The following is a 56055-nucleotide window of genomic DNA, read 5'->3' as shown; positions in this document are numbered from 1 at the left end:
GGTGTTCTTTTTGCCTGCCAACGTGCCGGGATCGACGTTCCGGAACGGATCAGCATCGCCGGGTTCAACGATCTCGATATGATGTCGGTCGCCTTTCCATCGATCACCAGCGTCCGCACGCCGCGCTACGAGATTGGCAGATGCGCCATTGCGATGGCACTTGCCGCTATTGCCGGCGAGCGGCCGCGCGAAAGCGTCGTGGATCTCGGATTCGAGCTCAGAATACGCGAAAGCACGAGGCGGAGGGGACCGGAAAAATGATTGGCCGAGCCGGCGCGGAACCGCTTCTTTACAAGGGAAGTTGGTAGCGCTACCATTCGCCTCGGACGCCTCAGGGAGGAGCCTGTGCGGCGTCATCGGACTCGCGTATCGATAGTCGTGCCGGATCGGCCGCTGGAGCATTCCGAGTTCAGGCAACTGAACCGAACGATGCTTCGGAAGCCAGGGAGCACCGTGCGTTCACATGAACCTCCGTGCTCCAGCCAGCAGATGTGTCTGCGGCGAACATCGATGTCTTGCACCCTATTTCGATGCCCTGTCCCCGCACGATAACGGGAGGGAATTCGATGACCAGAACGTTCGTCAGCGGCATTCTCGCGGCCGCTGCACTCGCACTTCTATCCACCACCGGCTACGCAGAGCCTGAAGTCGTCAGCGGTCCGGCTGCCGAACCGGATTGTTTCGCGCCATGGTCGGCCGAGACCAAGTTCTTCAAGTTCCCGAAGAAGGACGGCCCCTATCGGATCGCGCTCGCCAATGGCTTCATCGCCAACACATGGCGCATCCAGATGATCCAGACGGCCAAGGCCTATGCCGCGCAGCCGGACGTTGCCGCCAAGCTCAAGGAATTCAAGGTTGTTTCCACCGGCGAGGACGTGCCGGCGCAGATATCGGCGATCAACAACTTCATCGATTCCGGCTATGACGCGATCATCGTCAATGCCCAGAACCCGACCGCCTTCGGTCCGGTCATCAAGCGCGCCAAGGAAGCCGGCGTGGTCCTTGTCGCCTTCGACAACATTCTCGACACCGAGGACGCCATCAACGTCAACGTCGACCAGAAAGGCCTCGGCGTGCTCTGGGCGAACTGGCTCGCCAAGCATATTCCGGAGGGCGGCAAGATCCTCGAGGTGCGGGGCGTCGCCGGTACGTCGGTCGATACCGACCGCCACAACGGCATTCATGAAACCTTCGCGGCAACCGGCAAGAAATGGGATGTCGTCGAGGTGATCGGCAAGTGGGACGACCCGACCGCGCAGAAGGCGACGGCGGACGCGATCGCCGTGCACAAGAAGTTCGACGGCATCACCGCGCAGGGCGGCGATACCGGTGTCGTGCAGGCGATGATCGATGCCGGCCATCCCTTTGTGCCGTTTGGCGGCGAAACGGAGAACGGCTTCCGCAAGTTCTGCGCCAAGCACGCGGGCGAGGGGTTGAAGTGCTCGTCGGCGGGCACCGGCCCGGCGCAGGTCGCCGTCGCCATCAAGACGGCGATCGCAGCGCTCGAGGGACAGGTTGTGCCGCAGTCGATCAAGCTGCCGCTGGCGATCGTCGAGGATCCGAACTTCAAGGAGGGCCAGGATTTTTATCCCGACCAGTCGGATAACTTCTTCGTCGGCAACGCCTTCCCGACCTGCGGCATCAACTTCACCGCCCAGGAGATCATGGGGCAGACGAAGGAAAACCAGTAGGTCGCATTACGCTTTCCTGAGCACCAGCCGCGTGCGTTGGCGCGCGGCAACAAACCGGGAGCGAGGCGACGGATGACGACGGCAGAGATACAGGCGACGTCCCCGCTCTTTCGGATGGAGGGCGTGTCGAAGCGTTATGGCGGCGTTCGCGCCCTGGAAAATGCCCATCTCGACGTGGAAGCGGGCCACATCCACGCGATCCTGGGCGAGAACGGCGCAGGCAAGTCGACGCTGATCAAGATTATGGCAGGCGTTGTGGCGCCGGACGAGGGCCGCATGCTGCTCGACGGCCAGGAAGCGGTCTTCCGTTCGCCGGCGGCAGCCTCTGCCGCAGGTATTGCCTGCGTCTTTCAGGAACTGTCGCTGATCCCGGACTTAAGCGTCGCCGACAATATCGCCATCTCCAATCCACCATGCCGCTTCGGCCTGATCGATCGGCGGGCCCAGCGCGCGATCGCGGAGGAGGCGCTTGCGCGCGCCGGCGCCGAGGACATACATCCGCGCGCCGCGGTGAAGGACCTGCCCTTGTCGCGCCGGCAGATGGTCGAGATCGCCAAGGCGCTGGCCTCGCGGCCGCGTATCCTGATCCTCGACGAAGCGACCTCGGCGCTGACGGCTGGCGATGTCGCCAAGGTATTTGCCGTATTAAAGGGCCTGCGGTCCGAAGGCCTGGCGCTGCTCTACATCTCGCATCGCATGCATGAGATCGCAGAGCTCGCCGACACCTGCACGGTCTTCCGCAACGGCCGCAATGTCGCGAGCTTCTGCGCCGGCACCCGGACCAATGGCGAAGTCGTGGAAATGATGATCGGGCGCGAATACAGCAACGTCTTCCCGCCGCGGCAGCAGCACTCGGCCGAGCCGGGAAAGGCGCCGGTGCTCGAATGCCGCAATCTTGGCTGGAGCGATCGGCTGCGCGACATATCATTCTCGGTCGGCGAGGGCGAGGTCGTCGGCTTGGGCGGGCTCGAGGGCCAAGGCCAGCGATTGCTGCTGCTCGCCCTCTTCGGCGTGTTGCGGGGAACGAGCGGCTCGGTGCTCATCGACGGTCAGCCGGCCGCGATCCGCAGCCCGGCGGAGGCGCGCAGACCACCGCGTTCCATGGCGCTGATCCCCGAGGACCGCAAGACGGAGGGGCTGATGCTGCCGATGACGGTGCGCGAGAACCTGTCCTTTGCGGCCCTCGACCGCATTGCCCGCGGCGGTGTCATCGACCGGGGGAAGGAGGAGCAACTGATCGACGACATGGTGCGGCTGCTGGAGATCAAGACCGCCGGCCTCGACGTACCCGTCGGCGCGCTTTCCGGCGGCAACCAGCAGAAGGTCGTCATCGCCAAATGGCTGATGCGTGAACCCCGGATCATCCTGCTCAACGACCCGACACGCGGTATCGACGTCGGCACCAAGCAGGAGCTCTATCGCCTGCTTCGGCGGCTGGCCGAGGCAGGCGCGGCGATCGTCTTTTATTCGACCGACTATGACGAGCTGATCGGCTGCTGCGACCGTGTCCTGGTTCTTTATGACGGCCGCGTCGTGCGCGAACTCGAAGGCGACGGGATCACCGAACGGGCGCTGATCGCCAGCGCGCTCAACGTCGAGGCAGCGCAGGAGGGAACAGTCGCATGAGCGAATGGCGCTATTGGCTGAACGAACAGCGCGGCACACTGACGGGTCTTGTGATCTTTCTCGTGATGTTCACCGTCTATGTCGCCAATCACCCGGCCGGGTTCACGGCGAATGTCGTTCACACGGCCGCCAACAAGGGCGTGCTGCTCGCCTTCGTCGCAATGGCCCAGGCGCTGGTGGTGATCACCGCCGGGATCGACCTGTCGGTCGGCATGATCCTCGTGCTCACCAACTGCCTTGCCTCCTGGATCGTCGTCGGCGGCGTCATGCCGACGAGCCTCGGCGTGGCGGCGGTGCTGGCGACGGGAACGCTCTGTGGCGCCATCAACGGCATGCTGGTGATCTACGGACGCCTGCAGCCGATCGTCGCAACCATCGCGACGGGTGCCGTCTATTTCGGCCTGGCGCTGTTGCTCCGGCCCTTCCCCGGCGGTTCCGTCAACGAGGATCTCGCCGACGCGCTCACCGGCCGGCTCTTCGGCGTCGTTCCGTCGAGCCTCGTCGCGCTCGCGGCCGTCGTCCTTCTCGTCTGGCTGCCGTTCAAGCGATCTGTCGCCGGCAGAGCCGCCTATGCGGCGGGCTCTTCCGAGCCGGCCGCCTTCATGTCCGGCGTGCCGATCCGGCGCGGCAAGTTCGCCGCCTATCTGCTCGGTGGGCTGCTCGCCGGAATGGGCGGCCTGTTCCTGACCTTCTTCACCTATACCGGGGAGGCGGCCTATGCGAGCGGCAGCGCCTATACGCTCTGGTCGATCGCCGCGGTCGTGCTCGGCGGCGTGTCGCTCTATGGCGGCCGCGGCAGCGCCGTCGGTGCGATCTTCGGGGCGTTTGCGGCCCGGACCACCGGCGACATGCTGTTTGCCTTCGATGTCGATCCGTTGTGGCAGCCGCTTCTCCAGGGCATCGTCCTGATGATCGCGGTCAGCATCGGTTCGCTGGCGCTGCTGCGTGTGCGGAACCGTCTGGACTGGTTCCAATGAGCGAGACCTCCGAAAGCCGCTTGTCCATCAAGGCGCGCTTGCCCGTCTTTCTTCGCCGCGCCGATCCGGCCGTGCTCACCGCCTTCGGCTGCATTTTTCTCCTGCTCCTTCTCGGCAGCCTCTATTCCAGCAATTTCCTGTCTCCCGACTATCTGCTGCAGCAGCTCAAGGTCGCGTCCTTCCTCGGCGTGGTGGCGGCCGGGATGATGGTCGTCATCCTTCTCGGCCACATCGACCTGTCGGTGCCCTGGGTGATGACGATGGGCGCCATGATGGCCTGCGCCGCGGCCGGCTTCGGCGAGATCGGCGCCGCTGTCGCCATTCCGGTCGGCGTGCTCTCCGGCATGGCCTTCGGCCTCCTGAACGGCCTTGGCGTCGCCTATCTGCGCATTCCTTCGATGATCGTGACGCTCGCCTCCAACGTCGTGGCGCAGGGGCTGATGGTCGTCTATACCGGCGGCTTCTCGCCGCAGGATTCGGCGCCGAACGCCATCCGTTGGCTCGCGACAGGGGCGCTCCTGCCGGGCGTCCCCAATGCCATTCTCGTCTGGTCCGGCGTGAGCGCGGCGATGGTGTTCCTTTTCACCCGTACCGCCTTCGGCCGCGCCGTCTACGGCATCGGCAACAGCGAGCGCGCCGCCTTCCTCTCCGGCGTCGGCACGCGGCGCGTGGTGATGATCGCCTTCGTCGTTTCCGGCGGCCTCAGCGCCTTCGGCGGCGTGCTGCTTGCGGGCTATGCCTCGAAGGCGGCGCAGGCGATGGGCGATCCCTATCTCCTGCCTTCGATTGCCGCGGTCGTGCTCGGCGGCACGTCCATCCTCGGTGGCCGCGGCTCCTATTTCGGTACGGTCGCCGGGGTCATCCTGATCACGCTCCTGCAATCCATCCTCTCGGTCATGCAGATGCCCGAGGCCGGCCGGCAGATCGTCTACGGCGTCGTCATCATCGTGATGCTGCTGCTCTACGGCCGCGCCCCTCCAAGCCGCTGACGGCGGGAGAAATGGCTTGACGCGAATCAGTGGATGAATCATTCCTGTAACGGATTGGATCGCATATTCCGTATTTCAGCGTAGTTCGGTGATTGCTCTGTTAGGGAATGCGGCGGGCGCATCTGTGCGGCCGGCGAAGGGATGGCTGTTGCCATTTTTTCGTCGGACGCGGGATCGCGCAATGCACGAGGGGATTTCGACGATGGACATGACGGGAACGGCGGTGGACGCCGCAAGCGCAATCGACAAGGCGACGATTACCGGTGCCGGGTCTCGCAGGTCTGCCGACGAGGCGATCGCGGCCGATGCGCGGGCGCTTTCCGAGCAGTTGAAGGCGATGCGCGACCGGCTGTTCGCGCCCACCGCGATGAAGACGCTCCGGAGCTTCACCTCCGGCGAGGCCGCCAAGCTGATCGGCGTCTCCGACGGCTATCTCCGGCAATTGTCGCTCGCCGGCGAGGGGCCGCAGCCCGATACCGGCATCGGCGGGCGTCGCTCCTATTCGCTTGCCGACATCAATGCGCTGCGCCGCCATCTCGCCGAACAGGCGCTCGCCAAGGGCAATGCCGCCAAGGCGCGCGGCTATGTGAACTGGCGCGACGGCGTCCGCGGCGAGCATCTGCAGGTGATCTCCGTCACCAATTTCAAGGGCGGCTCCGGCAAGACGACCTCGTCGGTCCATCTGGCGCAATATCTGGCGCTCACCGGCCATAGGGTGCTGGCGGTCGATCTCGACCCGCAGGCCTCGCTCTCGGCGCTGTTCGGCTACCAGCCGGAGCTCGACCTCACCGGCAACGACACGCTCTATGGGGCAATCCGCTACGACGCCGAGGCGCGGCCGCTGAAAGAGATCATCCGCAAGACCTATTTCGACGGGCTCGACCTGGTGCCGGGCAACCTCGAACTGCAGGAATTCGAGCACACGACGCCGCAGGCACTGAGCGCGCGGCAGAACGGCACCGATGCCGGGCCGCTGTTCTTTGCCCGGGTGCAGGCGGCGCTTGCAAGTGTGGCCGACGACTACGACGTCGTCGTCATCGACTGCCCGCCGCAGCTCGGCTACCTGACGCTGTCGGCGCTCTGCGCCTCGACCTCGGTCATCGTCACCGTGCATCCGCAGATGCTCGACGTCGCCTCGATGAACCAGTTCCTCTACATGACCTCGGACCTGCTCAGCGTCGTGCGCGAGGCCGGCGGCGAGCTCAATTTCGATTTCCTTCGCTATCTCGTCACCCGCTTCGAGCCGAATGACGGGCCGCAGGCACAGATCGTCGGCTTCATGCGCTCTCTCTTCGGCGACCGGGTGCTGACTTCGGCCATGGTGAAATCGACGGCGATCTCGGATGCGGGCCTGACCAAGCAGACGCTGTACGAGGTCGGCCGCGAGAACTTCACCCGCGCCACCTATGACAGGGCGATCGAGTCGCTCAACGCCGTCAATGGCGAGATCGAGGCTCTCATCCACGCGGCTTGGGGGCGCTAAATCATGGCTGGCAACAACCGGAAGAACGAATTGCGGGCGCTGTTCATGGGCGGTGCGCCCGCCGCCACGCCGCAGGCGGCCGAACAGCCGGTCGCGAACCCCGGTGAGTTGACACCTGTCAACACCCAGCCCGCTGCCCCGCGCGCCGCGTCCGGCGCCGTCAAGGCCATGGGCCTTTCTCTCGGCAGCATTACCCGCGAGGCGGAAGAGGCCCGCGTGCTCCGCGAAGCTTTGACCCAGGGCGAGCGCGTCGTTTCGCTCGATCCGGCGCTCGTCGAGGCCTCCTTCATCGAGGACCGGCTGACCGACGGCGAGGTCGACGATCCGGATTTCCTCGCGCTCGTCGAAAGCATCCGCGAGAACGGCCAGCAATCGCCGATCCTCGTGCGCCCGCATCCGGAAAAGCCGGGGTGCTACCAGACCGCCTACGGCCATCGCCGCTTGAAGGCCGTGCGCCGGCTCGAACTGCAGGTGAAGGCGATCGTCCGGCCGCTGACGGATGACGAGCTGGTGCTGGCGCAGGGCAAGGAAAATGCGGAACGGCGCAACCTCTCGTTCATCGAGCGGGCGCTTTTCGCCGCCGCACTTGCCGCCCGCGGCTTCGACCGCAAGGTGATCGGCGACGCGCTCGCCGTGCAGAAGAGCGAATTGTCCCGCCTGCTGCAGGTGGCCGACAGCGTGCCGCACGAACTCGCCCGCGCCATCGGCCCGGCGCCGAAGGCCGGCCGCGAGCGCTGGATGGCGATCGGCACCTTGCTGGAACGGGACGAGGCGAGGGAAGTGGCGGAAGCGGAGATAGGTGCGCCGGGCTTCCGTTCGGCCGATACGGACCAGCGCTTCCAGCTCGTCTTCAACCGCCTGTCTGAGGGCGAAAAGCCGGAGCCGGAAAAGCCGGAGGAACTGAAGGACGAGGCCGGCCGGGTCTTCGCGCGGCTAAGGCTCGACGGGAAAGCGCCAAAGATCGAGTTTCTTCCCGGCACCCACCCGGCTTTCCTCAAGGAGGCGGTGTCGATGCTGGCGAAATGGCATGCGACATTTGTGAAGAATCAGAAGTCTTAGCTTTCTTGCGGCCTGCGGCCGCAAGACCCCTTCCCAACCCCTCCCCACAAGGGGGAGGGGTTCGCAGCGGCACCGCCGCGCCCCACTCAGCGTTCGCACAGGTGTCGACAGTGAATCAGGACCGAGCGGTGCGGCACGGTAAGCCCCTCCCCCTTGTGGGGAGGGGTTGGGGAGGGGTGTTTTGAACGGACCGATAGGAAGGAATCGAGCGGAGGGACGGAAAGCCGTAACTCTCTACTCATAATCCACCCAAATCCCACCCGCATCGGCCGAGCGCACGCAATTCTCCACCCAGCGGACACCTTCGAGCCCGGCGTCAACGCCGGGGAAAACCAGATCCCCAATTCCCTCCGGCGCAAGCCCGCGGTTGCCATTGATCGCGAGGGCGAAGCGGCGGTAGAGGTTGGCCCAGGCCTCGAACAGGCCTTCCGGATGGCCGCCGCCGATGCGGTCGTCTAGCCGGGCTTGCGGGTAGAGATAGTCCATGCCGCGTTCGAGGATGCGGACCGGCTCGCCCTGGATCTCGTAGGACAGCTGGTTCGGCCGCTCGTCCCACCATTCGATGCTCGCCTTCGAACCGACGATCCGAACCTTCTGGCCGTGCATCGAGCCGGCATTGACGGCGCTCGACCAGACGTTGGCGATGGCGCCGTTGTCGTATTCCATCAGGGTCACCGCATTGTCCTCGAGCGGTGCGCGGCTTTTGATAAAACTCTGGCGCACGCACATCAGCCGCTTGATCTTCAGCTGCGGCAGGATGACCTCGGAAATATAGAGCGGGTGGGTGCCGACATCGCCGAGAACATAGCTCGGGCCGGCGAATTTCGGGTCGACGCGCCAGCGTGTCGACGGGTTCTGCTCCTCGACGGGGGCGCTGTGGAAGCCATGGGCGAATTGCAGGTTGACGATCCGGATTTCGCCGAGGTCGCCGTTCTTCACCATGGCGCGGGCCTGCTCGATCATCTGGTGACCGGCATAGCCATAGGTGACGCCGACGACGAGGCCGCGCGCTTCGGCGAGCGTCTTGAGCTCCTTCGCTTCCGCGACCGTGAAGCAGAGCGGCTTTTCGCAGACGACATGCAGGCCGTATTCCAGCGCCGCCCTGCAGATCGAGAAATGGGTGTTGTTCGGCGTCGCGATCGAGACCGCTTCGATGCCGTCGGCGCGCTTCGCCTCGTCGACGAACAGCGTTTGGTAGTCCGGATAGCTCCGGGCCTCGTCGAGCCCGAGATCCGCTCCGAAGGCGCGGCCGCGCTCCGAGTCGATGTCGAAGGCGCCGGCGACGAGTTCGAAGGTGTCGTCGCGGAGTGCGGCCGAGCGATGGATATAGCCGATCTGGCTGCCGCGCCCGCCGCCGACCATGCCCCAGCGGATCGGGTTTTTGTTTTTCTGTGACATTGTTCTGTTCCTCAGGTGTTTGGCGTTACATTTCCGCTGGTGGCCGGGGCACCCCCCTCTGCCCTGCCGGGCATCTCCCCCACAAGGAGGGAGATCGGCAGGACGCGGGCTCCCCAATCCATCTTTTCGACAGCGTTCATCTCGGTGCGGGAGGGAGACGGCACCGCAAAATAGGTCGCCCAAGCTGCGGCGTCGGCCAACCGGCGAAGGTATCGATGCTTGCCAATCTCCCCCTTTGTGGGGGAGATGCCCGGCAGGGCAGAGCGGGGTGAACCCCAGACCCCAGACCTCAATCGCCTCTAAAATCCGACAGATCGCAGATAGTCGCGGCTTTCCTTCACATCCGCGAGGCTGCCGGCGACGCTCAACGGGTCGCGTTCCTGCTCGACCGTGATGAAGCCGTGATAATCGATCTCCTCGAGCGCGCGCCTTACCGCCCGATAGTCGATGACGCCGCGGCCGATCGGGCACATCACCCCTTGGGCGCAGGCCTCGAAAAAGCGGATTTTTTCGCCGAGCACGCGGCGGAAGACCGTCTCGTCGATGTCCTTGAAGTGGACGTAATCAAGCCGGTCGGCGTAGCGCTTCAGCGTCTCGACCGGATCCATGCCGGCGTAATAGCTGTGGCCGGTGTCGATGCAGAAGCCGGCGAGTTCCGCCGGCACATCGCAGGCAATCCGCTCGATCTCGTCGGCGAATTCGATATAGCCGCCGGCATGCGGATGGATGACGGCGCGCACGCCGTATTTGCTCCTCGCAAGCTCGGCGATCGCCTCGATGTTGACGACCATGCCGGTCCAGGCCTCATCCGAGAGCCGCGGCGCCCGGTCGGAATGGCCGGCGGCAAAATCGCGTTCGTCATGCCCCCAGTCCATCACTGTCAGGTATGGCGTCCTGAAACGCTGGCCGGGGAGCTGTTCGGGCTGCGGCAGCCGGGTGATGACGGCGCAGATCTCGTCGGTCTGGCGCAACAGATTCTCGCGGTTTTCGGGCGAGACAAGATCGTCGAAGATCGTCCCGGCGACGATGAAGAGGTTGCGGTCGGCGAGCGCCTTGGCGACCCGTTCGGAGTCGAGCGGCACATAGCCGTAGGGGCCGAGTTCGAGACCGCCATAACCGGCGGCGGCCGCCTCGTCGAGGACGCGTTCCCAGGCGGGCAGGTTCGGGTTCTCGACGTCGTCCACGCCCCAGCAGCAGGGGGCGGTCGTGATGGTGATGGTCACGAATCTTGTCCTTGTTGGGTAAGAAATGACTTACGCAGTCTTGCCCGGCCAGTATTTGTCGACGTATTTCTGGATCTCCGCACGCATGAAGCGGCCGGATTCGTCGGCGCGGTCCTCCCAGCCGAAGACGCAGGCGGTGACGATGCCGTCGAAACCGACGGCGGCGAGCGAGGAGAAGAAGACGTCCCAGTTGATCTCGCCCTGGTACATGTCCATGTGCTGGTGGATCGTCACCTGGGCGCCCGGCGGGTTGATGATGTAGCGAAGCCCCGAGGATGCCTTGTGGTTATAGGTGTCGGCGACATGGACATGGGCGATCAGCGGCCCGGCATCGCGGATCATCTTCGCCATGTCGTCGCCGAAATAGAAGGTATGCGGGGCGCAGTAGAGGAACTTGACGTTCTTCGAGCCGATCGTCTTCAGCATGTCGATCGCCGGATGCAAGGTCTCGCACCAGTCTTCCGGATGCGGCTCCATGTTGAGCGTCACGCCTTCCTTCTCGAAGACCGGCACGAGCTCCTCCATCGACCGCCACCAGGCGGCTTCGCTGTGCTCGTGCGTGTGCATGCCGCCGCAGCAATTGGCGCGATGGCTGCGGTCGGGCGAGGGGCCGCGGCCGAATTCGGAGTTCATCGTGTCGCAGCCCATCTCGACCGCGACCTCGATCGCTTCCTTCCAGTAGCGCACCGCCGCCTGGCGTTCGTCCTCATGCGGGCTCGCCCAGCGATACATCGGCAGGATCGAGGCGAGCTTGACGCCGTGATCCTTCAGCGCCGCCTTGAATTCGGCGATCCGTTCCCTGTGGGCGCGCGGCCGCACCCACCAGGGGAGGAAATCCTCGCGCGGCGACAGCTCGATATGGTCATAGCCGAGGTCTGCCGCCTTGCGGCACAGATCATTGAGACCGAGATGGCGATGCATGTAGGGGTCGAGTGCGATCTTCATGGGTGCTCCTCCTGATGCGCGAAGGATACCGAGCATCACCGCTGCCCGCTAAATCTTACTTGATCAAATTTGATCATTCCTGGATGCTGAACCGGAGGGAATTTCCAGGGAGCAAGCGCATTGGTGAAAGTGACCTTGAAGGATGTGGCCCGGGAGGCGTGTGTCGGCACCGCGACCGTCGAGCGCGTCGTCAACGGCCGCGGCGGCGTCAGGGCGGAAACGGTCGAGCGGGTGTTCCTCGCGGTCCGAAAGCTCGACTACCGGCATCGGCTGCCGGAGGCGCATCGCGGGCTGATCCGGATCGAGGTCATCCTGGTACGGCCCGAGACGAGCTTCTACTCGCGCATGAACCAGGCCTTCGAGCGGATCGCCGCCCTGCTCGACAAGAGCATCACCGTTCACCGCACCTTCGCGCGCGAGAACGACCCGGTCGAATTCGCCCACCGCGTCGCCAATCCGGCGGTCCGCCGTTCGGCACTCATCGTCGTCGCCCCCGACCATCCGAATGTGGTGAAAAGCCTGCGGACGGCCGCGCGTCACGGCACGCCGGTGGTGCAGATCATGACACGACCGGCGCCGGAACTTCCCTATGTCGGCATCGACAATTATGCGGCGGGGCGGACGGCCGCCTATTACATGTCGAGGATGCTTGCCGGACGGTCAGGGTCCTTCGTGGCGCTCTGCCACAGCGGTGCCTACGAGAACCACAAGGAACGCATCCGCGGCTTCTCCGCCTATCTCGCCAACCACCCTGGCGACCACCTCTTCCGGCAGGTGATGTTCGACTACGACGACGACCTCAACTCGATGGAGCTTCTGCGCGCGGCACTGTGCGACGATGCCGATATCATCGGTCTCTACACCGCCGGCGGCGACAACCGGTCCGTCGCCGCGGTGCTGAAGGAGCATGCGTCGCGCCGCATCTTCTGGGTAGGTCACGAGCTCTCCGACCAGTCGCGCCGCGCTCTGCGCGGGGGCGTCATGTCGATCGTCCTCGACCAGGCGCCGGAGATCCAGGCGCGCCGCGCGATCGACCTGACATTGCGGTCGCTTGGCCTGATCGACGTCGAGGTGAGCCCGGAGCCGGTGCGGTTTCTGACGATCACGCCGGAGAACGTCTGACGGCTTGCGGAGGCACCCCCTCTGCCCTGCCGGGCATCTCCCCCACAAGGAGGGAGATTGGCCAGCATCGACGCCTTCGCCAGTTGGCCAACGCCGCAAAATGGGCAAAGCATTTGATCCGAGCCTAACGTATGGGGAAGATGGGCACGGAGCCCACGCCTTGCCGATCTCCCCACTTGTGGGGGAGATGCCCGGCAGGGCAGAGGGGGTATTCGCGCTGCTTTTCCGGTATTCGCCACTGCAACCTGATCGGAGATCGGTCCGCGAACCTCCTCATGCCTCGAGCGCGCGAGGTTTTCGCCTGCCGATCAAGCGCCTGGCGAGTTGCTGCCCGGGTCTCTCGACGGCAAGAAAAGTCCCGCAGGCAGCGATGTAGACCAGCGGCACCAGAAGGACGGTAACCGCAGCGAAGCGGGCAGGCGCTGTCATCGTGTGGCCGAAAGTACTGATGAAATAGGCGGCAATCGGCTGCAGGAAGATCAGGTGCCAGAGATAGGCCCCGAATGACAGCTCCCCCAGCCAGTGGAAGAACCTGTTTCCGAGCGACGACGACACGGCGCGAAGCCTCTTGCCCAACGCCTCGCCGGCCAGGCGGTGATGGAGCAGGGCGAAAAACACTCCGACAAGCGCGACCCGCATCAGCATTTTCGTCGCCGTCATGTCGCCGCCGATCGGCAGCAGCACGAGCGCCAGGGCCGCACCGCCATAGAGGAAAGCCCTGGACCTCTCCGCGTCAAGGCCGAGCGCCAGCAGCATTCCACACAGGAAGACATGCATCTTCAACGGCAGGAAGGCGGGCATCGGGAAGTGTACCCCCACCAGACCGGCCGTCGAGGCGATTGCGGCGGCGATAGCGGAGGTGAAGAGCGCGCCCCTCAGCCAGCCGCATCTCTTCAACAGAAGCATGACGAAGGGGAAGGCGGCGTAGAACTGCATTTCGAGGCCGATGCTCCAGTCGGGCAGCGGAGTCCGGTAGGCATAATCCGGGGAGAGGCCGAACAGAAAGCTCAAATGCATCAGCCCGTTCGTGAGGCCGTTGTCGAGGTAGCGCGCCGGCGACTGCGGCGCCTTGTCTAGGAAGCCGTCGATGATCATTCTCGATTCGAACAGCCAGGACCCGAGCGCAAAAGCCACGGCCAGAAGAAGGTAGTAAAGCGGCGCAATCCTCAGGAAGCGTCGGATCCAGAATCTCGCCCAGGTCGAGGTCAGTTCCCACGGCTCCTTTGCGGCTCGCAACTGATAGTGAAATACCATCAGGAAGCCGGAAAGCATGATGAAGAGATCGACACCGAGATCGGGCTCCGACAGAACCGGCAGGCGCCAGCCCGTCAGCAGCAGTGCATGGCCGATCATCACCCAGAGAGACGCCAGCCCCCGGAGTCCATCCAGGCAATCGATTCGGGTGTTGCGGGGGTCATAGTCGGCCATCAGTACACTTCGTCCTTGTTTGCAACTAAAGGTTACTGCCGCGCGCTATGTTGCGACGCACAAGGGCATGCCTAGAGGCGGACTAAGGCGATACTAAGTAAAGACGGGAGGTCGCCGGTGCACCGAGGCGACGATGAGAAGCGGGCCGCGGGCCTTACGGTCAGGCGCGACCGGCCCGTGCGTCGAGGCTGAATCCACCGGCGCCGAATGCGGCGACCTGCAGAAAACCGCCGGCAATCGCGATGTTCTTCATGAAGTGGATCAGCTGATTCTGATCGTCGAATTCCAGGTGAAAGCCGAGCGCAGAGGCGAGCGTGAAGGTCGCCAGGACCAATGCTGCCAACCTCGTCTGATAACCCAGGATGAGGAGGATGCCGCCGCCGAGTTCGGCGATGAGGGCGCCGGCATAGGCGACGGCGGGAAGCGGCATGTTGGCCGCCGATATATAGGCGATGGTGCCGGAGGGATCGGCCAGTTTCTCCACGCCGGAAACGACGAAGACGACGGCGAGGAGCAGACGGCCAACAAAGGCGAGCGAACTCTGAAGTGCGGCGTTGCTGCTCATGTCTGTTCCTTTCGTGGGTATGGCGCCGCTATTTTACACGGATAAGGACTTCGAGTTCCGGAACATTTCGCCCTTGATGCTGTTGGACCCTGATTGGCCCGCCTGATACAGGGTGCCAAAAACTGACGCCGGGCGGGCTTCGGAGGAAGCCATGATCCGTGCACTACCCCCACTTTTTCTTCCGCGCCGCCGCCTGTTGCAGCTGGGACTCGGAGCAACGCTCGCCTCGACCGCAGGTCTCGCCCGGGTTTCGCGGGCGGATGAACCAGCTGAACCGATGGACGAGGATGTCTTCCAGTTCGCGCTGAACCTCGAATATATGGAAGCCGAGTATTACCTGCGCGGAACGACCGGCAAAGGGATCGACGATGCCGATGCGGGTGCGGATGCTGGCGCCGTCACCGGCGGCAAGCAGGTTTCGTTCGATACGCCCGCGATCGGCGAGTTCATGAGCGAAGTTGCGGAAAACGAACTTGCTCACGTCAGGTTCTATCGCAAGACGCTTGGCGCCGATGCCGTGTCGCGGCCGGCCATCGATTTCGATGCCGGCTTCGCCGCCGTCGCGAAGGCGGCGGGGCTCGGGGAGAATTTCGATCCCTTCGGCAACGAGATGAACTTCGTGCTCGGCGGCATGCTGTTCGAGGATGTCGGCGTGACCGCCTATGCCGGCGCCGCGACGGTCCTGAAGAACGAGGAGTTTCTCGCCGCCGCCGCGGGTATCCTCGCCGTCGAAGCCTACCACATGGGCATGGCCCGCTCGACGCTCTACCGGATGGGCGAAGAAGCCTGGAAAGCAGTAGCCGCGGTTTCCGATGCCCGCGACAAGATCGACGGATCGGACGACAAGGACCAGGGCCTGCAACTGGAGGGCAAGGCGAACATCGTTCCTTCGACGCCGGATGCGATCGCCTTCACACGGACGCCGCAGGAAGTGCTGCGCATCGTCTATCTCACGGATCAGGAGGGCGCGACCAAGGGTGGCTTCTACCCGAACGGCATGAATGGAACGATCACAAGCACCTGAACGGATTGCCAGGGCCGGCACGGCGCGGTTTCATTTTTCCCGCCTGGTCCGGCCCTCGGTGGCTTTGCCCCACACGGCAGAAATTCTCCCGGTCTGAAACACAAATTGAACGGCCTTCTCCTGCGGCGCGGGGTCCGTGCCGAAGGCCTGGAAATCCTCGACAAAGTAGCGGGAAGACCGCCCCGAGCGCCCTCATGCGGGCAGTGAGACACCATCCGGCGGCGTCCCTGGAAGGGACTTATTAACCTTCATTTCCTATTCGCTAGGGACAGCCCTTTCGATGATGAATTTCGAGTTTCAGGCCATGCGTATTCCCCGGACAAATTTCTCGACGGCAGCCTTGCATGATGCAGATGAGGCGGATGATTTCGAGCATCCGCATCCGGGAGCACCGGACGTTTCGCATGCCCAGACGACCCGCACGTCGGCGCAGGACCACCTGTTCGAGGCGCCGGAAGCGCCGCGCCGAAGCGCCGGTCATCCGGGCGACGATATGGCCTATGCCGGGCGCGCGGCGCGGCTCTATGGCCACGGCTCGGCCTATGCGCCGGCCCAGGTGACCGCCTCTACCCGCGATCCGCTCCCCACGCTGGCAGAGATTACCGGTCAAACGGACGAGGACGGCTGGGAGAGCCATTTCTTCCTGTCGCCCAATGTCCGCTTCACCCGCACGCCCGAACGCGAATTCATGAAGCGCCGCGCGCCGGCGGCCGAAGAGGGCGAGGCAGAGCTCGGTGCGATTGCCGCTGAGGTTGTCGAAGCAGAGATCGTCGCCGAAACGGCATCCGTAGACGCGGCGCCCGCTGCGCTCGAGCCCGAAACGCCGGCCCACAGCCCCTCCGAACTCTTGCGGGTGCTGATGCGGCAGCTTCCTTCCTGGCGTCCCGCCCAGACGCGCGACACGGGCGCGGCTGAATCGACGGTCGATGCGGCGCCGGTGGTGGAAGAAACGGCGGGAACCCAGGCGTCGGCGGTCCGGGAGCTGGACGTCGCCGAGGTGATCCGGGCCGGCAGCGAAACCGCACCCGATTCAGCCGCCATCGGTGTGGGCAACGAGGGGAATGCCCGTCTCTCGTACCTCTCCGATCACGCATTCTTTGAATTCATGCCGCTCGAAATGGCGGCTGCCTCGCAGGTCGCCGCCGAATCGGCAAAGGCGCCGCAGCAGATTGCGGCGGCACCGAAGCCTGTCGCCGCGCCGGTGGAAATCCGGCCGCTGCCGCCAACCGGGATCACCTCGATGTTCCGGGTGGTCGAATGCCGCCCAGCGGCGACAGTTGTCGCCGCGCCCGTTCCCGTCCCGGCCCCAAGCGCCGCCGATAAGCCTGAAGAAGTGGCCGTGGCGGCCACTCCGTCACTGGCCGAGCCTGTCGAGACCGTCAAAGCCGAGGAGAAGACGCCGGTGGTCGAGGTTCCGGCCACCAAGGCCGCGATCACCATGCCGGCCGTGGTACAGCGTTCCTCTTCACCCTTCCCGCCGATCGGCGGCAGCGAGCGCCAGCATGCTGGCGACACCTACGAGTTTCCGGCCAAGGAACTGCTGCAGGAGCCGCCGCAGGGCCAGGGCTTCTTCATGACGCAGGAGCAGCTCGAGCAGAATGCCGGGCTTCTCGAAAGCGTGCTCGAGGATTTCGGCGTCAAGGGCGAGATCATCCATGTGCGTCCCGGCCCGGTCGTGACGCTTTACGAATTCGAGCCGGCGCCCGGCGTCAAATCCTCGCGCGTCATCGGTCTTGCCGACGATATCGCCCGCTCAATGTCGGCGCTTTCGGCCCGCGTCGCGGTGGTCCCCGGCCGCAACGTCATCGGCATCGAGCTGCCGAACGCGACGCGGGAGACGGTCTATTTCCGCGAGTTGATCGAATCCAATGATTTCCAGAGGACCGGCTGCAAGCTGGCGCTCTGCCTCGGCAAGACGATCGGCGGCGAGCCGGTGATCGCCGAGCTGGCCAAGATGCCGCATCTGCTCGTCGCCGGCACCACCGGCTCGGGCAAGTCGGTGGCGATCAACACGATGATCCTGTCGCTGCTCTACCGGCTGAAGCCGGAAGAGTGCCGGCTGATCATGGTCGACCCGAAGATGCTCGAACTCTCCGTCTATGACGGCATCCCGCATCTTTTGACGCCGGTCGTCACCGATCCGAAGAAGGCGGTGATGGCGCTCAAATGGGCGGTGCGCGAGATGGAGGACCGCTATCGCAAGATGTCGCGGCTCGGTGTCCGCAACATCGACGGCTACAACCAGCGCGCCGCCGCCGCCCGCGAAAAGGGCGAGCCGATTCTGGCGACGGTGCAGACCGGCTTCGAGAAGGGCACCGGCGAGCCGCTCTTCGAGCAGCAGGAGATGGATCTGGCGCCGATGCCCTATATCGTCGTCATCGTCGACGAGATGGCCGACCTGATGATGGTCGCCGGCAAGGAGATCGAAGGCGCCATCCAGCGCCTCGCGCAGATGGCGCGGGCCGCCGGCATCCACCTGATCATGGCGACGCAGCGCCCGTCGGTCGACGTTATTACCGGCACGATCAAGGCGAATTTCCCGACACGCATCTCCTTCCAGGTGACGTCGAAGATCGACAGCCGCACCATTCTCGGCGAGCAGGGCGCCGAACAGCTCCTCGGCCAGGGCGACATGCTGCACATGGCCGGCGGCGGCCGCATCGCCCGCGTCCACGGCCCCTTCGTCTCCGACCTCGAGGTCGAGCATGTGGTCGCGCATCTGAAGACCCAGGGACGCCCGGAATATCTGGAGACGGTGACGGCGGAAGAGGAGGAAGAGGAGCCGGAAGAGGATCAGGGCGCCGTTTTCGACAAGAGTGCGATGGCATCGGAAGACGGTAACGAGCTCTACGAGCAGGCGGTGAAAGTGGTGCTGCGCGACAAGAAATGCTCTACCTCCTACATCCAGCGCCGTCTCGGCATCGGCTACAACCGCGCCGCCTCGCTCGTCGAACGGATGGAAAAGGACGGCCTCGTCGGTCCGGCCAACCATGTCGGCAAGCGCGAGATCATCCATGGCAACCGCGATCACGCGGTGAAGGCGGATGACGCCGAGATGGATTGAGCGGGGTTCGAGTCGGGAACAGATGTCGGTGACGGGGGCAGCCGCCACCCCCTCTGGCCTGCCGGCCATCTCCCCCACAAGGGGGAGACGAGTCGCGGTAACCGCTCACTTTACAGAAAGGCTCACACACGCGGAACTCTTGATGTGGCATGGAGCATGCCGCACATATTCTCCCCCCTTGTGGGGGAGATGGCCGGCAGGCCAGAGGGGGGTGGCGTCCACCCGGGCTGGCTTCGCGCATCATTGCTGCCATGTCACAAGTTCCTGGTGAAAATATGCGCAGATGCTGATCTGGCAGGCAAACACGGCCGCATATGTCACGCAAGTCATTGAAATAAAATGGTAATAAACTTGGCACGACGCTTGCTTTCCAAACTTGTATGCAAGATTTGTCGCCACAACAGAACGATCAGATAGACGAGGCAATCGTCTCCGGTATCCTTTCCGCCCGCATTCGCCCCGGCACGCGCTTGGGGGAGAGCGAGGTCGCCAGCCTCTTCAACGTTTCACGCACCCGGGTGCGCGAGGCGATGATGCGGCTCGAACAGCGCGGCATCGTCAAGGTCAGTCCGCGGCGCGGCTGGTTCGTCGTCGAACCATCGGCCGAGGAGGCGATGATGGTCTATGCGGCCCGGCGCGTCATCGAGGCGGGGCTGCTGCGCAGCATGGAGCGGCTTACGGAAAGCGGCCGCGACAAGCTCCATGCGCATCTGGCCGAGGAAAAGCTGGCGATCGCCGCCGGTGACCGCCAGCGGCTCACCTGCCTGATGGGCGACTTCCATATCCGCATCGCCGAGCTCTCCGGCAATACCATCCTTGTCGAGATCCTGCGCGACCTGACGGCGCGCACCATCCTGATCTCGCTCATCTACCAGTCCGATTTCCACGCCATGCAGTCGCATCTCGGCCATTGCCGCATCGTCGCGGCGATGGAGGAGGGCGATTTCCTCAAGGCGGCCGAGCTTTCCGTCGAGCACCTGGACGAGGTGGAAACGGGGCTCGACCTCACCCGTCGCCCGGATCCTCTCGCCGATCTCCGGCACTCCCTTTCGCTGCCGCCGCAGAACGCGGCCGCGTCTTCGAATGCACCCCGAAAAGCCAAATCATGACATCAACAGAGGAGAATGACCCAATGCTTTCGAGAAGAGTTTTCGTCGCGATCACGGCAATGGCCGCCGCGATCGGCTTCGGCTCCGTCGCGCAGGCCGATGCGCTCGGCGACATTACCGCCCGCGGCACGATCCGCGTCGCCGTGCCGCAGGATTTCCCGCCCTTCGGCAGTGTCGGTCCGGACATGGCGCCGGTCGGCTATGATATCGACATGGCCAATCTGATTGCCGAGAAGCTCGGGGTGAAGGTCGAGCTGGTGCCGGTGACGAGCGCGAACCGCATTCCCTATCTGCAGACCAACAAGGTCGATCTCGTCATTTCGAGCCTCGGCAAGAACCCGGACCGGGAAAAGGTCATCGACTTCACGGCGGCTTACGCGCCTTTCTATAACGGTGTCTTCGCACCGGCCGATTTTGCCGCCACGAAGGCCGAAGAGCTTGCCGGCAAGACGATCGGCGTCACCCGCGGCGCGGTCGAAGACCTGGAACTGACCAAGGTCGCGCCGGCCGATACCGTCATCAAGCGCTACGAGGACAATAACGGCACGATCTCCGCCTTCCTTTCGGGCCAGGTCGAGGCGGTCGCGACCGGCAACGTCGTCGCCGCAGCGATCCTTGCCAAGAACCCGCCGAAGCGTCCGGAGCTCAAGTTCCTGATCAAGAACTCGCCCTGCTATATCGGCCTTTCCAAGGAACAGCCGGCCCTGCTCGAAAAGGTCAACGGCATCATCGCCGCCGCCAAGACTGATGGCAGCCTGAACGCCATTGCTCAGAAGTGGCTCGGCGCCGACCTGCCGGCCGAGCTCTGATCCCTCCAAGCCACTCCGCGGGAGCGGGGTGGCGTCACCGCCGTTTGCAAACAGGGGTGCGCATTGAATTATCATTTCGAATTCGGCTGGCTCTTCGAATACTACCCGCAGATCGTCAAGGGGATCGCAATCACGATCCAACTGATCGCCGTCGGCGCCATCGCAGGCATCTCGCTCGGCATCGTCTGCGCCTGGGTGCGGGCGCTCGGGCCGCCATGGCTGAAGCCGGTGGTCGCCGCCTACGTGGAGCTGATCCGCAACACGCCCTTCCTGATCCAGCTCTTCTTCATCTTCTTCGGGTTGCCATCGCTCGGGCTGCAGCTCAGCGAACTCGAGGCGGCCAATATCGCCATGGTCGTCAATCTCGGCGCCTATAGCTCGGAAATCATCCGCGCCGGCATCCAGGCGACGCCGAGAGGCCAGTTCGAGGCGGGCGCGAGCCTCGCCATGACGCCCTTCGAGACCTTCCGCCATGTCGTGCTCATCCCGTCGCTTCAGCGCATCTGGCCGGCGCTCTCCTCGCAGGTCGTCATCGTCATGCTCGGCTCCGCTGTCGTCTCGCAGATCGCCGCCGAGGACCTGACCTTCGCCGCCAACTTCATCCAGTCGCGCACCTTCCGCGCCTTCGAGGCCTATTTCGTCTCGACCGCCGTCTACCTGCTGCTGGCCATCCTGCTCCGCCAGGTGCTCGGCATGGTCGGTTGGCTGATCTTTCCGAGGAGGGCGGCCAGATGATCGAGTTCACCATCTGGGACATCCTGCGCAACCTGTTGCTTGCTACCCGCTGGACGCTCCTGCTTTCGCTCGTCTCCTTCGTCGGCGGCGGCGTCGTCGGGCTCGTGCTCCTGTTCCTGCGCATCAGCCGGCGCCGGTGGGCGCGGGCGGTGGCGAAATACTATATCGAGCTGTTCCAGGGCACGCCGCTCCTGATGCAGCTCTTCATCGCCTTCTTCGGGCTTGGCCTTTTCGGCATTGACGTGCCGGCCTGGCTGGCGGCGGGCGTCGCGCTGATCCTCTGGAGCGCCGCCTTCCTGGGCGAGATCTGGCGCGGCTGCGTCGAGGCGATCGCCATGGGGCAGTGGGAGGCCTCCGCCAGCCTCGGCATGGGCCGGCTGCAGCAGATGCGCTACGTCATCCTGCCGCAGGCGATGCGGATCGCCGTGCCGCCGACCGTCGGCTTTTCGGTACAGGTGATCAAGGGCACGGCGCTGACCTCGATCATCGGCTTCGTCGAACTGTCGAAGGCCGGCACCGTCGTCACCAACGCCACCTTCCAGCCCTTCACTGTCTACGGCCTCGTGGCGCTGATCTATTTCGCGCTCTGCTGGCCCCTGTCCAAGAGCAGCCAGATCCTCGAAAGGAAGCTTAATGTCGCTCATCGAAATCACTGACGTCCGCAAGAGCTTCGGCGACAACGAGGTGCTGAAGGGCATCGATCTCGATGTCGCGCCGGGCGAAGTGATCGCCATCATAGGCAAGAGCGGCTCGGGCAAGTCGACGCTGTTGCGCTGCATCAACGGGCTGGAGACGATCAGCAAGGGGTCGATCTCGGTCGCCGGCGCCCAGCTTCTCGACGATGAGGCGCATCTGAAGGCGCTGAGATTGAAGGTCGGGATGATCTTCCAGCAGTTCAACCTCTTTCCGCATCTGACGGTCGGCGGCAATGTCATGCTGTCGCAGATGGTCGTCAAGAAGACGCCGAAGCCTAAGGCCGAGGCGATGGCCCGCAAGATGCTGGAGCGCGTCGGCCTCAGCCAGAAATTCGATGCCTATCCGGACGAGCTCTCCGGCGGCCAGCAGCAGCGCGTCGCAATCGCTCGCGCGCTGGCGATGCAGCCGATCGCGCTGCTCTGCGACGAGATCACCTCGGCGCTCGATCCTGAACTGGTGGCGGAGGTGCTGGCGGTGGTGCGCGAGCTTGCCGCCGAGGGCATGACGCTGCTGATGGTGACGCACGAGATGAAATTCGCCCGTGACGTCTGTTCGCGCGTCGTCTTCATGCATCAGGGCCGGGTCCACGAGATCGGCGCACCGGAGGAGGTCTTTGCCAATCCGCGGACGCCGGAGCTGAAGCAGTTTCTCGGGGTCCATTGAGGAAGCCGTTTGCAGCCGGCCGGCGAAGCGCCCGGCCGGCTGCGGATCAGGGCCGCACCGTAATGTGCCCTTTCATGTTCGGGTGGTAGCGGCAGATATAGTCGAAGCTGCCTGCCTCCTGCAGCAAGAGACGCCCCGACTTCTTTGCCGGCAAGGGTACGTCTGCGCCGCCTTTGATCGTGGCGGTGTGGATGAGCGCGTCCTTGTTGACCCACTCGACCTCGTCGCCCACCTTCGCTACGATTTCCGCGGGCGTGTAGACTAGGCGGTCGACCGTTACCTCAATGGTCTCGGCCCGCGATGGAGCGGCAACGGCGGCCGCTCCCAGGAACAGCGTGAGAACGGCCGAGCGTGCCGGAAGCATTGTCGCCCTCATTTGAGCTCGGTCGCGACATGCTCGGCATGCTGCTGATGGCCCTGGAACAGCTTCAGCCCGGTCTCCAGCAGGCTCTTGAGTTCGCCGTTCTGCGCGGCCGGGATCAGCAACGTCTCCAGGGCGCCGTTGACCTGCTTGTGATAGGCCACCTCATGCTCGACATAGGCCTTGTCGAATTCCGCGCCGGAAAGCTTCGCCAGTTCCTGGCGCTTCGTTTCGGCGGCCTGCGACAGCGCCTTGCTGGTGTCGTTGTCCTCCGGCGTGACGTTCAGCTTCTTGACGAGGTCGAGGGCTTGGCTGTTCACCGCCTCGTGGTCGCGCACCATCGTCTCGGCGAATTCGACGACGGCCTTGTTCTTCGAGGTGGCGATCGCCTGCTTCGCCGCCTCGATGTCGAGCACGCCGGCCGTATAGGCGATATGGGCGATCTGCGGGTCCGTCGGCTTGTCGGCGCCGAGCGCGCCGTTGGCGGTGAAGATCAGCGCGATTGCCGCCGCCGCGGTCGTCAGTCGGATGGTCATGGGATGTTCCTTTCCTCGAAGATCAAAAGGCGTTTTCGTTTGACACGCTTTGGATGCTTCGGCGGCCGAAACGTTCCCGATTATTTGTCGGCTTCTATCGGTTGTCCTGAGATGCGGGCGAGGACGGCCTCGGTCAGGCGCTCGCAGCGTTTCCCGGCGAAGGGAAAGGCATCGAGCAGGACCGGGCCGATCTGCTTTTCCAGTTGCTGCTTCAGCAACTGGCGCGCCCGATGCAGCCGCGTGCGGACGGTCTCGGGGCGGAGCCCGAGCAGGGAAGCGGTCTCCTCGTTGTTGAGCCCTTCGATGACGCGCAGCACGAAAACGCTCCGGTAAGCGTCCGGCAGATGATCCGTCAGCCTTTCGACAAGGTCGAGAATCTGTCGTTGTGCCATGGTCTTTTCCGGGTCGCTCACATTTGCGTTCAGCGGGAAGGCGATGATCTCCGCCTGATGCGATTGCCGCATGCTCTCGACTAGCGCCATCTGGCGCCGGCTCTTGCGCAGACGGCCGAGCGCCTCGTTGATGACGATGCGGGCAAGCCAGGTCGTGATTGCGGCGTCGCCACGGAATTCGTCAAAATGCGTGAAGGCGCGGACATAAGCCTCCTGCAGCACGTCTTCGGCATCATTGTTGCTACGAACGATGCTCCGCGCGATCCGATAGAGTTTACGGTTATGCGCCTGCATGACGGCGCGAAAGCCTTCGATTTCCTCGGCACCGGGCGGGCTCTTCAGGCGATGGCGGGTCTCAACGATGGGCATGATTGGCTCCCCATGGTCATGGTGTCGCGCATTGGATGCCGCATCGCGCGAAACGTTCCCAATCGGCTGACGATATCACCGAAATTAGCGCGATGATGCCCGGATTCGAGCATCGTGGCGCTGGCCGTCTTCCAGGATGCTATGAAAGGTGGGTAGATCAAAAAGAGAAAGCCCGGCGCGGGAGGAGGTGCGCCGGGCTTTCGATCCTGACCGGCAACTGGGAGGAGGAGGGTTGCCGATCCCTCGATAGAGCTGGGAGGAGGAGTGCTCGATCGATAAGTCATACAATAATGTTGCATCGCAGCAATTGCAAGCCCGAAATTCAAATTATTTTGTCTGACCGGTAAAAAATGATCTGGAAGTGCGAGGGCGATAGGGCAAGCCGCAGGCGGCCCGCTTCAATGGCTTGCCTTCGGGGCGAGCTGCGCCAGATTCGGAAAGAACGAACAAGGGAGGCGGTCGTGGCGGATGAACGCAAGGCGGCTTTGGTGCGGATCACCGGCAGGGTGCAAGGGGTGTGCTTCCGTGTCTGGACGCGCGACGAGGCCGAACGCCTCGGACTTGTCGGCTGGGTGCGCAACGAAAGCGACGGTTCGGTGACCGCCTTGATCGCCGGGGCGGATACGGCCGTCGAGACGATGCTCGGCCGGTTCTGGAAGGGCCCGCCGGGTGCCGCCGTTGCCAACGTCGCGAGCGAGGAGGCATCCTCGACGGAGACGCCGGCGGGGTTTCGGATTATCTCCTAGCGCGGAATCCGATCAGATCGCGATGACGGGAAGCGGATGTGATACCCCCCTCTGCCCTGCCGGGCATCTCCCCCGCAAGGGGGGAGATCGGTAAGCGGCGATCGCCCGTCCCACCGATGACCCTGTGCACCGATCATGAACTCGGCGGCTTCGCCGTTTGCGAGTTCGGTGACGGGCAGGACTTCGCTTCCGACCAATCTCCCCCCTTGCGGGGGAGATGCCCGGCAGGGCAGAGGGGGGTGCCGCCATGGGCGGATCCGACATGCTACTCCGCGCGGTGGCCGCCGCAACGATTCATTCAGATCGTGTCTTGTCGGACCGAGGCGTCCCAACAAGACCGTGCGGGCCGCACTACATCCGCTCCAGGGCCACCGCGATGCCCTGGCCGACGCCGATGCACATGGTCGAGAGCGAAAAGCGCCCGCCGGTTTCGGCAAGTTCCAGTGCCGCGGTGCCGGTGATGCGGGCGCCGGACATGCCGAGGGGGTGGCCAAGCGCGATCGCGCCGCCATTGCGGTTGACGCGGGGATCGTCGTCGGCGATCCCGAGTTCGCGCAGGACGGCGAGACCCTGGCTGGCGAAAGCCTCGTTGAGTTCGATGACGTCGAACTGGTCCTGCGTCATGCCGAGCCGCGCCATCAGCTTTTGCGAGGCGGGCAGCGGGCCGATGCCCATGATGCGCGGCGGCACGCCGGCCGTGGCGCCGCCAAGGACGCGGGCGATCGGCTTCAACCCATGTTTCCTGACCGCCGCCTCCGAGGCGATGATCAGCGCCGCCGCGCCGTCATTGACGCCGGAGGCATTGCCGGCGGTGACGGAGCCGCCGGCGCGGAACGGTGCCTTCAGCTTGGCAAGCGCATCGATGGACGTCACGCGCGGGTGCTCGTCCCGGTCGACGATGATTGCTTCGCCCTTCTTCTGCGGGATGGTGACCGCGACGATCTCCCGGGCGAGCCGGCCGTTCGCCTGGGCGGTGGCTGCCTTTGCCTGGCTGCGCACGGCAAAGGCGTCCTGGTCCGCGCGCGAGACTTTGAAATCTTCGGCGACGTTCTCGCCGGTCTCCGGCATCGAATCGACGCCATACTGCGCCTTCATCAGCGGGTTGACGAAGCGCCAGCCGATCGTCGTGTCGTGGATTTCGGCGTGGCGTGAAAAGGCGCTGTCGGCCTTGGGTAGCACGAAGGGCGCGCGCGACATGGATTCGACGCCGCCGGCGATCATCAGTTCCGCCTCGCCCGCCTTGACGGCGCGGGCAGCGGCAATCACCGCATCCATGCCGGAGCCGCAAAGCCGGTTGATCGTCGTGCCGGGCACGGCGACCGGCAGACCGGCGAGCAGCGACGACATGCGCGCGACATTGCGGTTGTCCTCGCCCGCCTGGTTGGCGCAGCCGAAGATCACGTCATCGACCGCCTCCCAATCGACCGAAGCATTGCGCTCAGCGAGCGCCTTCAGCGGGATGGCGCCGAGGTCGTCGGCGCGCACCGCGGCGAGCGAACCGCCGAAGCGGCCGATCGGCGTGCGGATGTAGTCGCAGATGTAAGCGTCGCGCATCAGGCGGCCTCCTTGCCCGGCCCGGCGCCTTCGTGGGCCTTCTTGGTGCGGGCGTTGATGTCGCGCAGCACCGAAAGCTCCGTCTCGGTCGGCGCGGGGGTTTCAATGACGGTCTCGGCGAATTTGATCGGCCAGCCGCAATTCTCGACAATCCGCTCGCGGCCGACGCCCGGATGGATCGAGACGACGGTCAGCTCCTTCGTCTCCGGATCCGGCTCGAGGATGCAGAGATCGGTGATGACGCGCGTCGGACCCTTGGTCTTCAGGCCGAGTTTTTCGCGGGTGTTGCCGCCCTCGCCATGGCCCATGGAGGTGACGAAGGGCAGCTTTTCGACGAAGCCGCGCTTCGACAGCGCCATGGTGATGAAGATGCGGCCGCAATTGGAGGCGATCTCCGGCGCACCGCCGCCGCCCGGCAGGCGGACCTTCGGGTGGTCGTAGGGGCCGACGACGGTGGTGTTGAGATTGGCGAAGCGGTCGATCTGCGCGCCGCCGAGGAAGCCGGTGGTGATGCGGCCGCCCTGCAGCCAATAGCGGAACATTTCCGGCACCGAGACGGTGAAGAGCGCGGTATCGCAGAGCTCGCCGTCGCCGATCGACAGCGGCAGCACGTCCGGCCTGGTGCCGACGGTGCCGCTTTCGTAGATCAGCGTGATGTCCGGCGCATGCGTCAGCCGGGCGACATTGCAGGCGGCCGAAGGCGCGCCGATGCCGACGAAGCAGACGTCGTCGTTGGAAAGTTCGCGCGCCGCGGCGATGGTCATCATTTCCGTGGGGGTGAAATCCGTCATCATCGCCTCCTCCTCAGGCAACCTTTGCCGAAGTCTTCGCGGCATGGCGGGCGTAGTCCTCGGGCCGTGTGTCAAGCACGTTTTCCTTGATCCACGCCGTGAACGTCTCCCGGTCGCGGGCGATCTCGTCCCAGCGGATGTAGAAGGCGTTCGACCGCGGATAGTAGCCATGCGCATAGGACGGGAAGGCGCCGCCCGGTACATGGGCGACCGCCGTCACCGCCCAGGTCGGCAGCACGACGGAATTGGGAGAGGGCGGCGAGAGTTCGTCGACGATCTCCTCGACGGTGACGATCGAGCGCCTGGCGGCAAGCACCGCCTCCTTTTGAACGCCGACGATGCCTTCGAGCAGTACGTTGCCCTTGCGGTCGGCGCGCTGCGCGTGAATGATCGTCACGTCCGGCCGGATCGCCGGCACTGCAGCCAAGACTTCGCCAGTGAAGGGGCAGGTGACGCTTTTGATGTTCGGGTTCACCTTCGGGAGGTCTGCGCCGATATAGCCGCGCAGCATGGCGAAGGGCAGGTTTGCCGCGCCCGCCTCATAGGCGTTCGCCATCGCCGCATGCGAGTGCTCCTCGATCTCGAGCGGCCGCGGCCACTGGTTCTCGACCGCGTCGCGGAAGCGGTGCAGCGAGCCGACGCCGGGATTGCCGCCCCAGGAGAATTTCATGCCCCGCGCAGCGCCGACGCCGATCAACTGGTCATAGAGGATATCCGGCGTCATGCGGACGAGGAACAGATCCTCCCTGCCCTGGCGGATCACTTCATGACCGGCGGCATAGGGGATCAGGTGCGTGAACCCCTCCATGGCGACGGTGTCGCCGTCGCGGACATTTTCCGCCACTGCATCGGTGAGCGACATTATGCGAGCCATTCAAACCCTCCTCAGTTTGCCGGCCGAGTATCAGCGGCGGCTGCGGGGGGAATAAGCGCCCGTTTCAGCCGGTCGTCAAACATTTTGTGCGATATTTGACATTTGTTCGTATATCGCACAAAATGAAGGAAATGGAATCGATGGGGGACGGCATGCGAGAAACAGATTTTGTCAGCGGCTTTGCCCGGGGCCTGAAGGTGATCGAGGCCTTCGGCGAGGCGCAGCCGCGACTGTCGATCGCCGAGGCATCGAAGCTGACGGGCCTCGACCGCGCCACCGTGCGGCGCTCGTTGCTGACGCTTTCGGAACTCGGCTATGCCGACTATGACGGCAAGTTCTTCACACTGACACCGAAGGTCCTGAGGCTCGGCCACGCCTATCTTTCGGCGACGCCGTTGCCGGCGATCGTCCAGCCCTATCTCGACCAGCTCTCGGAAAAGGCCGGCCAGAGCGCTTCTGCCTCCGTGCTCGACGGCACAGAGGTCGTCTACATCGCCCGCGCCTCGCAGCGCCGGGTGATGTCGATCAACCTCATGCCCGGCTCGCGGCTGCCGGCCTATTGCGCCTCGATGGGAAGGGTGCTGCTTGCCGCGCTTCCTGAAACTGAGGCGCGCGAGATCCTGAGCCGCACCGAGCTCAAGGCCAACACACCACGGACGAAGACCGACCCCGAGGAGTTGATCGAGGAACTGCGGCGGGTTCGCGCAGAGGGCTACGCGGTGATCGACCAGGAACTGGAAATCGGGCTTTGTTCGATCGCCGTCCCACTGATGAATGCGCGCGGGCAGGTGGTCGCCGCGCTGAATATCGGAGCGCCCGCCGCCCATGTCGCAGCCTCGGAGCTCGCCGAGCGCTACCTGCCCTTGCTCAGGGAGACACAAGCGGCCTTGCGGCCGCTTGTACAATAGGTCGGCGCCGGTCCTCGACCGGTGGGGTCACTGCCGCGGCGGCTCGCGTCAGAATTTCAGTCCCGCCTTGAGGAGGCCTTCAACGCGGCGCTCGAAGTCCTCAGGGTTCCGGAAGGGAAGGATGCGGCGGCGGCGCTCGACGGAGAAGCCGGGATTGATCTGAAGCACGCGCTTCCAGGCCTGTCGGCTCTCCTCCAGTCGGCCGAGGTGACCATAGCAAGAGGCGAGCAGGGCGTAGGCGGTTTCTGATTGAGGATTACGCGCGAGCCGCTGTTCGATCGCAGCAATCGCTTGCGCATATTGGCCGAGGGAAAAGCGCGCATCGGCGAGAAATTGCAGCGTGATTTCCGGATAGTGCGGGTCCAACTGCATCGAAGTATCAAGCGTCTCGAGCGCACCAGACGGATCGCCGGAGAATGTTTGAGTGGCCGCCTTCAAGAGCAGGAACTCCACGGAGTTCGGCGAAAGAGCGAGACCACGTTCTACTTCGGCCTCTGCCCGGTCGAGTTCGCGGATCCAGAGGTAAGCCACGCCCAATGCCCAGTGGGCGGTGGGTTCATCCTCGTCCATCGCAACCGCCCGCTGCGCAAGGTCCAAGCCGGTCCGCAGCGAGTGCTCAGGATCGCTGGAGAAGCCGTTGGAGTAGTCATTGACATGGGTGAAGGCGATCAATGCGCAGGCGGCGGCATATCCTGGATCGATGGCGAGCACGCGCTCGAGCAGGTCGCGCCCCGCGATATTGCCCGTTCGGGTGGCCGCCCAAGACAGCTCGCGGCCGCGCAAGAAGAGTTCGTAGGCCTTCACGTCGACCGCGCGCCTTGGAATCAGCCGATCCTGCTCACTGGCCGTCAGCTTCAGTTTGAGCGCAGTGACGATCTCCTGCGTAAGTTCGTCCTGGACGGCGAAAATGTCGCTGAGGTCGCGATCGAACCGGCTGGCCCAGACATGTCCGCCGCTGCTCGAATCAATCAATTGGGCCGTGACCCGCACCCGGTTGCCCGCCTTGCGCACGCTGCCCTCGAGCACGTAGCGAACGCCGAGCGCTTTGGCCATGTCCGGGACCGAGATCGTCGCATGCTTGTATATGAAGGATGAGTTGCGGGCGATTACGTGCAACTCCGACAGCTTCGAGAGATCGGTAATGATATCCTCGCTTATGCCGTCGGAGAAATACTCCTGTTCGGCATCGCCACTCATGTTGTTGAATGCCAGCACGGCAATGGAAGGCTTGTCGGGCACAGGCGGCAGCACCGACCGTTCTTGACCGCCGACCTCAAGCGAATAGACCCGGATCGGCTCGGCGATGTTCTTGAGTTGCGTTGCGCCAAGGTCGAGTGCAGGGAGGTCGAGCTTTGCTTTCACCTGCCGGTAGGCATCTTCCGATAGACAGATCGCGCCGGGCTTGGCGATTCCTTGCAACCGCGCGGCGATGTTGACGCCGTCGCCCATGAGATCGCCATCGCTCTCCTCGACCACATCGCCGAGATGGATGCCAACGCGGAATTCGATGCGGCGCTCGGGCGTGAGACCGGCGTTTCGCTCGACCATGCCGTTCTGTACTTCGACGGCGCAACGCACGGCATCGACAACGCTACGGAACTCGATGAGGCTCCCGTCGCCGGTGCGCTTGACCACTCGGCCATTGTGCACTGCGATCGTCGGATCGATCAGATCGCTGCGCAGCGCCCGTAGCCGCGCCAGGATGCGCTCCTCGTCCGTGCCAGCGAGTCGGCTGTAACCCACCACATCTGCGACCAGGATCGCTGCGATTTTTCGCGTGTCGCTCATAGCGCCAGTCCCACCTGGACCCAGATTACCACAAAGTGGCAGCCAACGCCGCGCTTGTGCGGTCGTTCGGCGCGATCGTGAGATCGGACAGCCAGCGCCGCTCCCTGCTGGTTTGTGGATTGCCTACCTGGTGACTTCCAGTCCCAGCTTGCGGCGCAATTGCTCGACACGTTGCTTGAACATGGCGTGGCGTTCGCCCGGAAGCGTCGCCGAGAGGACCATGGCGACGAGTTGCTCCTTCTCGCGCTCGTCGAGACGCGGTTTCAGCAACTCGGTCGACTTGTCGATCACCCTGGGCACGTCTGCCACCTGGTCGGTGGCCCATTTCGCGTAGACGACCGCCTCCTCGAGTTGCTTTTCGTTGGCGGCAATCGCGCCGATTTCCGCGCGCACCCGCATTTCCAGAGCCTCCGAGACGACCGCGTCCTCTGCGGCGATTGCCAGGATGACCGTGGCGGCCGCGGTGACGGGGTCGTCTATGGCTGTGACAGGGGCCAGGGCGGCCTTTTTGCGCAGCTTGTTGCGCCTCAGAGTGCCGCGCACCCTGCCGACCGCATCTGCCACTTCGCCGGCCGCCTCACTCATGATCTTGAGGCGATACCACCAGAAGGCAGCTACGCCGAGCAAACCAAATACCGCCAGGATAATGTGCATGGTCGAAAGCCCCCGCTCCGTCTGTTCCCGTGCGTTGACTATAGGAACACAACTTAGACGACAAGTCGGAATGTCGGCAAAGCCGAGCGGCAATCACGGATGCATGTCGCACCGGTTGCGACTATCGGCGCCGTTGTTTTCTGAGTTTTTCCATTCTTTCCGGCGGGTCGATGAACAGCACCAAGACAACGGCCGCCGCCACGAGTATGTATGGCGGAATGCCGGTCGTTGCACTGGCAAAGGCAGCAACCAGCATTGCCGCCGCAATATAGAGTCCGATCGACAGGGGGCTGGAGAGCACGGCCCAAGCGAGATCGGATATACGATCCTTCCATTTGCTCTCGAACGCCGCCATAGCCGAAGATCCCGATAGAATGGTCTCAAAAGGGTGATTGACCGTTTCGTTCAGCAGCATCGATTGCCGCAATACGTGTCGAACGCACCATACGGCAACCGACATCGCAGCGGATCGGACCTTTGGCGACCGAAGCGCCTCCCGGAGTCGGACCAAAGTCCGTATGCCTTGCTGAAAGGGAGCGCGCTCGGCTGCCGTCTTATCGCGAATATATTGCACCGATGCTGCAGTGCGGCAAAAATCCTCCGCGCGGCCATGAATTCACCAAAACTTGGCGACAGAACGCTATTGCGGGTTGTCCCTGGGATGCGGACGATTCCATCGCAAGCGGCAAGCCGGCGACATTCCTCCATGTCTGCCGGCTTTACACACGGGGATGACGGACCATGAAAGTTGTAGTCGAGAATACCGTCTGCTTGAACACCGGCGACGCGGCCATTCTTCTGGCGATCAGGCATATCCTGAGATCGGTGGCGAACGAGGACCTGGAATTCCTGGTGTTCGACAGCCAGCCGGAGGTTGCGGCGCGGCTTTATCCGAAGGAGCAATATCCGGACATCGAGCTCAGGAAGCTGCCGTCGGAATCGATCTTCAAGTACAAATACGACGACAACACCGTCAAGAACGCACTGAAGCAGGTCTACAATCAGGCCGTGTTTCAGGCTCTGCGCCATCTCGGCAGCGGCAACTACCTCGATCGGCGTTTCTTCAGCGAGGCGGACCGCAAGAGCCTGGCGCTCTACAAGGACGCCGATATGGTGATCACCACCGGCGGCACCTATCTCGTCGAAAACTATTCGCTCGAGCGGCGCATCAACCAGTTCAAGCTTGCGGAGATGCTCGGCAAGAAGACCATCTTCTTCACCCAGTCGCTCGGCCCCTTTGCAAAGCCCTACAACCGCCGCAACCTGCCGCCGGTTTTCAACCGCAGCCCGCTGATCCTGTTGCGCGATGTTCGTTCCCGCGACCACATTCTCGACCTCGTCGACGACCCGTCGAAGTGCCATGTGGTCGCCGATTCCGTCTTTGCGCTCGCCGACGTGGAGCGGATCAAGGCACTGCTGACGATCGGCCGGCCGGCGCCGACGGGCCGCGTCGGCATCTCCGTGCGGCACTGGCACTACGTCCAGGGCGGTGGCGGCGGCATGGACCGCTACATCCAGTCGATCCGCGAGATTGCGACGAGGCTCGTGCGCGACCACGGCAAGGAGGTCACCTTCATTTCGACCTGCCAGGGCGTGCCGGAATATGCCCACGACGATTCGAAGACGGCGAAACTGATCGTCTCGGGCCTCGCGCCCGAAATTGCCGAGCACGTCACGGTCGACGCGGCGTTCCACACGCCGGAACAGTTGATGGCGATCGCCAGGGAGCTCGATTTCGTCGTGGCGACGCGCATGCACATGATGATCATGTCGCTCTGCGTCGGCACGCCGGTGCTGCCGATCGCCTACGAGTTCAAGACCAAGGAAGTCGCCAAGCGGATCGGCGTCGAGGATGTCCTGCTCGATATCGACACGGTGACGCCCGAGGAGGCGCTCGGCAAGCTCGACCGCTTCGCCGGCGATCTCGACCGCTATCGCGCGGTCAGCCTCAAGGCGGTACTGGAGGAGCACGCCTCGGCGATGTCGGCGGCCGACTTCATCCGCCCGCTGATGGCAGGTTCATCGGCGAACGGCGCCCAGGCCCTTCGTCAGGATCTCGAAGAGGACCTGGCGCGGCGCGCGTAGGGCAAGCGCGAACAGCAGCGCCAGCCCGTAGTTGAGGCAGATCGCCAGAGCCAGCGCGACGACGTTCGAGGAGCCGGTCAGGGCTATCGGCAGCAGCCGGTAGCCGAACCAGGCGACGAGCGCCGAAAGAACGAAGAGGCCCTGGACGTAGAGGAAATCCCGGGCCGAGACCGGCCCGACCCGCTGCAACAACCAGGCAAGTACCGGGACGCGCAGCACGTAGCCGCTGATGGCATAGGCGGCTGCGACGCCGATCGCACCCCATTGCAGGCCGACGACGAAGGAAAGCACCGTCGTCAGCGACGAATAGATCCCCCAGCGGAACATCGTCTTCGTCTCGCCCTGGCAGATGAAGATCCAGCCGGTCGTGCTCGATACCGGCTGCATGAGGCTGGCAACCCCGAGCCAGGCGAAGATCGGCGCGACCGGCAGCCATTGCGCGCCGAAGAGGAGGCTGACGGTCGGCTCCGCGGCACAGGTCAGCGCCGCAATGCCCGGCATCGTCACTGCCGCCAGCAGCCAGTTGGTCCGCATGTAGATATCGCGAAACCGCGCCTTGTCCTCCTGGATGCGGCTCATCAGCGGGATCATCACGCGTGAGAGCGGCTGGGTGATGTTCTGCAGCGGGAAGAGCAGGAGCTTGTAGGCGCGGTCGTAATAGCCGAGCTCGACCGGTCCGGAGAACTTGCCGATCAGGATGTTGTCGAGATTGCGCGAGAAGAAATTGACGAGGTTGAAGCCGGTGAGATTGGCGCCGAAGGAGATGATCTCACGGTCGATCCGGAAGGCCGGCCGGCCGGGCATCCATCGCGTCGCCCACCAGGCGGCGAGAAGGGCCACGGCGGCCGACGCTGCCGGGCCGATCACCAGCGACCAGTATCCCATGCCGTAATAGGCGGCCGCAGCGGTGACCAGGAGCCCCACGACCGCGGCATAGACATCGTTGAGCGCCAGCTGGCCGAACTTCAGATGCCGGTTCATCAAGGCGAGCGGTAGGGCCGCAAGGCTGCCGAGCAGCAGCGGCAGGGCCGCAGCAATGGCGATCGCCGTCATCCGCTGGTCGCCGTAGAAGGCGGCAATGGCGGGGGAAAGGGCAACGACGACGAGGGTGCAGAGGAGGCCGACGAGAGTGCTGATCCAGAAGACCTGGTTGAGCTCTTTCTCGCCGATCTCCTTGCGCTGGATGACCGCCTGCTGCAGGCCGAGATTCTGGAACAGCCCGACAAAGGCGACGATCGGGCTCACCGAGGCGACGAGACCGAAATCCTCCGGCGCGAGCAGCCGGGCAAGCACCACGACCGAGACGAACTGGATGACCATGCGCAGAATTTGAGCGCCGCCGGTCACCAGCCCACCGCGCAGCGCGACGCGGCCGAACTGAAGGTTTTCCTTGTTCAAGCGACAAGCCTCGTTTGGGAGAACCGGCTCAGAATTCGAGCGAAATCGTCGTCCAGAGCCTCCATATTGAATTCCGCCTCGACTTTGCCGCGGGCGTCCCGGGCGATGTGCTCGCATTCGTCCGGATGCTCTGCGATGAAGCGCAGCCTGTTCGCCAGCGCATTGACATCCCTTTCGATGGCGAGGAAGCCGGTTTTCTGGTCCTCGATCAATTCGGGAATACCGGAATGGTACGAACTGACCACCGTCAGCCCGGCGGCCATCGCCTCCATCAGGGCCACCGGTATGCCTTCGACATCGCCGTTTTCGGCGGTGACGCTCGGCAGCACGAAGGCGTGCGACCGCCGCAACCATTCCTTCACCTCCTGATGGGGGAGGCTGCCGAGGAAGGAAACTTGGCTCGCAATGTCGAGCTCGGCGGCAAGCGCTTCGAGCTCTGGCCGCAGCGGACCGTCGCCGATGATCGTGTAGCGCCAATCGAGTGCGGGGGCTTCGGCGCGGAGCCTGCCCAGCGCTCGGAGCGCGTATTCGACGCCCTTCTTCTCGGCCAGCCGGCAGACCGAAATCAGTTGCAGCGTCGCGCCGCGCCAGGATTTCCATTCATAGGGGATCTTTTCGAGGTCGATGCCCATATGGTGGACGGCAACGTTCGATGCCGGCGCCCCGGCCTCGATCAGCACGCGGCGAAAATAGTCGTTTACCGTCAGGTTGAGCGCGCCGTGCTGAAACAGGTCGTCATAGCGGCCGAGGCCCCGCTCCTTGAGCGGAACGCCGACGTCATAGCCGTGGAAGATTGTCACGATCGGCGGGGTCAGCCGCTTCCATTTCTTGAGACGCGCAGCGCGGGCGCCGTTATGGCCGAAATGGGCAACGATCACGTCGCATGCGTTCAATCGCGCGACCGACGAGATGTCGAGCGCGGTGGAGGCCTTGTCGCGGAGCTTCGGCGGCAACCGGCCAATGGCCGGGCGGAAGCGCGCCGCCGCACCCCACCAGTCGCGCGTGCGGGCGAGCAAGGTCGCAAGCGGCTCCTGCTGGCGATCCGCAAAATTGTAGTCCGAGATACCGTTGCAGACGACCTCGACCTTGAAGCCGCGCCTCAACAGACCGGCCATCTGGCCGATGACGAATGTCTCCGAAAGCATCGGAAACTGACCGACGACGAAACCGACGCGCATGCCGGGCGGTCTCAGGAGGCCTTGAGCTGGGCGGGGCGGCTCGCCGCGGCGCGTTCCAGCACCTCGAGGAAGGCCGCGAACTGCCGGTCGGGCTGCATGAGCGGCCGCTTGGCGAATGTCGAGGCGGCCTGCGACAGGCGCTGATACTCGCCCTCGTCGCTCCAGAGCCGGCGGATGGCGCCGGTCCATTCCTCGAGCGGCGCGTCATAGTCGAGGACGATACCGCCTTCGCCGATCGCCTCCGGCAATCCGCCGCGCCGTGAGCCGACGACCGGAATGCCGCTGCAGTGCGCCTCGGAGGCGACGCGCCCCCAGGCCTCTTCCCACTTGCTCGGCGCAAGCAGGATTTTCGCGCGGCCGTAGACGGTCTTCATGTCGCTGGTGCGGCTTTCCAGCCGCACGTTCTTCAAGGGCGCGATGATCTTCTCGATTTCCGCCCGATGGTCATCGGAAAGCTTCCAGCTTTCGACGAAGAGGAAGGGAATGTCCGGGCACTTCGCGGCGATCTGGACCGCCAGCTCGAACCCCTTCTCCTTGTAGGGGTTGATGAAGGTCACGTACTCGCCCGTCGTGCGGGTCGTGTAGGTTTCGGGATTGATCGTCGGCGGGATGACCACCGAATCGATGCCGAACTCCTGCTTGTAGGCCCGGGCGGTGAATTCCGAGTTGGCGATGTAGTGGGCGGAGGTCAGTTCGCGCAGATCGCCGGCGAGCTCATGGAACTCGACGTTTCTCAGATAGATGACCAGCGGCACGTTGTGGACCTGCAGCGCCTTGCCGATCGGCACGGATTTGTGGCACTGCACAACGGCCACGTCTGGCTGCAGCTTCTTCACGGCGAAGCTTGCCGCTTCCCACGGGTGCCAGGCGCGAACGACGGGATAGCCGGGGAAGCTGTCCATGACGCCGCGGTCGCCGGACAACTTTAGCTTGACGCGCTGCTTGAAGCCGAACATGCCGTCGCCGAACAGGGCGGCGAGCACGCCGGCCTCGTGACCACGGTCACGCAGTTGCTGGACAAGGTGGTGCGTGCTCGATTGAACGCCGCCGCTGAATTCGGGATAATATCCGTTTCCGCCGGCAAACAGGACCTTCATACCGCATTTCTCCTTCATAGAGACGTTTTCACCGTGAGCGCAGGGCGCAGCACCAAATGGACGAGTCGGGACGCATCAACTCCAGAATGACGGCAATTGTTGGGTCGCCCGGCGACCGGCCGGCGCAACCTGCGATTTCGAGGCGTGCTCGAGTGGCGCCGAAGCGACCGGCGCGGAGGTCGCCAAGGACTTAGAAGCCTGTTCATCCGGCCGCAAGAGAGTGAACCTCCACCGAGCAGGGTGACCGTGCGATAAAGCTGCATTGCTGCACTGCAACAAAGACTGTCACGGCAGACGCCGATAGTCAATCGAGCCTCATCCTTTTGGCTTAGCTCGAAAGACGCAGGCCCTCATTGGTCGGAACGCTTGCTTGACGCGGCAGCTCAGCGAGCCTCAAATCAGCCTTTAAAGACCAAAAAACGGGATGGGTGCAACATGGTCGACGACGAATCGGTACCGGAGACGAAGCTGACATCCACCAAGCGGCGCTGGGCTGCCGACGGCAAGTTCCTGACCGGCCGCGTGGCGCGCCCGGAAACGGAGCGTCTGCCGCCCGGCCAGCATCTCGTCAAGGATTGGCCCGTTCTCGATCTCGGGCAACAGCCGCATATGGCGCTCGATACCTGGCGGCTCGATGTGACCGGTTCAGTCGAGCGCCCGCTGTCGCTCGACTGGAAGGCCTTCCAGGCCCTGCCGCAAACGGAAAGCCTCTCCGACATCCATTGCGTGACGACCTGGTCTCGCTACGACAACCGCTGGCAAGGTGTCGCGACGCGCGATCTTCTCGATCGGGTCACGCCCATGCCGGACGCCGAATACGTCATGCTGACGAGCTTTGACGGCTATACGACCAACCTGCCGCTTGCCGATTTCGCCGCCGAGGACGCGATCCTTGCGACGAGCTGGGAAGGCGCGCCGATCACGCGCCCGCATGGCGGACCGATGCGCCTGATCGTCCCCCACCTCTATCTCTGGAAGAGCGCCAAGTGGCTGACGCGCATCGATTTTCGCAGCCGCGACACGGCCGGTTTCTGGGAGAAGAACGGCTACCACATGCGCGGCGATCCCTGGCGCGAGGAGCGCTATTCCGGCGATTGAGGCGAGAATCTGCGACTATCCGTCTTGATCCTTGATGCTACAGTTCACGCTTTGAGAAGCGAATTCTGCCCAGGAGGAGAGCATGCGCAGTTCCGCCTTGACGAGCCTGTCCTTCGCTTTGTTCCTCGCATCCGGTACGGCCTTGCCGCAGATGGCTGGCGCCGCCTCGCCCGAACCCGTCAAGGCCGAGCACGGCATGGTGGTGACCGCCCAGCATCTTGCCTCCGACATCGGCGTCGAAGTCCTGAAGAAGGGCGGCAATGCGGTCGATGCGGCGGTCGCCGTCGGCTATGCGCTGGCCGTCGTCTATCCGACCGCCGGCAATATCGGCGGCGGCGGCTTCATGACCATCCGCTTCAAGGATGGCAGGACGACGTTTCTGGATTTCCGCGAGCGCGCGCCGCTTGCGGCCACCAAGACCATGTACCAGGACGACAAGGGCGGTCTTGTCAAAGGCCTGAGCACCAACGGCTATCTCGCCGTCGGCGTGCCGGGTCCGGTGGCCGGTTTCGAATTCGCCCGCAGCCGCTACGGCACGCGGCCGCTGAAGGAGCTGATCGAGCCGGCGATCACGCTGGCGCGGGAAGGCTTTGAACTCGAGCAGGGCGACGTCGATTCGTTCGACGGCAGAACCGAGCGGTTGGCCAAGGACCCGGCCGCCGCGGCAATCTTCCTCAAGGCGGACGGCAAAGCGTTCGAGGTCGGCGAGAGGCTGGTCCAGGCCGATCTCGCCGCCTCGCTTTCGAGCATTGCCGAGAAGGGGCCGGACGCCTTCTACAAGGGTGCGATCGCCGATCAGATCGTCAAGGCGAGCGCGGAGAAGGGCGGCATCCTCGCCAAGAAGGATTTCGAGCAATATCAGGTGCGCGAGCTCGAGCCGGTCAAGTGCAATTACCGCGGCTACGACATCGTCTCCTCGCCGCCGCCGTCCTCGGGCGGCCTGATCATCTGCGAGATACTCAACATCCTCGAAGGTTATCCGCTCTCCTATCTCGGCTACGGCTCGGCCGAGACCGTGCATGCTATGATCGAGGCGATGCGCCACGCCTATGTCGATCGCAACACCGCGCTTGGCGATCCGGACTTCGTCGAGAACCCCGTCGCCAAGCTGACCGACAAGGCCTATGCGAAGGAGATTCGCGACAAGATCGACCCGTTCAGGGCCGGCACCTCTGAGGCGCTGATGCCCGAGGGTTTCGGCGAAAGCAAGGAAACGACCCACTATTCGATCATCGACGACGAGGGCAATGCGGTCGCCGTCACCTACACCCTGAACGGCTCCTTCGGCGCCGGCGTGGTGGCGCCCGGAACCGGCATCCTACTCAACAACGAGATGGACGATTTCACCGCCAAGCCCGGTGCGCCCAATCTCTACGGTCTCGTGCAGGGCGAAGCGAATGCGATCGCCCCCGGCAAGACGCCGCTCTCCTCGATGAGCCCGACGATCATCTCCAAGGACGGCAAGCCCTTCATGGTGATCGGCAGCCCCGGTGGCGCACGCATCATCACCATCACGCTGGAAGCGATCCTCAACGTCATCGACCACGGCATGAACATCCAGGAGGCGGTCGACGCGCCGCGCCTCCACCACCAATGGCTGCCCGACAAGGTGTTCATGGAGCCGTATGCGCTTTCGCCCGACACGCTGAAGCTGCTCTCGGCGCTGGGCCATGATGTCGAGATTGACAAGAGCTGGACCATCTGGGGCCAGGCGACCGGCATTCTCGTCGGCGGCGAGAGTCTCGCCGAGATCGAGGCCGGCGGCGGCGCCCGCTACAATGGCGCCGCCGACAGCCGCATCGGCGCCGGGGCGGCGAGGGGATATTAGACGTATGTCGCCCAAAGCATGCGTCAGTCTTGGGCACCTAACCCTTGGCCGCCACCGCCTCGGCGGCCTCGCGGATGGTCTGCATCAGCATCGACAGCGGTAGTGACGGGATCGCGTCGGTGCGCATGGTGAGGCCGACCGGCCCTTTCGTCTCGCTGGTGTCGATCGGCAAGGCCGCCAGCAGGCCGTCATCGATGTCGGTGGCGACGACGCCGTTCGAGATGATCCAGATCGCGTCGCTCGAACGCACGAAGGCGCGGCCGAAGGAATCGGAGACGGTTTCGATCTGGTTCGGCAGCGCGGCGATGCCGTTGGCGATCAGGAAGCGCTCGACGAAGGGGCGGATGATCGAGGCGCGCGTCGGCATCAGCACGGGGTAGTCGCCAAGATGCGCGAACACCGACTGCTTGTCGGAAAGCAGTGGATGGCCGGCGCGGACCACGAAGACTACCTGCTCGGAATAGAGATGCTCGAAGGAAAAGCCGGTCATTCGGTCGGGCGCGGCAAGCCTGCCGACGACGAGGTCGAGATCGCCGACGCGGAGCTGCTCCAGGAGAACCGCATTCTCGCCGGTGACAATCTTGATCCGGGCCCCGGTTTTCTCCTCGAGGAAGAGCCCCATGGCCCGGGGCATGATGCGCGTCGAGACCGTCGGCAGCGCCCCGATGCGGATCGGCGTCACGTCGCCGGAGCGCTCCTGCGAGACGGAATCGAGGCCTTGCCGAAGCGCCGTCAGCGCCGCGCCGGCGTGGAGTAGGAAAACCTCCCCGTAACGGGTGATCTTGATGCCGCGCCCGTCGCGCTCGAATACCGAGACCCCCAGGACCTCCTCCAGTTCGCGGATCGTCTTGGTGACCGCCGGCTGGGTGACGTTCAGGAGATCGGCGGCCTTGACGACGCTCTTCTGGCGCGCGACCTCGACAAACGTCTGCAGATGGCGAAACTTGATGCGCGCGTCGATCATGGGAAACATAACTCGGGAGTTAATGGATCGCCGCAAAATATCATTTTACCTAACCAGATGAAATGGCCAATTTGGTGGAGAGGAGATCGACCGTGCAAATCACCCGTATCAACGACATCGCCATCCACTATCGGATGATCGGAGCCGTCGCCGAAAAGCCGGTGCTTGTCTTCATCAATTCGCTGGGCACGGATTTCCGCATCTGGAGCGACGTCGCCGCCCGCCTCTCCGATGAATTTTCGATCGTCCTCTACGACAAGCGCGGTCACGGCCTCTCGGATATCGGCCAGGTGCCCTATTCGATCGAGGATCACGCGACCGACCTCGCCGGCCTTCTCGACCGGCTCGCCGTCAAGCGCGCCATCATCTGCGGACTTTCGGTCGGCGGCCTGATCGCCCAGTCGCTCTACCAGCGCCGGCCGGATCTGGTGCGGGCGCTCGTGCTCGCCGATACGGCGCACAAGATCGGCACGGCCGAAATGTGGGACGCGCGTATCGCGGCGATCGAGGCGCATGGTATCGAGGCGATCGCCGACTCGGTACTCGAGCGCTGGTTCACGCCGGCTTTCCGCCGGCCCGAGAACGTCGCCTTCGCCGGCTACCGCAATATGCTGATCCGCCAGCCGGTGCCGGGCTACGTCGCCACCTGTTCGGCCATCCGCGACGCCGATTACACCGAAGCCGCGAGCGGGATCGCCGTGCCGGTGCTCTGCGTCGTCGGCGACCAGGACGGCTCGACGCCGCCCGATCTGGTGCGCTCGACGGCGGGGCTCATCCCCGGCGCGCGCTTCGAGGTGATCCGGGACGCTGGGCACATCCCCTGCGTCGAGCAGCCCGAGGCGCTGACGGCGACGCTCAGCCGCTTCTTTACGTCCCTATCGCCTGGAGACAGACCCGATGCGTGATGCCGTCACATCCTCCGACCGTTTTTGCCAGGGCATGGCGACGCGCCGCGCCGTTCTCGGCGACAGTCACGTCGACCGCGCCCAATCGGCGACGACGGAATTCGACCAGCCTTTCCAGGCGTTGATCACCGAGGCCGCCTGGGGGCATGTCTGGTCGCGTCCGACCTGGACGAAGCGCGAGCGGTCGATCGTCACCATCGCGCTGCTGGCCGCCCTCGGCCAGGACGAAGAGGTGGCGATGCATGTCCGGGCGACAGCCAACACCGGGGCGACGCGCGAGGATATCTGCGAGGCCTTGCTGCATGTGGCGATCTATGCCGGCGTACCGGCCGCCAACCACGCCATCAGGATCGCCAAGCAGGTGTTCGGCGAGATGGATGCCGAAAGGCCCGAGGGGGAGTGACGATGTCCAATACAGAGAATCGCAGGCCCGAGACGGGCGCCTTTTTCCAGCGCGACCGGGATTGGCATCCGCCGGCCTTCGCGCCCGGCTACAAGACCTCGGTGCTGCGCTCGCCGCAAAAGGCACTGCTGTCGCTCGACAACACGATTTCGGAAATCACCGGTCCCGTCTTCGGCCATTCGATTCTCGGCGAACTCGACAACGACCTCATCTACAATTTCGCCAAGGCCGGCGAAAGCGCGATCGGCGAACGCATCATCGTTCACGGCCGGGTGCTGGACGAGCGGGGTCGGGCGGTTCCCGGCGCATTGCTCGAATTCTGGCAGGCGAATGCCGGCGGACGCTACCGCCACAAGAAGGAAAGCTACCTCGCGGCCCTCGACCCGAATTTCGGCGGCTGCGGCCGGACGATCACCGACGAGGACGGCCGCTACTGTTTCCGCACCATCAGGCCGGGCGCCTATCCCTGGCCGAACGGCGTCAACGACTGGCGGCCGGCCCATATCCATTTCTCGATCTTCGGCCACGGCTTTGCCCAGCGGTTGATCACCCAAATGTATTTCGAAGGGGACCCGATGATCTGGAAGTGTCCGATCGTCGGCACGATCCCGGATCGCCGGGCGATCGAGCAATTGATCGCGCCGCTCGATTGGGCGAGCACCATCCCGATGGATGCGCGCGCCTACAAGTTCGACATCGTGCTGCGCGGCCGCCGGTCGACATTCTTCGAGAACCGGCCGGAAGGCAATTGAGGGAGGGAACGATGGTTCAGGATCTGGGCTACCTCAAGGAAACCGCCTCGCAGACGGCCGGGCCTTATGTCCACATCGGGCTGACGCCGAATTTCGGCGGCATTGCCGGCGTCTACGAACGCGACCTCGGATCGTCAATGGTCAATGACGAGACGCTCGGGGAACGCATCACCGTGACCGGTCGGGTGATCGACGGGGCGGGCGCGCCGCTCAAGGACGCGGTCATTGAAATCTGGCAGGCGGATGCGACGGGTCTCTACAATTCGCCCTCGGAGATGCGCGGCGCCGCCGACCCGAATTTCACCGGCTGGGGCCGCTGCCCGACGAGCGCCGAGGACGGCACCTTCGCTTTCGAGACCATCAAGCCAGGTCGCATCCCGTTCAAGGACGGACGGCTGATGGCGCCACATATCAGCGTCTGGGTCGTGGCGCGCGGCATCAATATCGGTCTCCACACGCGCCTCTACTTCCCGGACGAGGGGACGGCGAATGCCGAGGATCCGCTGCTTCAGCGGATCGAGCATCGCCATCGGGCCGAGACGCTTGTCGCCGGCGGCCAGGCGCCTAATTATGTTTTCGACATTCATCTCCAGGGGGAGAAGGAGACGGTCTTCCTGGACATATGATCATTGGCGACCCATCCGCGTTGCCGCGTGCTTGTCGGCGCCCCCGTTCCCCGGGGGAGGCCAGATCCTGGAGGCGTGCAATGACCTATTCGGCCTTTGATCATCCGTATCTGTCCGGTCTGCTTGGCGACGAAGCGGTCGCGGCGGAGTTTTCCGCCGCCGCGGAGATCCGTGCCATGCTGGCCTTCGAGGCGGCACTGGCGCGGGCCGAAGCGCAGCACGGCGTGATCCCGCCTGCGGCCGCCGACCGGATCACCGAGGCGTGCCGCGCCTTCTCCCCGGATGTCGCGGCCTTGCGGCGCGGAATGGCTATCGACGGCGTCGCCGTGCCGGAACTGGTCCGCCAATTGCGGCGGGCGGTCGGGCAAGAGGCAGCGGACTATGTGCACTACGGCGCCACCAGCCAGGATGTTATCGACACCAGCCTGATGCTGCGCCTGAAGGCGATCGGCGAGCTTTTTTCCGGCCGCCTCGGCGAAATCGTCGGCGTGCTGGAAGAAGGCGCCCGGCAATGGGGCGAGCGTCCGCTGTTGGCCCGCACCCGCATGCAGGCGGCCATTCCGATCACCGTGGTGGATCGAATGCGGACCTGGATCGAGCCGCTGCTCGACCATCAGGATCGACTCGACGCCATGGACATCGACCTGTTCGCCGTGCAATTCGGCGGCGCGGCTGGCACGCTCGACAAGCTCGAGGACAAGGCCGACGCGATCCGCGCAACGCTGGCGGAGGAACTGGCGCTGATCGACTGCCCGCAATGGCACAGCCAGCGCGCGGCGATCGCCGATTTTGCCCATCTGCTTTCGCTGGTGACCGGCAGCCTTGGCAAGTTCGGCCAGGATGTCGTGCTGATGGCACAGGCGGGCGACGAGATCGTGCTGGCCGGAGGCGGTTCGTCCTCCTCCATGGCGCACAAGCAGAACCCGGTTGCCGCCGAGGTGCTGGTGACGCTGGCGCGCTTCAATGCCACGCAGATCTCCGGCATCCACCAGGCGGTGGTGCATGAGCAGGAGCGTTCCGGTTCCGCCTGGACGCTCGAATGGCTGCTGCTGCCGCAGATCGTCGGCGCGACCGCTGCGGCCCTGCGGCTTGCCACGGAACTTGCAGGTAACATCCGGCGGCTGGGCGCTTGAGATTGCCGAAAAGACGCCGGGCCGCTTCCTGAGAAGCGGCCCGGCGATGGAAGGCAGGAACAGAGCGGTGTCGGGGGTTCAAGCAGACCGGGCAATATTCCAGTCGAGCCGGCGGACGTCCCTCTGCAATTGCGCATAGGACGCGCCCGGTATTCTGCCGTTATGCATCGCCGCTACCCGGGTTGCGTCGGCGCGGATGTTTCCCTCCTCGCGCCGCAGCCTGTCGAAGGCAACGGTACTGAGCTTGCCCGAAGAGCGCTCCGCATCCATGCGATGGTTGGCGGCGCGAAGCTCGTGGAGGATGGTGGCAAGCCGTGGCTGTTCAACGACGACGGCGGAGGTCATCGGCCGGGCGTCGGGGGCGGGAGGGGCCACATAGTCGTTGCCGAATATTCCTTGGTAGTAGTCGCCGTTCTCGGGGCCGGGCGAATTGCTATTAAGCTCGTGCGTTTCAGCGGCCAGGGCGCCGCCTGCGGCGAGCGACAAAACGAGGGCGGCGATTGCGGAAGTGTTGATGAGCGAGCGCATGTTTGCGTCTCCTTGAACTTAAGGAAGCTGCGTGCTTCCGGTCGGGGCTGTCTCATACCGTCGCGTCGCGATCAGTTGGTCGCCGGCAGTATTCAGCCTCAAGGAAAGGAATAGGCCTGCAGGCGCGGCAAGTCACATTAACAATAAATAAAGTTTCCTCGACATCTGCAGACAAAGTTCTGTCAAAATCCCGGAGACGGACCTGTAACGTCCTCCGGAAATATTGGGAAATGTCGAGTCCTGGGGCTTGTCTTCCGACGCGGATCGGGGCAAGCGCTTAGCGTTGATGAACACCGTGTAATATTTGGGAGATGGCATCGTTTAAAGACGATGCCAGAGATTACGGTCCCTTTCGGCCGAGTGGCCATCCGTGCCGTTCAGGGCGCTTTGTTCGTCGCGCGATTTCGTTTCATTGCCGCCAGCCGCTTGCGCTCACGCTCGTAGTATTGCGCGAGCGAGGGCAGCGTCGACGTGAGCGCGTCGAGCTGGGCCTCGTCGATGCCGACGGCGTCGCGGTATTTTGCGTCGACATAGGCGTGGTGTTGGGAAAGGGCGGCTTCGGTAGCCCCTTCGGCCAGCGTGAAGACCGGGGAAACCGTGCTCCGCCCCTTGACCGTGATCCGGTCGATCTCGATGACGGGGAACTTGCCGGCGACGAGCGCGGCCGTCCGTTCGCCAAGCAGCAGCGGGATGCCGTAGTCCTTCGACGCGCCTTCGAGGCGCGAGGCGAGGTTGACGGCGTCTCCGAGCGCCGAATAGTCGAAGCGCCGGGCCGAGCCCATGTTGCCGACCACGCATTCGCCGGTATTGATGCCGATACCGATGCGAAGCGCCTTCGGTTGGCGTCCTGCCGCCTCGGCCTCGGCGCGGAGCTCGTCATTGATGCGGGCGAGGGCGACGAGCATGTCGCGCGCCGCTGTGACCGCATGAAGGGCATGATCGGGATCGTCGAGCGGCGCGTTCCAGAAGGCCATCAGGCAATCGCCGATATATTTGTCGATCGTGCCGCCCTGGTTCAGCACCGCCTCGGAAAGCGGCGTCAGCAGCCGATTGACCAGCGTCGTTAGCCCCTCCGGGTCGTCCTTCATGTCTTCCGCAATCGTCGTGAATCCGCGGACGTCGCAGAAAAGCACAGACAGCGTGCGCCTTTCGCCGCCGAGCTTCAGTTGCGACGGATCTTTCGCCAGCCGTTCGACGAGCGCCGGCGAGAGGTATTGCGAGAAGGCTCGCATGATCTCGCGGCGGCGACGACGCTCCTCCGCATAGTCGATGCCCGTCTGGCCGACCGCAACGCCGAGGAAGGCAAGGCCCGGGCCGAGCGGCGAGACGAACAGATGGCCGAAGCGCAACAGGCCGTAGCTTGCAAGCAGGATCAGCGCAAGCGCGAAGGCGCCATAGCCGAGCGTGCGCCAGTTGGTCGATTTGAAGACTGCGAGTGCTGCCGCCAGCGCTGAAAGAAGGATCGCCGCTATGGAAATCGACGCACCCGCTCTCTGGATCGCGAGCCCGTGGACGAGATTGTCATAGATGGTCGCCTGGACCTCTGCGCCGGCGACGAGGCTGCGCGAATGGACCGTATCGGATGTGGCGAAAGCATCGGCACCGCCATCGGCAATCGACGGCGCGTTCTGCAGGCTCAGACCGACGATGACGACGCGATCGCGGAAGGTGCCCTCCGGCAGGAAGTTCTCCGGATCGAGCGCCTGGTAGTAGGAAACGGTCGGATAGGTGCGGGCCGGACCGAAGGTCTGGATCAAGCTGCGCTTTTGCGGCGGCTCCGGATCTGCTCCGGCGACGGTGGCGAGCGTCATGGCGAAGCCGTCCGGATAGGAGGGGATCTGCCGCAAGGTGCCGTCGCCGCTGAGATTGACCGAGGCGATGCCGACTTTCGCGCCTCTTTCGATGAAGAGGGGCAGGGGCTCGGTGCGGACGAACTGGTCGGCCTGCGGCGTCTCGATCAGCGTCTGGTCGCCGGCAAGCACAACGTCCGGCCCAAGTACGTCGGCCAGTGCCCTGTCGTTTTCTGGCTCGGCGGCCGGTTCGGCGAAGATCACGTCAAGGGCCATTGCCCGCGCGCCGGCCTTTCTCAACGCCTCGATCAGCCGGGCGTGCAGGGCGCGCGGCCAAGGCCACTGGCTGCCGATCTCGGCCATCGACGGCTCGTCGATCGCCACGATGATTGGTCCGTCCTCGGGAAGCTCCGGACGCCCGACGATCGAGAGATAGTCGTAAGCCCTGAGGTCGGCGAGCGACCAGCCCCCGGTCAGCGAGGCGAGCGAGACGACGGCCGCGACGAAAAGGGTCAAGGCGGCAAGCTTCGCTCGCCGCGGCAACTGCCGGATTCGATCGATTACCGCAAGAGCGCCTTGACGGGCGGGGACGAGGGGAGGGTTCTGCATCAGAACCGCACTTTGACGGTGCCCTTGAAGGTGGGCCCCCAGCCCGGCAGGCCGTCGCGCAGCTCGAATTCCTCGTCAAGCAGGTTGAAACCGGCGAGCTCGACCTCGAAGCGTTTGTCGAAGGGCTCCCATTGCAGGGCGGCGTCGAGCGTCCAGAAGTCGTCGAGCGTTGTGGCGCCCTCCGATCGAGCACCCACATAGTTGGCGGCGACCGTTGTCCGTATGTTTGCCTCGTTAACCCAAGTCAACGCGACCTGGCCGGAATTCTCCGGGAGGTATGGAAGTTCACCTGACGGATTCATGCTCGCGGGCGAAAAGTCCCTGCTCCAAGTGTGGGCGACAGTCGCCGAGATGCCGAAGCCATGGCCAAGTGCCAAGTTGGCGGTCAGAGCAACGCGGTCGGCTCTGGCCTTGTCGAATTCATACTCCTCCGTCGACAACGGGAGTTCGATCGAGCCGTCGTGGATTTCTTGATGCTGGTAGTCGATAGCTGTAAAAATCCAGTCGTTCCATTCGGCGTCCCAGCGAAGCGCGAGCGTGTCGGCATAACCCTCGGCACCGATCAGGAATTGGTTCGGCTGAAGGCCGACGATGCCAACGGGGGCCAGGGAAGCGATATCGAAATTATAACCCTCGCGTTGCACCGCCGCCCTCAGCCAATGGCCATCGAGGGGAGCCCAAGCGACGCCGAGTTTCGGCTCGAGCCGGATATTGTTATCGTTGACATCCTCGATGTAGCGAGCAAAGAGCGCCCCCTCAACCTTGAGGTCCGGCGTGATCTCGTAAAGGCCATCCACGTAGGTCTTTGCCACAGTCTGGGTGGAAGCTGAAGATATGGAAATCGGTCCGCCGGGGGTTACCCGATCAATAAAATCAAACTTGCTTGCCGACTCGGCGGCGCCTGCTTCGATGCCGTAGCGCCAAGTCAGGTCACCGTCGCCGACGAGATGACTGATTGCACCGATATAGTTTTTTCTCCGCTCTTCGGTGCGAACGGTGAGCAGGTCCGGGAAGGGAAAGTCTGAAAATACCGCCCTTTCCCCTTCGACAACTTCGCTGTCAGCGTAGAAAAAAGCCGCGTTGGCAATGTTGCGATAGCCGAACGTGTGACTCCAGGCGATACCTGAGATCAACTGGGATGAACTGTCGTCGTTGAGACTATCGATGGGAGCCGGCGGGAGGGGAATGTCGAACTGATCTCGACTATCGTCAAAGGAGGAATATCGCGCATAGGCGACGACTCGATCGTCGGGAGCGGGTGTGGCTGTAATATAGCCGTTCGCGCCAAGCAAACGGGATTCTCGTTCAATTGTCACGCCCAGCCCTTGCCCTACGGCGTCGCGTGGTTCCTCCCATATAACGTTTCCATTGATGCTGACCGGAAAGGGAGTCAGAGTCAGACCGCGGACGCCAGCCTCTCCCGTCCATCCAGCGTGGTCATCGTTAGCTATCACACCTCCCCCGAGTTCCGCCTCGAAGAAGGGGTACTGGACTAAGTTGGCCGCTCGGTCGCGGCTCGCGAGCATGTGCGGTTCGAGCAGAAGTCCCTGGAAAAATGCTGAGAAAGCGGACGAATTGCTCGAATTAACAATCGGATTGCTGTCGAAATCATAATTGTTGAACAGAGGGTTGACGCTGCCGTGGACAGCCTGATCGATATAACCGGCGGCGGTGAAGGGGTCGAACACGGCGTCGCCGTAATATTGCCCCCAGGCGTCGAGGCCCTGCAGGCGGAAGGCGTCGTTGAGCGTCGAGCCGGCCGACTGGTTGGCGCCGAGCGCCGCCGTGTCGCCGCCCTTTACGCGGTTGCGCCGCATGAATTCCCGGGCATTGCGGATGGCCGCATCTGCGTCATAGGCGTCAATTGCGATGGCGGTGCGAATTGCTGATGTGGCAGGTTGGTTCGGATCGAGCCTGTCGGCATTGTCGAGCGCCTGGGCAGCGGGGACTCGGTCACCTTTCTCGTAGTGTGCACCGGCGAGCAGGAGCTGCGCACCGGCATCGCCTGGATTGGCGGTCGAGGCGGCGAGCAGGTCGTCGATTGCCTTGTCAGCGTCACCGTTTTGCAAGTGGTACAGACCTCGCGCCCCCAGCACGAAATCGAACGAGGGATCGTTGGCGAGCGCAGCGTCGATCTCGCGCTTGGCTTCGGTAAGCCTCCCCTCGCCTAGGTATTGCAGGGCGAGGCTATTGCGATAATTCGGATCTGTGGGATCGAGTTCGATAGCTTTCTTGAACGCCTTCTCGGCCGCGCGGTTGTCGCCGCGTTCCCCCTGAACTAGCCCGATCGCGTTCCAGATCGTTGGAGATCCCGGCGCTGTTTCCAAGGCGCGCTGAAGATCGGCCAGCGCGCCATCAAGATCGTTTTCAATGTCGGAGCGGTAATGAGCGCGTGCCTCAAGTGCGGTTGGATCGTCGGGATCGATCGCCAGGGCCCTTTCGATGCCCTCGCGCATCTCATCGCGATCGTCGAGCAGCATGGCGAACTGCGCGCGGAAGGCCGGAAGGCTCGGATCGTCGGGATACTGCCGCTCCGCTTTCTTGATCGTATCGATGGCAGTCCGGATGTCTGTGCGAAAGCCCGCCGTTAAGGCTCCTGCCAGTGCGCCGTAAGCGCCGGCCGTCTGCCGAGGGGGATTTTCGACGCGATCAGGATCGGCGAGCGCACGGGCAAAGTATCCGCCATAGGCGGCGATGGAGCGGCGCTTGACATCCAGCTCGCGCGCGGCCTGCTCAAACAGTTTCGCGGCGTCGGCGAAGCGATTCTCGGAGCCGGCGATAAGCGCCTCGATGAGGGTTACGCGGGCCGCCTGCGAGCGATTGAGACCCCGCCGCTGGGCCTGATCAAGCGCTGCCTGCGCCTTTTGACGGCCGTCCAACGTCAGGTAGATTTCTGCAAGCATCAGCCAGTCTTCGGCGGAGCGCGAGGCTCCCGGTTGGGCCTCGATCCGTCCCCGCGCGCGCCGCATGTCGGGAACCCTGAGGGGCGACGGCGGCATCCACACGAAGGCGTCACGCAGCGACAGATGGAAAAGCATCTGCTCGCGGTCCTTGGGCGTGACGATGACGATCTTGCTCGGAGCCTTGCCGATCGCGGCGACGGCACCCTCGCCCTGTTTCACCGTGACGCTGCCGTGGGCGTTGCTAAGTTCGACGACGCCTTCAAGCACGGTCAGCGACGTCTTGCCGTCGCCGCCGACGGTCATCGTCCAGTCGGTGCCGCGGATTGCGGCGGCGGCGGCGGGCGTGTCGATCACCAGGCCCTCGCCGCCTCGCTCGGCGCGCGCCCAGATCGAACCGGATTGCAACTCGAGGTTAGTGTCGCCTCCGCCGATCTGCTTGACGCGCAAGGCGGTGTTGCGTCCGAGGCGGATCTGCGTGTGGTCCCGGAAGAGCACGGCGAGTGAGCCGGTCGCGTTGGTGCGCAGCACGTCGCCCGGAACCAGGTCCTGGGCGAGATCGACGAAACGCCAGTTGGAGACGTCGACGAAGCGCACTTCCTCGCCGGACTTGCGGGCAATGACGGAACCGGCCGCCGGCTGATGACGCGCCACCGGCTCGGCAAGCGCCGGCCATGGCGCAAAGAGCGCCATTGCGATCAGCAATGCCCCCATTCTTATTCGCCGCATCCGTGCAATCGCCCCTCGTTGCACGGAATCCAGTGGATTTTCGGCACGAAAAAGTCAAGCGCCCAGTTTTGGGCATGTTTGTTACTGCACCGGTGTAATAGAGAGGAAACCAGGAAGAAGGGGGCTAATGATGGACCAAGGGGGTAACCTGTACAGACTCGAAACGCCAAGTGAAGGCGATGGGTGCGAGGTCGCGCCGAGCGCCTATTACGATCACATCCAGAAGGTCAACGACGTCTTTTCCGATCAGATCAAGATGTCCGATCAGAAGGCGGCCTATATCTTTACCTTCATGTTTGCCTTCCTGGTCTCGTCCGAAGAAGGACGGAGTGTATTTACTTGGCAGCGCTACATGGAAGGGGAGGTGCTGCCGATAATATTCTCCGTCATTATGGCGCTCGCCTCGATCTTTTCGCTCCTCGCAGCGATCCTCGTGGTTCTACCGAGAAAGGGCGCCGTCTCCACCACGCTTTTCTGGGGCGCATGGCGCGCCCACCGCGGCGAGTTTCTGGAAGCCGCAGGTCGTGGTGATTCGACTTATCTGTTTCGCCAGTATGTGGACAACGCCGACGTGCTTTCGGCCATCGCCTGCAGCAAATATCGCTTCGTCATCGCCGCTTTCCGCGGCCTGCTGGTCACGGTCCTCGCTTACGTCTGCCTGCTGGCCATCCACTAGCCGCATAAGGCGGGAACCGATCTGCTGACCGTGGAACCGGCGCCGCCTGCGCAGCGCTGGATCGGAACCTACACCGAGTCCCGCACCCGCTCCCAGGCCTTCGTCAGATGCCGCCCGAGCACCTCCGATAGCTTGGCCTTGTCGCGCGCCTCGAGCGCCGCGATCATCTCTTCGTGCTCGGCGACGGCGGCGGCCCATTTTTCGGGGCCTTCGTGGCCGATGAAGCGGATGCGTTTCAGCCGCGTCTGCAGCACGGCGTGCATGTCGGCCAGCGCCGCATTGCCGGAAAGCTGGGCGATCGCGGTGTGGATCTGCTGGTTCAGTTTGTAATATTGCAGCCGGTCGCCGGCCTGGTAGCGGCGCACCATCTCGTCGTGCAGCGCCCGCACCTCGGCGATCCCCGCGTCGCTGGCGGTCTCGCAGGCAAGCCGCCCGGCTAGCTCCTCGAGCGACTGCAGCACCGTCAGCATGTCCTGGACGTCCTTGGCGCTGAAGCGCTTGACGACGGCACCGCGGCTCGGCACGAGCTCGACCAGGCCTTCGCTCGCCAGATATTTGATCGCCTCGCGAAGCGGCGTTCGCGACACGCCGAGCTGTTCGCCGAGCTGGCCCTCATGCAGGCGGGTGCCGGGCGGCAGATCGCCCTCGATAATCATGTCGCGAAGATGGCTGACCAGCGTGTCGTGCAGCGCGGTGCGCCGGATCGGCCCCGGGCCGCCTTCGCGCCTCCGCTCCAAGGATGTGATTTCGTTCATTTTCCCATTCTGCGCTCAGACCGGTGACCGGTCTTAAGTTCCCTCGTCCGGCTGATTGAATCAGCGGTGTCTCATTCAAGCATGGAGACAGGTCTCGCCATCGTCAACAAAAAAATGCTGCATACAGAATACAAAAGACTTGATGCAGAATTTTGAATGACGTATGACAGTGCCCGAGGCATGAAGACGGGAGGACATCTCACATGACGACCAATGGTGCGGCCGAAGCGAAGGGTGGGCGTCCTGTCATCGCCCTTGCCATGGGCGACCCGGCGGGGATCAGTCCGGAACTGACGGCGCGGTTGCTGGCGCTCGGCGATGTCCGAGAAGCGGCGCATGTCATTGTCATCGGCGACCGCCGCATTCTTGACGAGGGCGCCAAGGTCGCCGGCGTTACGCTCGATCTCGAAGCGGCCTCGACCGAGACGCTCGACCGGGCCGGCACCTCGCGGCACGCCTTCGTCGATCTCAAGCATCTCGATCCGGCCGATGTGGTGCGCGGCGAGGCGACGCTTGCCGGCGGCGCGTTCGCGACCCGTAATTTCCGCGCGGCGCTGGAACTGGCGCATGCCGGCAAGGCCGACGCCGTCTGCTTCACGCCCTTCAACAAGAAGGCAATGCGCTTTGCCTATCCGGGCTATGACGACGAGATCCGCTTCGTCGCCGACGTACTTTCCTTCAACGGCAAGGTCCGCGAGTTCAACGTTCTCGAAAAAGTATGGAACGCCCGCGTGACCTCGCACATTCCGCTCAAGGACGTGGCGCGCAGCCTTTCCGTGGAAGGGATCGTCGCCGAGCTCGAGCTCACCCGCGCCTGCCTCAGGAACGCCGGCCATGACGAGGCGCGGATCGCGGTCGCGGGGCTGAACCCGCATGCCGGCGACGGCGGCAGCTTCGGCATGGAGGAGATCGACATCATCGAACCGGCCGTCGAAAAGGCCAAGGCGCTCGGCTTCAATGTCGAGGGGCCGTTCCCGGCCGACACGGTCTTCGTCCGGGCGCTGAAGGAAGGCTTCAACGCGGTGCTGACCATGTATCACGACCAGGGCCAGATCGCCATGAAGCTGATGGGCTTCGACAAGGGCGTGACGATGATGGGCGGCCTGCCTTTCCCGCTCTGCACGCCGGCCCATGGCACCGCCTATGACATTGCCGGCAAGGGCATTGCCGATGTCGGCGCCAGCCGCGAAGCGATCCTGCTTGCGGCCCGCATGGCGAAGAAAAACCGGGGGCTCTCCGCCGCCGCCTGAATTCGCACGCTTTCACGACATACCGGCGCCGGGGGAGGTCTTGCGCCGGATCCAGCTCAACGGGAGGACCAGACATGAAGAAATCCGTCTCTATCGCATGCATGATCGCCGCCGCGCTCGGCGTGGCCGCGCCGGCCGCGGCCTTCGAGCCCAACCGTCCGGTCGAATTCGTCGTTACCGCCGGCCCCGGCGGCGGCACCGACATTTTCGCGCGCACTATCCAGGCGATCATCGCCAAATACGAACTGATGATGTCGCCGGTGGTCGTCACCAACAAGGGTAGCGCCGGCGGCGCGGAAGGCTTCGTCTACACGGCCGGATACAAGGGCGACGCCCACAAGCTCGCCTTCGGTACCAATAATGCCTACCTGCTGCCGGTTCGCGCCAAGGTGCCCTACAAGGCCGAGGACCTGACCCCGGTCGCAGCCCTCGCATCCGACGAATTCGTCCTCTGGGTCAACGGCAAGGCCGATTATGCGACCGCTGCGGACTTCGTCGCCAAGGCGAAGGAAGGCGGGCTGAAGATCGGCGGCAGCCAGTCGAAGGACGTCGACCAGATCCTGACCTCGATGATCAACGACGCGACCGGCGCCAAGATCAACTACATCCCGTTCAAGAGCGGCGGCGAGGCGGCGGTGCAGCTTGCCGGCGAGCACATCGACGCCAATGTCAACAATCCGAGCGAGAATCTCGGCCAGTGGCAGGCCGGGATGGTGAAGCCGCTCTGCGTCTTCAAGAGCGTCAAGCTTTCGAGCGAGGCAAAGGTCGCCGGTGACAAGGGCTGGGGCGATATCCCGACCTGCAAGGAAGCCGGCATTCCGATCGACAACTATTCCATGCCGCGCACCGTCTGGCTGCCGGGCGCCGTCGAAGCGGATGTCGTCCAGTTCTATGCGGATGTGCTGCGCAAGGTTTCGGAAACGCCGGAATGGGCAAAATATCTCGCCGACACGTCACAGTCGCCCGTCTATCTGAGCGGTGACGAGCTCAAGTCCGCGGTCGAGGTGGACGGCGCCGCCGTCAGCGAAGTGCTGAAGCGCGAAGGTTGGCTCGCCAACTAAGGCTCAGGCGGGCGCTCGGTGCTGGAGCGGACATGTTCTTCTATCCCGCTTCAGGCGCCCGCCACCGCTTTGGAAAGGTTACGATCATGAGTGAGAACAGTGCGAATGGGATCTCCCGCTTCGCGGTCGAGCTTGGCGTCGCAGCGCTCACCGCCGCCTTTGGCGCCGCCGTCTGCTACGGCTCGCTCGATATCGGCGCCGGCTGGACCGAGATGGGGCCGGATGCCGGCTATTTCCCCTTCTATATCGGCCTTCTCATCGTCTTCGGCAGCCTGGTCAACATCGCCCAGGCGTTCCTCAAGCACCGCGGCACCGGAGAGATCTTCCTCGATGCCGCGCGCGCCAAGGTGGTCTCCTCCTTCCTGCTGCCGCTCGTTGCCTTCGCCGCCATTGCCGCCTGGCTGGGGCTTTATGTCGGGACGGCGCTCTACATCGCCGCGACGATGCTCTTCCAGGGGCGCTACAAATGGTGGATCGCCCTGCCGGCGGGGCTCGGCGTCTCGCTCGTCTTCTTCGTCGTCTTCGAAATCGGCTTCCAGGTTCCGCTGCTGAAGGGACCGGTCGAGGCCTGGTTCGGGATCTATTGACCCGGGCGAATGCATTGCCTGCGGGAGGAATGACATGGAAAATATCGGTCTTCTGATCGACGGCTTCGGCCACATCCTGAGCTGGAACCACATCCTGTTGATGATGGTGGGCGTGACGCTCGGC

At 64.0% G+C, this 56055-nt stretch carries 52 protein-coding genes (2 of these 52 cut by a window edge); 30 read left to right on the top strand and 22 right to left on the bottom strand.

Features of this window, described 5'->3' with window-relative positions:
* From RHIBR816_RS0119450 to repB, 7 genes are all read left to right on the top strand, one after another.
* Positions 1-261, top strand: partial view of a LacI family DNA-binding transcriptional regulator gene (locus RHIBR816_RS0119450; protein WP_026187205.1) — the final stretch only. It extends 795 nt beyond the left edge of the window; 261 of the gene's 1056 nt are visible here — the last part of the coding sequence; the start codon falls outside the window, past its left edge; it ends in the stop codon at positions 259-261.
* Between the two features lie 305 nt (positions 262-566).
* Positions 567-1691 (top strand): sugar ABC transporter substrate-binding protein, encoded by a 1125-nt coding sequence (locus RHIBR816_RS0119445; protein ID WP_018238258.1) that lies wholly within the window; start codon positions 567-569, stop codon positions 1689-1691.
* Between the two features lie 72 nt (positions 1692-1763).
* Positions 1764-3317, top strand: a complete 1554-nt coding sequence (locus RHIBR816_RS0119440; RefSeq protein ID WP_018238257.1) for a sugar ABC transporter ATP-binding protein — start codon at positions 1764-1766, stop codon at positions 3315-3317.
* On the top strand, positions 3314-4294 hold the full coding sequence (locus tag RHIBR816_RS0119435; protein ID WP_018238256.1) for an ABC transporter permease: 981 nt from the start codon (positions 3314-3316) through the stop codon (positions 4292-4294). The genes RHIBR816_RS0119440 and RHIBR816_RS0119435 overlap by 4 nt, the downstream gene beginning before the upstream one ends.
* Positions 4291-5283 (top strand): ABC transporter permease, encoded by a 993-nt coding sequence (locus RHIBR816_RS0119430; protein WP_018238255.1) that lies wholly within the window; start codon positions 4291-4293, stop codon positions 5281-5283. The genes RHIBR816_RS0119435 and RHIBR816_RS0119430 overlap by 4 nt, the downstream gene beginning before the upstream one ends.
* A gap of 202 nt (positions 5284-5485) precedes the next feature.
* Entirely contained in the window at positions 5486-6766 is a 1281-nt protein-coding gene (gene repA / locus RHIBR816_RS0119425; protein WP_018238254.1) for a plasmid partitioning protein RepA, read from the top strand.
* 3 nt (positions 6767-6769) lie between these two features.
* Positions 6770-7825 carry a plasmid partitioning protein RepB gene (gene repB, locus RHIBR816_RS0119420; protein WP_018238253.1) on the top strand — a complete coding sequence of 352 codons (1056 nt, stop codon included), beginning with the start codon at positions 6770-6772 and terminating at the stop codon, positions 7823-7825.
* A 234-nt stretch (positions 7826-8059) separates the two neighbouring features.
* On the opposite strand, the gene RHIBR816_RS0119415 is transcribed toward repB, so the two are convergent.
* The 3 genes from RHIBR816_RS0119415 to RHIBR816_RS0119405 form a co-directional block, all read right to left on the bottom strand.
* Entirely contained in the window at positions 8060-9223 is a 1164-nt protein-coding gene (locus RHIBR816_RS0119415; RefSeq protein ID WP_018238252.1) for a Gfo/Idh/MocA family protein, read from the bottom strand.
* A gap of 299 nt (positions 9224-9522) precedes the next feature.
* Positions 9523-10446 (bottom strand): TIM barrel protein, encoded by a 924-nt coding sequence (locus tag RHIBR816_RS0119410; RefSeq protein ID WP_018238251.1) that lies wholly within the window; start codon positions 10444-10446, stop codon positions 9523-9525.
* Between the two features lie 30 nt (positions 10447-10476).
* Positions 10477-11391 carry a sugar phosphate isomerase/epimerase gene (locus tag RHIBR816_RS0119405; protein WP_018238250.1) on the bottom strand — a complete coding sequence of 305 codons (915 nt, stop codon included), beginning with the start codon at positions 11389-11391 and terminating at the stop codon, positions 10477-10479.
* Positions 11392-11514: 123 nt separating this feature from the next.
* Here RHIBR816_RS0119405 and RHIBR816_RS0119400 point away from each other — a divergent pair, with 123 nt between their 5' ends.
* Positions 11515-12513 (top strand): LacI family DNA-binding transcriptional regulator, encoded by a 999-nt coding sequence (locus tag RHIBR816_RS0119400; RefSeq protein WP_026187204.1) that lies wholly within the window; start codon positions 11515-11517, stop codon positions 12511-12513.
* 273 nt (positions 12514-12786) lie between these two features.
* Here RHIBR816_RS0119400 and RHIBR816_RS0119395 read toward each other — a convergent pair whose 3' ends face one another.
* Positions 12787-13941 (bottom strand): acyltransferase, encoded by a 1155-nt coding sequence (locus RHIBR816_RS0119395; RefSeq protein WP_018238248.1) that lies wholly within the window; start codon positions 13939-13941, stop codon positions 12787-12789.
* A gap of 160 nt (positions 13942-14101) precedes the next feature.
* Positions 14102-14506 (bottom strand): DoxX family protein, encoded by a 405-nt coding sequence (locus RHIBR816_RS0119390; protein WP_018238247.1) that lies wholly within the window; start codon positions 14504-14506, stop codon positions 14102-14104.
* A gap of 151 nt (positions 14507-14657) precedes the next feature.
* Between RHIBR816_RS0119390 and RHIBR816_RS0119380 the strand changes: the two genes are divergently transcribed.
* The 7 genes from RHIBR816_RS0119380 to RHIBR816_RS0119350 all read left to right on the top strand — a co-directional run bounded on the left by RHIBR816_RS0119380 (position 14658) and on the right by RHIBR816_RS0119350 (position 22606).
* Positions 14658-15530 (top strand): ferritin-like domain-containing protein, encoded by an 873-nt coding sequence (locus RHIBR816_RS0119380; protein WP_026187203.1) that lies wholly within the window; start codon positions 14658-14660, stop codon positions 15528-15530.
* A 304-nt stretch (positions 15531-15834) separates the two neighbouring features.
* Positions 15835-18594, top strand: coding sequence for a DNA translocase FtsK (locus RHIBR816_RS0119375; RefSeq protein WP_026187202.1), 2760 nt, complete (start codon positions 15835-15837; stop codon positions 18592-18594).
* A 380-nt stretch (positions 18595-18974) separates the two neighbouring features.
* Complete coding sequence (locus RHIBR816_RS0119370; RefSeq protein ID WP_018238243.1) at positions 18975-19703, top strand: GntR family transcriptional regulator; 729 nt, start codon at positions 18975-18977, stop codon at positions 19701-19703.
* 23 nt (positions 19704-19726) lie between these two features.
* Positions 19727-20512: a transporter substrate-binding domain-containing protein gene (locus RHIBR816_RS0119365; protein ID WP_018238242.1), complete on the top strand. Its 786-nt coding sequence runs from the start codon at positions 19727-19729 to the stop codon at positions 20510-20512.
* A 63-nt stretch (positions 20513-20575) separates the two neighbouring features.
* Positions 20576-21247 (top strand): amino acid ABC transporter permease, encoded by a 672-nt coding sequence (locus RHIBR816_RS0119360; protein ID WP_018238241.1) that lies wholly within the window; start codon positions 20576-20578, stop codon positions 21245-21247.
* Positions 21244-21903, top strand: a complete 660-nt coding sequence (locus RHIBR816_RS0119355) for an amino acid ABC transporter permease (RefSeq protein WP_018238240.1) — start codon at positions 21244-21246, stop codon at positions 21901-21903. The genes RHIBR816_RS0119360 and RHIBR816_RS0119355 overlap by 4 nt, the downstream gene beginning before the upstream one ends.
* Positions 21881-22606 carry an amino acid ABC transporter ATP-binding protein gene (locus RHIBR816_RS0119350; protein WP_018238239.1) on the top strand — a complete coding sequence of 242 codons (726 nt, stop codon included), beginning with the start codon at positions 21881-21883 and terminating at the stop codon, positions 22604-22606. The genes RHIBR816_RS0119355 and RHIBR816_RS0119350 overlap by 23 nt, the downstream gene beginning before the upstream one ends.
* 46 nt (positions 22607-22652) lie before the next feature.
* On the opposite strand, the gene RHIBR816_RS0119345 is transcribed toward RHIBR816_RS0119350, so the two are convergent.
* The 3 genes from RHIBR816_RS0119345 to RHIBR816_RS0119335 all read right to left on the bottom strand — a co-directional run bounded on the left by RHIBR816_RS0119345 (position 22653) and on the right by RHIBR816_RS0119335 (position 24264).
* Entirely contained in the window at positions 22653-22970 is a 318-nt protein-coding gene (locus tag RHIBR816_RS0119345) for a cupredoxin family copper-binding protein (RefSeq protein WP_018238238.1), read from the bottom strand.
* Between the two features lie 8 nt (positions 22971-22978).
* A complete protein-coding gene (locus RHIBR816_RS0119340; protein ID WP_018238237.1) occupies positions 22979-23503 on the bottom strand; it encodes a DUF4142 domain-containing protein in 525 nt (174 codons plus the stop codon).
* A gap of 80 nt (positions 23504-23583) precedes the next feature.
* Positions 23584-24264, bottom strand: coding sequence for an RNA polymerase sigma factor (locus RHIBR816_RS0119335; RefSeq protein WP_018238236.1), 681 nt, complete (start codon positions 24262-24264; stop codon positions 23584-23586).
* Positions 24265-24725: 461 nt separating this feature from the next.
* On the opposite strand from RHIBR816_RS0119335, the gene RHIBR816_RS0119330 reads away from it, so the two are divergent.
* Positions 24726-25010, top strand: coding sequence for an acylphosphatase (locus RHIBR816_RS0119330; protein WP_371259059.1), 285 nt, complete (start codon positions 24726-24728; stop codon positions 25008-25010).
* Positions 25011-25361: 351 nt separating this feature from the next.
* Here the strand turns inward: RHIBR816_RS0119330 and pcaF are convergent, their stop codons facing one another.
* From pcaF to RHIBR816_RS0119315, 3 genes are read right to left on the bottom strand one after another with little or no spacing between them, the layout of a single operon-like run.
* Positions 25362-26564 carry a 3-oxoadipyl-CoA thiolase gene (pcaF, locus tag RHIBR816_RS0119325; RefSeq protein ID WP_018238234.1) on the bottom strand — a complete coding sequence of 401 codons (1203 nt, stop codon included), beginning with the start codon at positions 26562-26564 and terminating at the stop codon, positions 25362-25364.
* Positions 26564-27355: a CoA-transferase subunit beta gene (locus RHIBR816_RS0119320; RefSeq protein WP_026187200.1), complete on the bottom strand. Its 792-nt coding sequence runs from the start codon at positions 27353-27355 to the stop codon at positions 26564-26566. Before RHIBR816_RS0119320 ends, pcaF begins: the two co-directional genes overlap by 1 nt.
* A gap of 13 nt (positions 27356-27368) precedes the next feature.
* Complete coding sequence (locus tag RHIBR816_RS0119315) at positions 27369-28229, bottom strand: CoA transferase subunit A (protein ID WP_026187199.1); 861 nt, start codon at positions 28227-28229, stop codon at positions 27369-27371.
* Between the two features lie 152 nt (positions 28230-28381).
* Between RHIBR816_RS0119315 and RHIBR816_RS0119310 the strand changes: the two genes are divergently transcribed.
* Positions 28382-29137: an IclR family transcriptional regulator gene (locus RHIBR816_RS0119310; RefSeq protein ID WP_026187198.1), complete on the top strand. Its 756-nt coding sequence runs from the start codon at positions 28382-28384 to the stop codon at positions 29135-29137.
* A gap of 48 nt (positions 29138-29185) precedes the next feature.
* Here the strand turns inward: RHIBR816_RS0119310 and RHIBR816_RS0119305 are convergent, their stop codons facing one another.
* From RHIBR816_RS0119305 to RHIBR816_RS34420, 3 genes are all read right to left on the bottom strand, one after another.
* Complete coding sequence (locus tag RHIBR816_RS0119305) at positions 29186-30925, bottom strand: adenylate/guanylate cyclase domain-containing protein (protein WP_018238230.1); 1740 nt, start codon at positions 30923-30925, stop codon at positions 29186-29188.
* Positions 30926-31048: 123 nt separating this feature from the next.
* Complete coding sequence (locus RHIBR816_RS0119300; RefSeq protein ID WP_018238229.1) at positions 31049-31579, bottom strand: hypothetical protein; 531 nt, start codon at positions 31577-31579, stop codon at positions 31049-31051.
* A gap of 121 nt (positions 31580-31700) precedes the next feature.
* A complete protein-coding gene (locus tag RHIBR816_RS34420; protein WP_157628211.1) occupies positions 31701-31994 on the bottom strand; it encodes a hypothetical protein in 294 nt (97 codons plus the stop codon).
* A gap of 326 nt (positions 31995-32320) precedes the next feature.
* Between RHIBR816_RS34420 and RHIBR816_RS0119290 the strand changes: the two genes are divergently transcribed.
* Positions 32321-33664: a polysaccharide pyruvyl transferase family protein gene (locus RHIBR816_RS0119290; protein ID WP_026187197.1), complete on the top strand. Its 1344-nt coding sequence runs from the start codon at positions 32321-32323 to the stop codon at positions 33662-33664.
* On the opposite strand, the gene RHIBR816_RS0119285 is transcribed toward RHIBR816_RS0119290, so the two are convergent.
* Genes RHIBR816_RS0119285 through RHIBR816_RS0119275 form a run of 3 tightly spaced genes read right to left on the bottom strand, consistent with a single transcriptional unit; the run spans position 33599 to position 37337 of the window.
* Positions 33599-35062 carry a lipopolysaccharide biosynthesis protein gene (locus tag RHIBR816_RS0119285; protein ID WP_018238226.1) on the bottom strand — a complete coding sequence of 488 codons (1464 nt, stop codon included), beginning with the start codon at positions 35060-35062 and terminating at the stop codon, positions 33599-33601. The genes RHIBR816_RS0119290 and RHIBR816_RS0119285 overlap by 66 nt on opposite strands.
* A complete protein-coding gene (locus RHIBR816_RS0119280) occupies positions 35059-36240 on the bottom strand; it encodes a glycosyltransferase (protein WP_018238225.1) in 1182 nt (393 codons plus the stop codon). Before RHIBR816_RS0119280 ends, RHIBR816_RS0119285 begins: the two co-directional genes overlap by 4 nt.
* 11 nt (positions 36241-36251) lie before the next feature.
* Positions 36252-37337 carry a glycosyltransferase gene (locus RHIBR816_RS0119275; RefSeq protein ID WP_018238224.1) on the bottom strand — a complete coding sequence of 362 codons (1086 nt, stop codon included), beginning with the start codon at positions 37335-37337 and terminating at the stop codon, positions 36252-36254.
* Between the two features lie 435 nt (positions 37338-37772).
* Between RHIBR816_RS0119275 and RHIBR816_RS0119270 the strand changes: the two genes are divergently transcribed.
* On the top strand, positions 37773-38435 hold the full coding sequence (locus tag RHIBR816_RS0119270) for a sulfite oxidase-like oxidoreductase (RefSeq protein WP_018238223.1): 663 nt from the start codon (positions 37773-37775) through the stop codon (positions 38433-38435).
* Between the two features lie 82 nt (positions 38436-38517).
* Positions 38518-40263 carry a gamma-glutamyltransferase gene (gene ggt, locus RHIBR816_RS0119265; protein WP_018238222.1) on the top strand — a complete coding sequence of 582 codons (1746 nt, stop codon included), beginning with the start codon at positions 38518-38520 and terminating at the stop codon, positions 40261-40263.
* 37 nt (positions 40264-40300) lie between these two features.
* Here the strand turns inward: ggt and pcaQ are convergent, their stop codons facing one another.
* Positions 40301-41227, bottom strand: a complete 927-nt coding sequence (gene pcaQ / locus RHIBR816_RS0119260) for a pca operon transcription factor PcaQ (protein ID WP_026187196.1) — start codon at positions 41225-41227, stop codon at positions 40301-40303.
* Between the two features lie 92 nt (positions 41228-41319).
* Between pcaQ and pcaD the strand changes: the two genes are divergently transcribed.
* The 5 genes from pcaD to RHIBR816_RS0119235 all read left to right on the top strand — a co-directional run bounded on the left by pcaD (position 41320) and on the right by RHIBR816_RS0119235 (position 45046).
* A complete protein-coding gene (gene pcaD / locus RHIBR816_RS0119255; RefSeq protein WP_018238220.1) occupies positions 41320-42132 on the top strand; it encodes a 3-oxoadipate enol-lactonase in 813 nt (270 codons plus the stop codon).
* Positions 42125-42535, top strand: coding sequence for a 4-carboxymuconolactone decarboxylase (gene pcaC / locus RHIBR816_RS0119250; RefSeq protein ID WP_018238219.1), 411 nt, complete (start codon positions 42125-42127; stop codon positions 42533-42535). The genes pcaD and pcaC overlap by 8 nt, the downstream gene beginning before the upstream one ends.
* A gap of 2 nt (positions 42536-42537) precedes the next feature.
* The gene (gene pcaH, locus RHIBR816_RS0119245) at positions 42538-43287 is read left to right on the top strand and encodes a protocatechuate 3,4-dioxygenase subunit beta (protein WP_018238218.1); all 750 of its coding nucleotides are present in this window, start codon (positions 42538-42540) and stop codon (positions 43285-43287) included.
* An 11-nt stretch (positions 43288-43298) separates the two neighbouring features.
* On the top strand, positions 43299-43913 hold the full coding sequence (pcaG, locus tag RHIBR816_RS0119240) for a protocatechuate 3,4-dioxygenase subunit alpha (RefSeq protein ID WP_018238217.1): 615 nt from the start codon (positions 43299-43301) through the stop codon (positions 43911-43913).
* Between the two features lie 80 nt (positions 43914-43993).
* Positions 43994-45046 carry a 3-carboxy-cis,cis-muconate cycloisomerase gene (locus tag RHIBR816_RS0119235; protein WP_018238216.1) on the top strand — a complete coding sequence of 351 codons (1053 nt, stop codon included), beginning with the start codon at positions 43994-43996 and terminating at the stop codon, positions 45044-45046.
* A 78-nt stretch (positions 45047-45124) separates the two neighbouring features.
* On the opposite strand, the gene RHIBR816_RS0119230 is transcribed toward RHIBR816_RS0119235, so the two are convergent.
* From RHIBR816_RS0119230 to RHIBR816_RS0119220, 3 genes are all read right to left on the bottom strand, one after another.
* On the bottom strand, positions 45125-45574 hold the full coding sequence (locus RHIBR816_RS0119230; RefSeq protein WP_018238215.1) for a hypothetical protein: 450 nt from the start codon (positions 45572-45574) through the stop codon (positions 45125-45127).
* A 377-nt stretch (positions 45575-45951) separates the two neighbouring features.
* Positions 45952-47973 (bottom strand): CHASE2 domain-containing protein, encoded by a 2022-nt coding sequence (locus RHIBR816_RS34415; RefSeq protein ID WP_052522699.1) that lies wholly within the window; start codon positions 47971-47973, stop codon positions 45952-45954.
* Positions 47973-51602, bottom strand: coding sequence for a FecR domain-containing protein (locus RHIBR816_RS0119220; RefSeq protein WP_026187195.1), 3630 nt, complete (start codon positions 51600-51602; stop codon positions 47973-47975). The genes RHIBR816_RS34415 and RHIBR816_RS0119220 overlap by 1 nt, the downstream gene beginning before the upstream one ends.
* A 130-nt stretch (positions 51603-51732) precedes the next feature.
* On the opposite strand from RHIBR816_RS0119220, the gene RHIBR816_RS0119215 reads away from it, so the two are divergent.
* Positions 51733-52278, top strand: coding sequence for a Pycsar system effector family protein (locus tag RHIBR816_RS0119215; protein ID WP_026187194.1), 546 nt, complete (start codon positions 51733-51735; stop codon positions 52276-52278).
* A gap of 68 nt (positions 52279-52346) precedes the next feature.
* On the opposite strand, the gene RHIBR816_RS0119210 is transcribed toward RHIBR816_RS0119215, so the two are convergent.
* Complete coding sequence (locus RHIBR816_RS0119210) at positions 52347-53033, bottom strand: GntR family transcriptional regulator (protein WP_018238211.1); 687 nt, start codon at positions 53031-53033, stop codon at positions 52347-52349.
* Between the two features lie 203 nt (positions 53034-53236).
* On the opposite strand from RHIBR816_RS0119210, the gene RHIBR816_RS0119205 reads away from it, so the two are divergent.
* The 4 genes from RHIBR816_RS0119205 to RHIBR816_RS0119190 all read left to right on the top strand — a co-directional run.
* Complete coding sequence (locus RHIBR816_RS0119205) at positions 53237-54283, top strand: 4-hydroxythreonine-4-phosphate dehydrogenase PdxA (RefSeq protein WP_018238210.1); 1047 nt, start codon at positions 53237-53239, stop codon at positions 54281-54283.
* 74 nt (positions 54284-54357) lie between these two features.
* Entirely contained in the window at positions 54358-55344 is a 987-nt protein-coding gene (locus RHIBR816_RS0119200) for a tripartite tricarboxylate transporter substrate binding protein (protein ID WP_026187193.1), read from the top strand.
* Positions 55345-55430: 86 nt separating this feature from the next.
* Positions 55431-55931, top strand: a complete 501-nt coding sequence (locus RHIBR816_RS0119195) for a tripartite tricarboxylate transporter TctB family protein (RefSeq protein ID WP_026187192.1) — start codon at positions 55431-55433, stop codon at positions 55929-55931.
* Positions 55932-55965: 34 nt separating this feature from the next.
* Positions 55966-56055, top strand: the start of a protein-coding gene (locus RHIBR816_RS0119190; protein WP_018238207.1) for a tripartite tricarboxylate transporter permease. It continues 1446 nt past the right edge of the window; 90 of the gene's 1536 nt are visible here — the first part of the coding sequence; its start codon is at positions 55966-55968; its stop codon lies off the right edge, out of view.

The organism is Ensifer sp. BR816, from assembly GCF_000378985.1.
Lineage (GTDB): Bacteria > Pseudomonadota > Alphaproteobacteria > Rhizobiales > Rhizobiaceae > Sinorhizobium.
This window is presented reverse-complemented; position numbering and strand designations above follow the sequence as displayed.

What these genes read in the sequence shown, in the direction of transcription:
- RHIBR816_RS0119340 (WP_018238237.1), bottom strand. Translation starts at nt 23,503, where the DNA reads ATGACCATCCGACTGACGACCGCGGCGGCGGCAATCGCGCTGATCTTC.
- RHIBR816_RS0119430 (WP_018238255.1), top strand. Translation starts at nt 4,291, where the DNA reads ATGAGCGAGACCTCCGAAAGCCGCTTGTCCATCAAGGCGCGCTTGCCC.
- RHIBR816_RS0119305 (WP_018238230.1), bottom strand. Translation starts at nt 30,925, where the DNA reads ATGAGCGACACGCGAAAAATCGCAGCGATCCTGGTCGCAGATGTGGTG.
- RHIBR816_RS0119335 (WP_018238236.1), bottom strand. Translation starts at nt 24,264, where the DNA reads ATGCCCATCGTTGAGACCCGCCATCGCCTGAAGAGCCCGCCCGGTGCC.
- pcaQ (WP_026187196.1), bottom strand. Translation starts at nt 41,227, where the DNA reads ATGATCGACGCGCGCATCAAGTTTCGCCATCTGCAGACGTTTGTCGAG.
- RHIBR816_RS0119345 (WP_018238238.1), bottom strand. Translation starts at nt 22,970, where the DNA reads ATGCTTCCGGCACGCTCGGCCGTTCTCACGCTGTTCCTGGGAGCGGCC.
- RHIBR816_RS0119210 (WP_018238211.1), bottom strand. Translation starts at nt 53,033, where the DNA reads ATGAACGAAATCACATCCTTGGAGCGGAGGCGCGAAGGCGGCCCGGGG.
- RHIBR816_RS0119270 (WP_018238223.1), top strand. Translation starts at nt 37,773, where the DNA reads ATGGTCGACGACGAATCGGTACCGGAGACGAAGCTGACATCCACCAAG.
- RHIBR816_RS0119215 (WP_026187194.1), top strand. Translation starts at nt 51,733, where the DNA reads ATGGACCAAGGGGGTAACCTGTACAGACTCGAAACGCCAAGTGAAGGC.
- RHIBR816_RS0119440 (WP_018238257.1), top strand. Translation starts at nt 1,764, where the DNA reads ATGACGACGGCAGAGATACAGGCGACGTCCCCGCTCTTTCGGATGGAG.
- RHIBR816_RS0119195 (WP_026187192.1), top strand. Translation starts at nt 55,431, where the DNA reads ATGAGTGAGAACAGTGCGAATGGGATCTCCCGCTTCGCGGTCGAGCTT.
- RHIBR816_RS0119405 (WP_018238250.1), bottom strand. Translation starts at nt 11,391, where the DNA reads ATGAAGATCGCACTCGACCCCTACATGCATCGCCATCTCGGTCTCAAT.
- RHIBR816_RS0119365 (WP_018238242.1), top strand. Translation starts at nt 19,727, where the DNA reads ATGCTTTCGAGAAGAGTTTTCGTCGCGATCACGGCAATGGCCGCCGCG.
- RHIBR816_RS0119315 (WP_026187199.1), bottom strand. Translation starts at nt 28,229, where the DNA reads ATGGCTCGCATAATGTCGCTCACCGATGCAGTGGCGGAAAATGTCCGC.
- RHIBR816_RS0119290 (WP_026187197.1), top strand. Translation starts at nt 32,321, where the DNA reads ATGAAAGTTGTAGTCGAGAATACCGTCTGCTTGAACACCGGCGACGCG.
- RHIBR816_RS0119205 (WP_018238210.1), top strand. Translation starts at nt 53,237, where the DNA reads ATGACGACCAATGGTGCGGCCGAAGCGAAGGGTGGGCGTCCTGTCATC.
- RHIBR816_RS0119200 (WP_026187193.1), top strand. Translation starts at nt 54,358, where the DNA reads ATGAAGAAATCCGTCTCTATCGCATGCATGATCGCCGCCGCGCTCGGC.
- RHIBR816_RS0119380 (WP_026187203.1), top strand. Translation starts at nt 14,658, where the DNA reads ATGATCCGTGCACTACCCCCACTTTTTCTTCCGCGCCGCCGCCTGTTG.
- pcaF (WP_018238234.1), bottom strand. Translation starts at nt 26,564, where the DNA reads ATGCGCGACGCTTACATCTGCGACTACATCCGCACGCCGATCGGCCGC.
- RHIBR816_RS0119300 (WP_018238229.1), bottom strand. Translation starts at nt 31,579, where the DNA reads ATGCACATTATCCTGGCGGTATTTGGTTTGCTCGGCGTAGCTGCCTTC.
- RHIBR816_RS0119310 (WP_026187198.1), top strand. Translation starts at nt 28,382, where the DNA reads ATGCGAGAAACAGATTTTGTCAGCGGCTTTGCCCGGGGCCTGAAGGTG.
- RHIBR816_RS0119390 (WP_018238247.1), bottom strand. Translation starts at nt 14,506, where the DNA reads ATGAGCAGCAACGCCGCACTTCAGAGTTCGCTCGCCTTTGTTGGCCGT.
- RHIBR816_RS34415 (WP_052522699.1), bottom strand. Translation starts at nt 47,973, where the DNA reads ATGCAGAACCCTCCCCTCGTCCCCGCCCGTCAAGGCGCTCTTGCGGTA.
- repA (WP_018238254.1), top strand. Translation starts at nt 5,486, where the DNA reads ATGGACATGACGGGAACGGCGGTGGACGCCGCAAGCGCAATCGACAAG.
- RHIBR816_RS0119280 (WP_018238225.1), bottom strand. Translation starts at nt 36,240, where the DNA reads ATGCGCGTCGGTTTCGTCGTCGGTCAGTTTCCGATGCTTTCGGAGACA.
- RHIBR816_RS0119350 (WP_018238239.1), top strand. Translation starts at nt 21,881, where the DNA reads ATGTCGCTCATCGAAATCACTGACGTCCGCAAGAGCTTCGGCGACAAC.
- RHIBR816_RS0119395 (WP_018238248.1), bottom strand. Translation starts at nt 13,941, where the DNA reads ATGGCCGACTATGACCCCCGCAACACCCGAATCGATTGCCTGGATGGA.
- RHIBR816_RS0119375 (WP_026187202.1), top strand. Translation starts at nt 15,835, where the DNA reads ATGCGTATTCCCCGGACAAATTTCTCGACGGCAGCCTTGCATGATGCA.
- pcaH (WP_018238218.1), top strand. Translation starts at nt 42,538, where the DNA reads ATGTCCAATACAGAGAATCGCAGGCCCGAGACGGGCGCCTTTTTCCAG.
- RHIBR816_RS0119415 (WP_018238252.1), bottom strand. Translation starts at nt 9,223, where the DNA reads ATGTCACAGAAAAACAAAAACCCGATCCGCTGGGGCATGGTCGGCGGC.
- ggt (WP_018238222.1), top strand. Translation starts at nt 38,518, where the DNA reads ATGCGCAGTTCCGCCTTGACGAGCCTGTCCTTCGCTTTGTTCCTCGCA.
- RHIBR816_RS0119435 (WP_018238256.1), top strand. Translation starts at nt 3,314, where the DNA reads ATGAGCGAATGGCGCTATTGGCTGAACGAACAGCGCGGCACACTGACG.
- RHIBR816_RS0119220 (WP_026187195.1), bottom strand. Translation starts at nt 51,602, where the DNA reads ATGCGGCGAATAAGAATGGGGGCATTGCTGATCGCAATGGCGCTCTTT.
- RHIBR816_RS0119320 (WP_026187200.1), bottom strand. Translation starts at nt 27,355, where the DNA reads ATGACGGATTTCACCCCCACGGAAATGATGACCATCGCCGCGGCGCGC.
- RHIBR816_RS0119370 (WP_018238243.1), top strand. Translation starts at nt 18,975, where the DNA reads ATGCAAGATTTGTCGCCACAACAGAACGATCAGATAGACGAGGCAATC.
- repB (WP_018238253.1), top strand. Translation starts at nt 6,770, where the DNA reads ATGGCTGGCAACAACCGGAAGAACGAATTGCGGGCGCTGTTCATGGGC.
- RHIBR816_RS0119230 (WP_018238215.1), bottom strand. Translation starts at nt 45,574, where the DNA reads ATGCGCTCGCTCATCAACACTTCCGCAATCGCCGCCCTCGTTTTGTCG.
- pcaG (WP_018238217.1), top strand. Translation starts at nt 43,299, where the DNA reads ATGGTTCAGGATCTGGGCTACCTCAAGGAAACCGCCTCGCAGACGGCC.
- RHIBR816_RS0119275 (WP_018238224.1), bottom strand. Translation starts at nt 37,337, where the DNA reads ATGAAGGTCCTGTTTGCCGGCGGAAACGGATATTATCCCGAATTCAGC.
- pcaC (WP_018238219.1), top strand. Translation starts at nt 42,125, where the DNA reads ATGCGTGATGCCGTCACATCCTCCGACCGTTTTTGCCAGGGCATGGCG.
- RHIBR816_RS0119445 (WP_018238258.1), top strand. Translation starts at nt 567, where the DNA reads ATGACCAGAACGTTCGTCAGCGGCATTCTCGCGGCCGCTGCACTCGCA.
- RHIBR816_RS34420 (WP_157628211.1), bottom strand. Translation starts at nt 31,994, where the DNA reads ATGCTGCTGAACGAAACGGTCAATCACCCTTTTGAGACCATTCTATCG.
- RHIBR816_RS0119235 (WP_018238216.1), top strand. Translation starts at nt 43,994, where the DNA reads ATGACCTATTCGGCCTTTGATCATCCGTATCTGTCCGGTCTGCTTGGC.
- RHIBR816_RS0119355 (WP_018238240.1), top strand. Translation starts at nt 21,244, where the DNA reads ATGATCGAGTTCACCATCTGGGACATCCTGCGCAACCTGTTGCTTGCT.